General features: G+C 49.4%; 40 protein-coding genes and 1 tRNA gene (1 of these 41 only partly in view). 16 read left to right on the top strand and 25 right to left on the bottom strand.

Annotation, left to right across the window (positions count from 1 at the left end):
• Window positions 1-806 precede the first annotated feature (806 nt).
• A complete protein-coding gene (locus tag Q6A92_RS03960) occupies window positions 807-1,826 on the top strand; it encodes a glycoside hydrolase domain-containing protein (RefSeq protein ID WP_274402125.1) in 1,020 nt (339 codons plus the stop codon).
• A 148-nt stretch (window positions 1,827-1,974) separates the two neighbouring features.
• Here the strand turns inward: Q6A92_RS03960 and Q6A92_RS03955 are convergent, their stop codons facing one another.
• The 4 genes from Q6A92_RS03955 to pgaC all read right to left on the bottom strand — a co-directional run bounded on the left by Q6A92_RS03955 (window position 1,975) and on the right by pgaC (window position 8,630).
• Window positions 1,975-4,638, bottom strand: coding sequence for a cation-translocating P-type ATPase (locus tag Q6A92_RS03955; RefSeq protein WP_443029681.1), 2,664 nt, complete (start codon window positions 4,636-4,638; stop codon window positions 1,975-1,977).
• A gap of 1,417 nt (window positions 4,639-6,055) precedes the next feature.
• Window positions 6,056-6,277, bottom strand: coding sequence for a hypothetical protein (locus Q6A92_RS03950; protein WP_332237113.1), 222 nt, complete (start codon window positions 6,275-6,277; stop codon window positions 6,056-6,058).
• A gap of 538 nt (window positions 6,278-6,815) precedes the next feature.
• A tRNA-Ala gene (locus tag Q6A92_RS03945) sits at window positions 6,816-6,888 on the bottom strand.
• 638 nt (window positions 6,889-7,526) lie between these two features.
• Complete coding sequence (gene pgaC, locus Q6A92_RS03940; RefSeq protein ID WP_332237112.1) at window positions 7,527-8,630, bottom strand: poly-beta-1,6-N-acetyl-D-glucosamine synthase; 1,104 nt, start codon at window positions 8,628-8,630, stop codon at window positions 7,527-7,529.
• Window positions 8,631-9,235: 605 nt separating this feature from the next.
• On the opposite strand from pgaC, the gene Q6A92_RS03935 reads away from it, so the two are divergent.
• The 4 genes from Q6A92_RS03935 (at window position 9,236) to Q6A92_RS03920 (ending at window position 13,316) form a co-directional block, all read left to right on the top strand.
• The gene (locus Q6A92_RS03935) at window positions 9,236-10,423 is read left to right on the top strand and encodes a CaiB/BaiF CoA transferase family protein (RefSeq protein WP_332237111.1); all 1,188 of its coding nucleotides are present in this window, start codon (window positions 9,236-9,238) and stop codon (window positions 10,421-10,423) included.
• A 12-nt stretch (window positions 10,424-10,435) separates the two neighbouring features.
• Window positions 10,436-11,641 carry an acyl-CoA dehydrogenase family protein gene (locus Q6A92_RS03930; RefSeq protein ID WP_274402131.1) on the top strand — a complete coding sequence of 402 codons (1,206 nt, stop codon included), beginning with the start codon at window positions 10,436-10,438 and terminating at the stop codon, window positions 11,639-11,641.
• 25 nt (window positions 11,642-11,666) lie between these two features.
• Window positions 11,667-11,990, top strand: a complete 324-nt coding sequence (locus tag Q6A92_RS03925) for a DUF3870 domain-containing protein (RefSeq protein WP_274402133.1) — start codon at window positions 11,667-11,669, stop codon at window positions 11,988-11,990.
• Window positions 11,991-12,065: 75 nt separating this feature from the next.
• Window positions 12,066-13,316, top strand: a complete 1,251-nt coding sequence (locus Q6A92_RS03920; protein ID WP_332237110.1) for an MFS transporter — start codon at window positions 12,066-12,068, stop codon at window positions 13,314-13,316.
• Between the two features lie 27 nt (window positions 13,317-13,343).
• Here Q6A92_RS03920 and Q6A92_RS03915 read toward each other — a convergent pair whose 3' ends face one another.
• From Q6A92_RS03915 to Q6A92_RS03895, 5 genes are all read right to left on the bottom strand, one after another.
• A complete protein-coding gene (locus Q6A92_RS03915) occupies window positions 13,344-13,700 on the bottom strand; it encodes a hypothetical protein (RefSeq protein WP_332237109.1) in 357 nt (118 codons plus the stop codon).
• A 20-nt stretch (window positions 13,701-13,720) separates the two neighbouring features.
• Window positions 13,721-14,359, bottom strand: a complete 639-nt coding sequence (locus tag Q6A92_RS03910; RefSeq protein ID WP_332237108.1) for an ABC transporter permease — start codon at window positions 14,357-14,359, stop codon at window positions 13,721-13,723.
• A 36-nt stretch (window positions 14,360-14,395) separates the two neighbouring features.
• A complete protein-coding gene (locus Q6A92_RS03905; RefSeq protein ID WP_274402137.1) occupies window positions 14,396-15,355 on the bottom strand; it encodes an ABC transporter ATP-binding protein in 960 nt (319 codons plus the stop codon).
• A gap of 84 nt (window positions 15,356-15,439) precedes the next feature.
• A complete protein-coding gene (locus tag Q6A92_RS03900) occupies window positions 15,440-16,375 on the bottom strand; it encodes an ABC transporter substrate-binding protein (RefSeq protein ID WP_332237107.1) in 936 nt (311 codons plus the stop codon).
• Window positions 16,376-16,392: 17 nt separating this feature from the next.
• Complete coding sequence (locus Q6A92_RS03895; protein ID WP_274402139.1) at window positions 16,393-17,037, bottom strand: ABC transporter permease; 645 nt, start codon at window positions 17,035-17,037, stop codon at window positions 16,393-16,395.
• Window positions 17,038-17,882: 845 nt separating this feature from the next.
• On the opposite strand from Q6A92_RS03895, the gene Q6A92_RS03890 reads away from it, so the two are divergent.
• Window positions 17,883-19,040 carry an amidohydrolase gene (locus tag Q6A92_RS03890; RefSeq protein WP_332237106.1) on the top strand — a complete coding sequence of 386 codons (1,158 nt, stop codon included), beginning with the start codon at window positions 17,883-17,885 and terminating at the stop codon, window positions 19,038-19,040.
• 42 nt (window positions 19,041-19,082) lie between these two features.
• Here the strand turns inward: Q6A92_RS03890 and Q6A92_RS03885 are convergent, their stop codons facing one another.
• A complete protein-coding gene (locus Q6A92_RS03885) occupies window positions 19,083-19,340 on the bottom strand; it encodes a hypothetical protein (RefSeq protein ID WP_274402141.1) in 258 nt (85 codons plus the stop codon).
• A gap of 1,494 nt (window positions 19,341-20,834) precedes the next feature.
• On the opposite strand from Q6A92_RS03885, the gene Q6A92_RS03880 reads away from it, so the two are divergent.
• Entirely contained in the window at window positions 20,835-21,098 is a 264-nt protein-coding gene (locus tag Q6A92_RS03880) for a hypothetical protein (RefSeq protein WP_332237105.1), read from the top strand.
• Window positions 21,099-21,161: 63 nt separating this feature from the next.
• Here the strand turns inward: Q6A92_RS03880 and nspC are convergent, their stop codons facing one another.
• From nspC to Q6A92_RS03825, 11 genes are all read right to left on the bottom strand, one after another.
• The gene (gene nspC / locus Q6A92_RS03875; protein ID WP_332237104.1) at window positions 21,162-22,298 is read right to left on the bottom strand and encodes a carboxynorspermidine decarboxylase; all 1,137 of its coding nucleotides are present in this window, start codon (window positions 22,296-22,298) and stop codon (window positions 21,162-21,164) included.
• An 11-nt stretch (window positions 22,299-22,309) separates the two neighbouring features.
• Window positions 22,310-23,509, bottom strand: coding sequence for a saccharopine dehydrogenase family protein (locus Q6A92_RS03870; protein WP_274399980.1), 1,200 nt, complete (start codon window positions 23,507-23,509; stop codon window positions 22,310-22,312).
• Window positions 23,510-23,608: 99 nt separating this feature from the next.
• Window positions 23,609-24,466: a polyamine aminopropyltransferase gene (gene speE / locus Q6A92_RS03865; RefSeq protein ID WP_274399979.1), complete on the bottom strand. Its 858-nt coding sequence runs from the start codon at window positions 24,464-24,466 to the stop codon at window positions 23,609-23,611.
• Between the two features lie 2 nt (window positions 24,467-24,468).
• On the bottom strand, window positions 24,469-25,923 hold the full coding sequence (locus tag Q6A92_RS03860; RefSeq protein WP_274399977.1) for an aminotransferase class I/II-fold pyridoxal phosphate-dependent enzyme: 1,455 nt from the start codon (window positions 25,921-25,923) through the stop codon (window positions 24,469-24,471).
• A 16-nt stretch (window positions 25,924-25,939) separates the two neighbouring features.
• Window positions 25,940-26,758 (bottom strand): adenosylmethionine decarboxylase, encoded by an 819-nt coding sequence (speD, locus tag Q6A92_RS03855; RefSeq protein ID WP_332237103.1) that lies wholly within the window; start codon window positions 26,756-26,758, stop codon window positions 25,940-25,942.
• A 586-nt stretch (window positions 26,759-27,344) separates the two neighbouring features.
• On the bottom strand, window positions 27,345-28,529 hold the full coding sequence (gene tuaH / locus Q6A92_RS03850) for a teichuronic acid biosynthesis protein TuaH (RefSeq protein ID WP_332237102.1): 1,185 nt from the start codon (window positions 28,527-28,529) through the stop codon (window positions 27,345-27,347).
• A gap of 64 nt (window positions 28,530-28,593) precedes the next feature.
• Window positions 28,594-29,352, bottom strand: coding sequence for a teichuronic acid biosynthesis protein TuaG (tuaG, locus tag Q6A92_RS03845; protein WP_274399974.1), 759 nt, complete (start codon window positions 29,350-29,352; stop codon window positions 28,594-28,596).
• Between the two features lie 12 nt (window positions 29,353-29,364).
• On the bottom strand, window positions 29,365-30,045 hold the full coding sequence (locus tag Q6A92_RS03840; RefSeq protein WP_332237101.1) for a hydrolase: 681 nt from the start codon (window positions 30,043-30,045) through the stop codon (window positions 29,365-29,367).
• The gene (tuaE, locus tag Q6A92_RS03835) at window positions 30,042-31,529 is read right to left on the bottom strand and encodes a teichuronic acid biosynthesis protein TuaE (protein ID WP_332237100.1); all 1,488 of its coding nucleotides are present in this window, start codon (window positions 31,527-31,529) and stop codon (window positions 30,042-30,044) included. The genes Q6A92_RS03840 and tuaE overlap by 4 nt, the downstream gene beginning before the upstream one ends.
• A 133-nt stretch (window positions 31,530-31,662) precedes the next feature.
• Complete coding sequence (locus Q6A92_RS03830) at window positions 31,663-32,598, bottom strand: NAD-dependent epimerase/dehydratase family protein (RefSeq protein WP_332237099.1); 936 nt, start codon at window positions 32,596-32,598, stop codon at window positions 31,663-31,665.
• A gap of 190 nt (window positions 32,599-32,788) precedes the next feature.
• Window positions 32,789-33,406, bottom strand: a complete 618-nt coding sequence (locus Q6A92_RS03825; RefSeq protein WP_443029680.1) for a sugar transferase — start codon at window positions 33,404-33,406, stop codon at window positions 32,789-32,791.
• 320 nt (window positions 33,407-33,726) lie between these two features.
• On the opposite strand from Q6A92_RS03825, the gene Q6A92_RS03820 reads away from it, so the two are divergent.
• Complete coding sequence (locus tag Q6A92_RS03820; RefSeq protein WP_332237097.1) at window positions 33,727-35,148, top strand: lipopolysaccharide biosynthesis protein; 1,422 nt, start codon at window positions 33,727-33,729, stop codon at window positions 35,146-35,148.
• Between the two features lie 37 nt (window positions 35,149-35,185).
• Window positions 35,186-36,322 carry a glycosyltransferase family 4 protein gene (locus Q6A92_RS03815; protein WP_332237096.1) on the top strand — a complete coding sequence of 379 codons (1,137 nt, stop codon included), beginning with the start codon at window positions 35,186-35,188 and terminating at the stop codon, window positions 36,320-36,322.
• Window positions 36,323-36,804: 482 nt separating this feature from the next.
• On the opposite strand, the gene Q6A92_RS03810 is transcribed toward Q6A92_RS03815, so the two are convergent.
• From Q6A92_RS03810 to Q6A92_RS03795, 4 genes are all read right to left on the bottom strand, one after another.
• Window positions 36,805-38,031 carry a glycosyltransferase gene (locus Q6A92_RS03810; RefSeq protein ID WP_332237095.1) on the bottom strand — a complete coding sequence of 409 codons (1,227 nt, stop codon included), beginning with the start codon at window positions 38,029-38,031 and terminating at the stop codon, window positions 36,805-36,807.
• Window positions 38,032-38,118: 87 nt separating this feature from the next.
• Window positions 38,119-38,400, bottom strand: coding sequence for a hypothetical protein (locus tag Q6A92_RS03805; RefSeq protein ID WP_274399963.1), 282 nt, complete (start codon window positions 38,398-38,400; stop codon window positions 38,119-38,121).
• A 92-nt stretch (window positions 38,401-38,492) separates the two neighbouring features.
• Window positions 38,493-39,914 carry a sensor histidine kinase gene (locus tag Q6A92_RS03800; protein WP_332237094.1) on the bottom strand — a complete coding sequence of 474 codons (1,422 nt, stop codon included), beginning with the start codon at window positions 39,912-39,914 and terminating at the stop codon, window positions 38,493-38,495.
• Window positions 39,911-40,612, bottom strand: a complete 702-nt coding sequence (locus tag Q6A92_RS03795; RefSeq protein ID WP_274399961.1) for a response regulator transcription factor — start codon at window positions 40,610-40,612, stop codon at window positions 39,911-39,913. Before Q6A92_RS03795 ends, Q6A92_RS03800 begins: the two co-directional genes overlap by 4 nt.
• Before the next feature lie 838 nt (window positions 40,613-41,450).
• Here Q6A92_RS03795 and Q6A92_RS03790 point away from each other — a divergent pair.
• From Q6A92_RS03790 to Q6A92_RS03760, 7 genes are all read left to right on the top strand, one after another.
• Window positions 41,451-42,596, top strand: coding sequence for a serine hydrolase domain-containing protein (locus Q6A92_RS03790; protein ID WP_332237093.1), 1,146 nt, complete (start codon window positions 41,451-41,453; stop codon window positions 42,594-42,596).
• A 48-nt stretch (window positions 42,597-42,644) separates the two neighbouring features.
• Window positions 42,645-42,791: a teichoic acid D-Ala incorporation-associated protein DltX gene (locus Q6A92_RS03785; protein WP_443029679.1), complete on the top strand. Its 147-nt coding sequence runs from the start codon at window positions 42,645-42,647 to the stop codon at window positions 42,789-42,791.
• Window positions 42,792-42,804: 13 nt separating this feature from the next.
• Window positions 42,805-44,319 (top strand): D-alanine--poly(phosphoribitol) ligase subunit DltA, encoded by a 1,515-nt coding sequence (dltA, locus tag Q6A92_RS03780; protein ID WP_332237092.1) that lies wholly within the window; start codon window positions 42,805-42,807, stop codon window positions 44,317-44,319.
• The gene (dltB, locus tag Q6A92_RS03775) at window positions 44,316-45,482 is read left to right on the top strand and encodes a D-alanyl-lipoteichoic acid biosynthesis protein DltB (RefSeq protein WP_274399955.1); all 1,167 of its coding nucleotides are present in this window, start codon (window positions 44,316-44,318) and stop codon (window positions 45,480-45,482) included. Before dltA ends, dltB begins: the two co-directional genes overlap by 4 nt.
• A 30-nt stretch (window positions 45,483-45,512) precedes the next feature.
• Window positions 45,513-45,764: a D-alanine--poly(phosphoribitol) ligase subunit DltC gene (gene dltC, locus Q6A92_RS03770; RefSeq protein WP_332237091.1), complete on the top strand. Its 252-nt coding sequence runs from the start codon at window positions 45,513-45,515 to the stop codon at window positions 45,762-45,764.
• Complete coding sequence (gene dltD / locus Q6A92_RS03765; RefSeq protein WP_332237090.1) at window positions 45,761-46,951, top strand: D-alanyl-lipoteichoic acid biosynthesis protein DltD; 1,191 nt, start codon at window positions 45,761-45,763, stop codon at window positions 46,949-46,951. Before dltC ends, dltD begins: the two co-directional genes overlap by 4 nt.
• Window positions 46,952-47,131: 180 nt before the next feature.
• Window positions 47,132-51,125, top strand: partial view of a CDP-glycerol glycerophosphotransferase family protein gene (locus Q6A92_RS03760; protein ID WP_332237089.1) — the 5' portion only. The gene runs 773 nt beyond the window's last position; the window shows 3,994 of its 4,767 coding nt (coding positions 1-3,994); its start codon is at window positions 47,132-47,134; its stop codon lies off the right edge, out of view.

The following is a 51,125-nucleotide window of genomic DNA, read 5'->3' as shown; positions in this document are numbered from 1 at the left end:
CGGAAAGCATATCGTCCAGCACGGCTCCGTCCGCGTAAATTTTCACTTTCAGATTATTGTCCATGATCAGTTCCTCCTTTTTATACATAATATTACACATTCTGAAGAAAAGAGTCAGTTATCTTGTTTCAAAAGATCACAAATTCATTCATCCTCTCTTCGGCCGGTAAAGATTAAGATGACTGACACCTCTATAGTATAGAAAATAGTTAGAGAAGAAAAGGACAATCTATAGAATTATTTATTCCGGCCACTGAAACCGGCAAAAATGAGACGCAAATATCCAATAACAGGCTGGCATTCCGTTCCAACGAAATGAACGGACGGCAATCATAAAAAAAGGACAACCGACGGTTCGACTATTTGTACGGGTGATCCTCCGGCCTTTTCCGCGAAACGATTCTATCTGGAAAAAATGTCCAAACTTGTAATATAATTTTCACAAATTGCGAAAATTATCAGTTTACCAAATTTATGAAATATGTTTTACTAAGATCGTCAGGGGAAAATATTACTATACAGAGAATCAGTTAACCGTTCTATGATTTTTCTTCCGAACGGATCCGCGAAATATCCCCTATTTTTATTTTTCGGCCTCACCTTGCAGCATTCCCATTTGTCAGATCCATGCCCCTATATTCGCCCGAGGAAGGAGTCCTGCCTTCTATCAATCAATCCGACAAAAAAAGACAAGCATCGATTCTCCCCGAACCCGGTCAGTTGAACCCTTTTTCAGAAAGTACTTTCGGTATTCGGCCGCAGCCGATGGCCGATAACATACATTTAAACCTAAGGAGTGACGTTCAGTGACAGCGATAGACTCACCGCACAGACTTGTCCAGGCTGCAATCAATCAATTGAAGCAGGAAAAAATCGAGGCTGTGGGCCGATACCTGCATCCGCATAATCCGGATAAGGCTCTTGGCGCGGCCGAATCACTGGCCATCCGGAAAGCCGGGCTGAAACTTTTCAGCATTTGGCAGACTGATGCGGCCGGGCACACTTATTTCACAGAAGAACAGGGCGGGAAGGATGCCCAGAACGCTGTGCGCCTGGCGGCGGAAGCCGGACAACCTCCGGGTTCGCCGATTTTCTTCAGGGTGGATTACGACGCTCTCCCGGCGGATCACGCTGCCGTCATCAGTTACTTTTCTTCCGTCAGGCGCATGATTCGGGATTATGCAGTCGGTGTATCCGGATCCTATGACATTATCGAACTGCTGGCTTCTGCCGGACAGGCTGATTTTTTCTATCAGACGTCCGCATGGTCTTCAGGAAAGCTTTCTCAAAAGACCCATATTTATCTTCTCGGCCGGGGCACGGGTACGGCAGAGACAGGAAACGGTTCGGTCAGGATTCTCAGGCCCGGTGTGTTTTGGGATTCACCGTTCAAATCACAACCGACACCGAAGAAGGACTACCGCAGATCTTCTGAGAATAAAGCAAGTGCGATCAGCGAACTGATGGAAACGATCTATAGGGCAGCAGGTTATCCGTTATCTCAGGCTGATCTGCACAGTACGCTGCAAACAATCGAACAAAACGGACATCAGAACAGCGCTTTCTCATCCCGATCGCGGCGTTACCCCGGCAGGCTGATCCGGCTCGGCAGTAAAGGCCGGCCGGTCCGCTATATTCAGGAGGCTGTCGGCATACCGGTCGACGGCGTTTACGGACCAAAAACAAAAGCTGCCGTGGAATCCTACCAGCGGCGCTGCCGCCTTTACCCGGACGGTATTGTTGGTCCGATTACCTGGCGCCTGTTGCTGAAAGTACTGCTTTTTTTATACTCGCTCCCCTATACATTTGTATTTTCTTACGATTGACTTGCAAACGCCGGCTTGCCGTACATGAAACAGACGTTTCAAGGCCGGGCACCGGATGAAATCGGATCATGGGACAGCTAACCCGGCAAATATACACATCAACACCCGGCTGAAAAATTGCATGTAAAAAGCGGGAAAATGTTCTGCCTTACACCGGCCGGCCGGCTCTGCTGCTGACCAATAACTTGATGCACTCGCTTACGGCAAGCGGAACAAGCGCAAGCAGAAAAACAATCATCCAGTCACGGGCGGAAAGCATGTGAACGTGAAAGGCATTCGAGAGAAACGGGACTGCAATGACGGCAAACTGCAGAACCGCTCCCAGGACGATGGCTCCTGTTAAATATAAATTAGTAAAGAGGCCGATCCGGAAAATAGAGCGGGTGGTATTCCGCATGGCAAGCGAATAAAAAAGCTGGGAAACGGCAAGAACGACAAAAGCCATCGTTTCCGCATAAATCATTACGCCGGCAGGAATATCCCTTGATCCCGGGCCGTAGCCGTGCTCATTCAGACCGAACAGAAAAGCGGCCAGCGTCAGAGCGCCGATCAAAGTTCCGCCCAAAATCGCCCGGAAACCGATGCCGCCGGCAAAGAAGCCTTCCCCGGGATTTCTCGGCGGTTTTTTCATGATGTCTTTATCTCCCGGATCAACACCAAGCGCGATCGCCGGAAAGGTATCCGTAATCAGATTGATCCAGAGAATCTGTGTCGGCAGCAGCGGCACAGGCCAGGAGAAAACGACGGAGGCAAAGATGGTCACTATTTCGCCCAGATTACAGGCAAGCAGAAAAATGATCGCCTTCCTGATGTTACTGTAAATGTTTCGTCCCTCTTCGACTGCACGGACAATCGTTGTAAAGTTGTCGTCGGTCAGAATCATATCACTGGCTCCCTTTGAAACGTCCGTTCCCGTGATGCCCATTGCAACGCCGATATCTGCGCTTTTCAGTGCCGGTGCATCGTTCACGCCGTCCCCGATCATCGATACAATATGGCCGCGTGACTGAAAGGCTCTGACAATCCGCACTTTGTGCTCCGGCGACACTCTGGCGAAAACACGGTAATCAGCAATCCGATCGGAAAATGCGGCTTCGGAAAACCTGTCGATTTCATACCCGGAGATGCTCTGATCAGGCGTGGCAGCGATGCCGAGCTGCATCGCTATGGCGGCAGCCGTATTCCGGTGGTCTCCGGTAATCATGATAGGTGTGATGCCGGCCTGTTTCGCTTGTTGAATCGACTCGCTGACTTCGAGACGGGGCGGATCGATCATGCCGGCCAGGCCGATAACCGTCAGGTCACTTTCCATTTCTTCGGGTGGAAGAATCCGGTCCGTATCCTTGCAGGCCGCACCCAGTACACGCAAAGCACTCAGCGACATTTTTTCAGCCGCTGCGAGATATCCCTGACGGATTTCCTGCGTCAGAGGGACGGGCCTGCCGCCGATCAGCGCGTGTGTGGCTGTTTTCAGCAGGCTATCGATCGCTCCTTTCGTATGCACACGGTATTCCGGCCCTTCTCTGTTGAGCGTTGACATCAGTTTTCTGTCGGAATCAAACGGTCTTTCAGCAACACGCTCATGCCCGGCTTCCATTTTTCTTTTCGGCATATGATACTTTTCACCGAGTACGACAAGAGCAATTTCGGTCGGATCCCCGGTTCCTTCCCCATTTTCGAAGGTCGCGTCGCAGCAGAGGACAAAAGACTTGATCAGCTCCTTTTCGTCTTTCCTATCAGCCGTTGCCGTCCCGTCCGCAGGGACATTCTCAAAATGTTGATGTGTATAGACATGCTGAACAGTCATCCTGTTTTGAGTCAGCGTACCCGTTTTGTCAGAACAGATGATACTCACAGAACCCAGTGTTTCAACGGCAGGCAACTTTTTAACAATCGCATGGATGCGGGACATTCTTGTGACACCGAGTGCCAGAACAATGGCAACGATTGCCGGAAGGCCCTCCGGAATAGCTGCTACAGCCAGGCTGATCGCCGTCAGGAGCATTTCAATAAGATCTCTTTTTTGAAAGAAAGAGACGATAAAAATAAGCACACAGACGGTGACGGCAATATAACCGAGCATTCTTCCAAGAGTGGCCAGTTTCTGCTGCAAAGGTGTCGGATCTGTCCGGTCCTGTTCCAGCACTTCCGCTATTTTTCCAATTTCCGTATTCATTCCGGTACCGACCGCGACGCCCTCGCCGCGGCCATAGGTCACCAGTGTTGACATGAACGCCATGTTTGATTGATCGCCCGCGGATATTTTTCCCTCTTTAAAAATCGCTTCGGCATCCTTGCCGGACGGAACCGACTCCCCAGTCAGAGCCGATTCCTCGATCTGCAGGTTGACACTTTCAATCAGACGCAGATCGGCAGGTATGTATCTTCCGGCATCAAGCACAACGATATCCCCCGGCACAACTTTCCCGGAATTTATTTCCTTTACTTCTCCGTCACGCCGGACCAGGGACTTGGGCGCCGACATCTGCCGAAGGGCTTCGATCGCTTTTTCGGCCTTATACTCCTGAATGACGCCGATCACTGCATTCAGAAAGACAACCGAGAGAATAATAACGGTGTCTGTATACTCGCCGATCGCAAGCGTGATGGCCGCCGCACCGAGAAGAACGTAAATCAGCATGTCTTTGAGCTGCAAAAAAAACAATACTGCCGGACTTTTTTTCGGCCTGTCCTTCAGCTTATTTTCGCCATGCTTCACGAGCCTTGCTTCCGCTTCTTCGGAAGACAGGCCGCTGCGGGGGTCGACATCCAGATCGTTCAGAACTTCCGCTGCTGTTTTCGCATACCACATCATTGGCTCACCTCGGCGTCTTAAGACGAACTTTCTGTAGAATCGGATACATATTATCTATACCCATTTATCGCCTTCTTATTTTTGAAATTCATACGAAAGCCTCAAAAGATAAATGACTCCAGTTTGGAAAACCGCAAATCCGCCAAAAGAACGAAAAACGCCCTGTCCCTTTTTTCAAAATGAAGACAGGAAACTTTGATTCTATTTAACCTTGTTGTTTGTTTCGAAAAGCCTTTAAGTTGAAAAACAAATCGTTGATCATGACATATCCCTTCCAGCTATTCGTTTAGCGCTTCAATATGGCAGAAAAATCGCTTCAAAATTTTCAATAATTTTGAGGGACATTCATATAGTCAACATTAGATATTTCCTTCACCTTCTTTTAGGCATAAATAAAGCACCCTCTAATTTAGGTGCTGTATCTAAGAACTTTGCCCATATGTCCATTGCCATCTACTGCTTTTTAAAAGATTAGCTTTATCTGGCTCTTCTTTCAGCTTAAAATTCTTCTCAATCATTCCGGCAGACATTAAAAATCCTCTTTGGTTCCACCTGTCAGCGCACTTGCGAGCGGCTCCGTGGGTGTCTGCTGGCTTACCGATGAGAGTAAAGTTTTACCCTGAGCTGAATAGTTGACGACTCGCTTTGACACTCTGAAAAAATAACTTTTGTGAAAACAGCGAGAAGGGCGGGAGAATGCCCCCTTACGCTTTATTTTTTCGCCCGTTATGTACTAACAAAAAGTAAGACAGTACGTCAAATTTCCCACCTAAGCTTTTTCAGTAAGTGAGATTTTCCACCTATGAAATCGGATAGCTCCATGCGGGACAAGGGATGGAGGCACTTTGTAGGGCAAATGATTATCTTTATCTTAATACACCTAGCTCGTGGTCCAATGAGTTTGACAGCAAGTGAAGTCTGGGTGTTCTCGCTCGTAGTGAAGTCCTTTAGTCCAGCTCATAGGAAGCAATAAAAAGAAAATAATTGAGTCAGGTAGCTTTACCTTGCGCTGAAAGCGCGGCTATGCTAGTGGGGAAAACAAATAGGGCACCTCGGTATTTTTGAATTGAATAGGAGATAGAAACAAACCGCTCCCCTTGTAGGCTTACTGAGCGCGTAGCGCGCCAGTTTAGCCATTCTGAGAAGCAAAAGAGGGCAAACTCGTATTATTTTTATTCTTATTTATGAGGTCGCGCTTTGCTATGGCTTCGCACCCAGTTGTATAGAGTTTCACCGCGAGCCGGACAGTATAGCTTTAACTTGCGGTAAACACAAAAAAGGCTTTCCTATGCGGAAAACCTCTGTTTCAGTGAAATATGCTGGTGTAATTTGTCAGTAAAATATTTTTAAGAAGGGTTCTGTCGCGCAATAAAAAAACGAACTGCTAAGCAACCTTCAAGAAGTTAAAAAAAGGTCATCTTTTCTTATCATAAGACCCCAATGCGATTCCTAAAGCAATTCCAATACAGATTCCTAATACAATATTATTAAAGATAGACCCTATTCCAGCCCCTAAACAAATACCAATTGATAAGTAGGTGACTTGCTTATTTTTCTTTAATTTATCATTTTCATTTTTTGGGGGCATGGAGATTATCCTTTCTGCTGGGTACTGTAATGTAATTCCATTTAACACCATAAACCTCTGCCAGACAACCAGCGGAGGGAATTTTTTATGTAAAGCTCGCGAGGAAGGCTGGGAGAGGGTAACTCACAAGCCCACACTCATGCACTCGCTGAGGTAGACTGTCAGTGAAAACAAAAAAAGCACCCCCGAGGGAGCACTTTCATTCATTCACTATTTTGTTTGCAATCTCTACGGCTCTAGCCAGTATAGTGCCGTCTGTGTCAATTTCACACAAAGTATGGCACACTCTGAAAACACGAGGGTTGAGCTAGTCAACGCGTTCAATCTCGTTTTCTGCCAGCCACTTGCCGAACGTCCCCCAGAGTGCGTCATAACTTTTCAAGCTATTCTCCGTGATACCGTCATACTTCTTGTCTGTTGCCATTTCCCGTCATGCCATACTGATAAGCAATAAAAGACCTCCTTGAGTAAGTTTCTGAAAACTCACCCTCAGAGATTCAAAACTGGTCAAAAATAGGTCTGTCATAGAACGCTGTGTGCTTTTGCTCTATTTTGCACTAGAAAATCCCTTCCAGCGGCGATTCGATGGAGCATAGGGGGTTCGAACCCCTGACCTCTGCGCTGCCAGCGCAACGCTCTCCCAGCTGAGCTAATGCCCCACAAGACAAAAAATAGAATAACAAAATTTGACCTGATTGTCAAATTATTTTTGTCAATTTGCCAAGAGACCGATTTTATTTATGCTCGACCTCGATATGAGTTATTGGATTTTTATCAAATGCAATGATCTTACACTTTCTTAATTGAACATAGTCCCTTTCCGACATTAATCCTAACTTGAGAATGTCCTCATCTGTAGTAACAGGCGGATATCTTCTTCTATGTAAACTGCCGAATTTCTTTTTATTATAAAACCGCCAGATCCAGAGTACAAAAACAAAGATTATCCATAGGATCAGACTGTTCCACACAAATTTGCGTAATAGAGAATCAGATATTCCAAGCCTTGCTTTAAGCTGCTCCACGAATGACAAACGGAGATATAAAAGAGCCGTACTAAAGAAAAGAAGAACGAGTAAGCTGTATGCCCACATGATACTGGTTAAGAAAACGAGCACAATTGATTTTAATAGGTGGTTGGAAGATGGCGTAACCATCATACCGTTTTGTCCATACCCCTGTCCGGACTTGACCACAATGCATACCCCCCTTTAATCCTTGCTCTTATCGCTCTCGGAAGCGCAAAAATAACCACCATTGTACTAACGATCCAGTAAAGAGCGGGATACCAGGCAGACTAGGCTAAGTAGCGTTTGACAGAATCATGTTTTGAGTCAATAATCACGGAAGTCAGTAACTGAACAAAACTCATTAACACAAGCACAAACGATGAAAGCGTAAACCACATTAAGTGCTCTGTTAAAGTGACTGAAATTATCTGTTTAAAAACAGTGAGCGCAAGCCAGGAAAATGTCCAAAGTATGCTGCAGAGCTGTTCAAGATAAACGATCCAAATCCTTCTTTGCCGCCAGTCACAAAAAACGCGCCAATGCCTTATAAGAACTTCTTCCCCGCCTTGAGCCCATCGAATTCGTTGTTTCCAAATGCCCTTTAAGGTTTCGGGAACAAGCATCCAGCAGAGTGCACGCGGTTCATAACGTATATCCCAGAATCTACGTTGCAGTTTCCATGAAACTGCAATGTCTTCCGTGATCATGTCCCGGTCCCATAACCCTACATCAGCAAGAGCTTTTTTTCGAAAAGCAACAACAACTCCCGAAACGGTCATAACCTTGCCTAAAATTCGCTGCGTTCGTTTAATGGATCCTATGATTGAAGCATATTCAACAATCTGTAATTTACTTAGCAACGTCTTTCGATTTCTCACTCTCGGATTGCCGGTAACCGCACCGACTCTCTCTCCATTTTTAAAAAAGTGATGAATCAGATAGAAAGGAGCATTGGGATCAAGAATTGCGTCTGCGTCAATACATATGAGATATTCTGCTCTGGCTGCATGGCAGGCAATATGAAGGCTATTCGCTTTTCCACAGTTTTCTTTGCAGTCAATAAATCTAAGTTCTTTAATTTGTTCTGCAAGTTTATAAAGAATTTTTGCGGTTTGATCCGTACTGCCATCATTTACAGCAATAATTTCTTTCTTCGGATAAGGCATTTTCGATAAATATCGGATTGTTTCTTCGATCGTATCCTCTTCGTTGAAACAAGGTACCAGAAAACTGACCATTGGCCAATCATAGTCATCGAAACAAATCTCTTCTTCTCGTTCACGATAAACAAAAAATAAGACAGCCCCAGCCATCCAAAATAAAGACATAATAAAGGGGTAGAAAAATACAAAGTTAGATGTAAAATCAGCTAGTTCTCTTAATAAAAACATGAACATCCCTACTTTTAAATTAACCAAGCTACAATAGGTTGTATCATTAACAAATATACAATTTCTGAACAATTATCTAAAAATATAATATTTGCCATGAAAGTCAGGTGGTTGTCGATGTTTATACAATTTAATGGTTTCACTTCTCAGCTTTGTCATCAATTGTATGTTCACAATGGCTGGGCCGTTTAAATAACCAGGCGGCAAAATTCAAGGCGGTTCCGCCGGAATGAAGAGCGGTCAGACGGCATAGTATGGAAATGGGCCAAAGAGGTGGGCAAGCAAAGCAGGAGAGCCGTAAAAATGAATCGTCGGTTCGCATCCGCCTTTCCGTAAAAATCCTTGGTGCAAACCATTCGATGCGTTAACAGACGATGGATATCTGCAGCCCGGATATCTGACGAACCGATGACGGCAAAGACCCTTGCCGCATAACGGTTCGCCGACAGCTTTAAAAATTATAAACGCGACTTGATTCACTCGATCTTCCCCGGCCGGAAGAAGAGCCTTGAATAAGAGTCGGTGAAACGTTCAATGGATAGCATCCTTGTTTGTTTTGCCGGCTCTTTTCCTATCTTTTAATGAGTTGAGAAAGGAATGATGTGATGCAAGGGGCCTTGGACGGAATACGGATCATCGACGCGTCCCGAGTATTGGCAGGGCCGTTCTGCTCAATGATTCTCGGGGATCTGGGAGCGGAAGTGATAAAAATCGAGCATTACGAAACCGGGGATGAAACGCGGGGATGGGGCCCGCCTTTTGCCGGTGGGGAAAGCGCTTACTATTTATGCACTAACCGCAATAAGCAAAGCATGACCTTAAACCTGAAATCCGAGAAGGGGAAAGAAATATTTCACAGATTGGTTGCTTCCGGCGATATCGTGATTCAGAACTTTAAAACAGGCACCCTTGAAAAATTGAATCTCGGCTATACGCAATTGAAAGCAACGAATCCAAGGCTGATTATGGCATCGATTACAGGCTTTGGATTAACGGGTCCCTATAAGAATCTGCCGGGCTACGATTACATCATCCAGGCGCTGAGCGGGCTGATGAGTATTACCGGCGAGACCGGCGGCAGCCCGATGAAAGTGGGAGTTGCCATTGCCGACGTGCTGGCCGGCCTGTACACGTGCATCGGCATCTTATCTGCCCTGCATCACAGGGACCGGACCGGCAAAGGCCAGGAAATCGATATCTCACTGATGGATTGTCAGGTTTCGGCATTGGTCAACGTCGCCGGCAACTTTTTGTGCAGCGGGATCAACCCGGAAAGAATAGGAAACCGCCATCCCAATATCGTCCCCTATCAGGTATTTACAGCCAGAGATGGGAAGTTTGTCGTTGCGGTAGGAAATGACCCGCAGTTTCGCAGATTTACGGCCTTACTGGGAAAACCGGAACTGGCCGGTATGGAAAAATTTGCACACAACGACGCCCGTCTGCGAAATAAGTCCGAACTCATTCCCCTGATCGAAGAATTGTTGAAAAAGAAAACCAAAAAGGAGTGGAAAAAGCTGCTCGACCGCGCGGGAATTCCGAACGGGCCCATTAATACCATCGCTGAAATGTTTGAAGATCCGCAAATACAGGCAAGAAATATGCTGGTGAAAATGAATCATCCGAAAATCGAGAATCTTAAATTAGTCGGTTCTCCGTTAAAATTATCCGCCACCCCGATCACGATGCGCGATCCGCCTCCGCTGTTCGGAGAACAGACCGAATCCGTCCTGTCCGAACTCGGTTACAGTGCAGAAGAAATCATCCACTTCAGACAGAATAACATCATTTAGGAGGCTCAGATCATGAATTTTGCTTTAACAGAAGAGCAGCAGGCAGTCAAAAACATGCTGAGAAAGTTTGTCGATCGGGAAATAGTGCCGAATATCCGGGAATGGGATCGGCAGCACCATTTTGATCTGACCGTGATTCAAAAGCTTGCGGATCTCCGGCTGATGGGCGTCTGCATTCCCGAGAAATACGGCGGTGCCGGAATGGATTACAATACACTGGCCGTTGTATGCGAAGAACTGGAGCGCGGCGACACGGCCTACCGGACAGCGGTCTCCGTGCATACCGGATTAAACAGTATGACTTTGCTGCAGTGGGGAACGGAAGAACAGAAACAGAAGTATCTCGTCCCTCAGGCACAGGGAAAAAAGATCGGCGCTTTCGGTCTGACAGAACCGGACGCCGGCTCCGATGTCGCCGCATTGCGTTCAACCGCCGTCCGGAACGGCGATGTATACACCCTGAACGGCTCAAAAACATGGATTTCGCTTTGCGACGTAGCGGATCATTTCATCATTTTTGCAAAAACAGACCCGGCTCGCGGACACAGAGGGATCACGGCTTTTATCGTAGAGCGCCGTTTTCCGGGAGTAGAATCCAATGCCATCCGGGGAAAATTAGGCATTCATGCAGGAAATACCGGTGAAGTCTTTCTGACAGATGTAAAGGTGCCCGCTGCCAATGTACTGGGCGAAGAAGGCGAAGGTTTTAGAATTGCGATGTCCGCTCTGGACAACGGCCGTTTCACTGTAGCCGCAGGAGCGGTCGGTTTAATCGCCGCAAGTCTGGAAGCAAGCCTTAAATATTGTCATGAACGGAAAACATTCGAAAAAGAAATCGGGAAACATCAGCTGGTTCAGCAGATGATCGCCAAAATGAGTGCCAATCTGGAAATTTCGAGGCTGCTCGTCCATCAGGCAGGATGGCTTAAAAATCAGGGAAAACGAAACACACGGGAGACATCGCTTGCGAAATGGATCGCGTGCAATGCTGCTTTTGAAGCGGCCAATGATGCTGTTCAAATCCATGGGGCCTACGGGTATTCAGATGAATACCCGGTTGAACGCTTCCTGCGCAATTCAAGAGCTCCGATCATCTATGAAGGAACCCGTGAGATCCATACGATCATGCAGGCCGAATATGCACTCGGCTATCGAAAGGATAAACCTCTGCGAAAACAGCTGCCGGCATGGCCTTTTCAGTCTGTTTCCGCTGATTAACCGAATAATACGGGGAGGCCGTACAATGAATACTTATTTAATCGCCGGGCACGCCAGGCTTCCGCAGGGAATGGCCGCCAGAAATGTTTACGACTCGCTCACCGTCACCTTGGAACTGGACCGGAAACACGGCGTGATTATCGACGCCGACTGTACACTGGCAACAGAACACGCCGGCCGCTTTCTGCAGCAGCTGTTGCGCGGTTATTGCCTGAAAGACGGGATTGACGGTTTGCTGGATCAGGTACAGATCTTATACCGCGGCAAAGCTTGTCAGGCCGTTCAGGCCGCTTTAAAAGACGGTTATGCCCAATTTGAGGGGGCCTCAATGAAGCAGATCACACAATGAGCATTGTCATTGCCTTCCATCCGACGTGTTCATGGAGAAGTCTTGGTATATCATTTATAAGGAGGCTTTTCGGTTATGAATATGCCTGTTCCGAAGCGAATGAAAAAAAGCGGAGCAAGAATGAGTCCGCAGCAGCGCAACATCCTCGCTGTCGTGACCATGGCCTGGATCTTTGATGCCTTTGATTATTTAATGCTGACTTATATAGCCGTCGATATCATGAAAGAATTTAACGTGACTGCGGCTGTATTCGGAACCGTCACATCGGTTACCGTTCTCGCAAGATTGATCGGCGGCGCGCTTGTCGGCGTTGCCGCCGATAAGTGGGGACGCCGGATTCCATTAATTACCTCCATGATCTGGTATGGAATTTTTCAGTTTATATCAGGATTCTCTCCGACATTCACTATCCTGTATGTACTTCGTTTTTTATTCGGTCTTGGTATGGGATCGATGTATTCCGTCGGTGTTCCGCTTCTTATGGAAGCGGTTCCAAAAAATAAACGGGGTCTCGCTTCGGGTCTTCTGGAAATTGGCTTCCCTGCCGGCGGCATCCTGGCCGGTCTCCTTTACGCCGGCATCTATTCTTCGGGCAGCTGGCGCGACATGTTTTATATTGCCGCCGTTCCTCCTATTCTTCTGGGAATCTATACTCTGGCTACGTTTAAAGAAACGCGGAAGTGGACCGGGGAGCGATCCGCCCGGAGCAGTCTCGAAAAAATTCCTCTGATCAATCTTTTTATCGGAAAACAGGCCTGGAGCACGATTCATTCCATTCTAGTGAACGCCGGATTTCTCGTTTTATATTATTCCGTCAGCCTGTGGTATCCGACTTTTTTAAGGGTTGAACATCATTTCACCGTCGCCATGGTCAGCGCCGTGACTATTTTATTGAATGCTTCAGCCGTCTTCGGCAGCATCCTGTTCGGGATTTTGTCCGACCGAATCGGGAGGCGGTGGACCATAACTATTTCCGCATTAGGTTCCATGCTGGGCGCCCCTTTGTTCGTCATGCTGGATAATAACGCATTGCTTTATCTGGGTGCGATCATCGTCGGCTTTTTCGGACCCGGCGGAGTATGGAGCGTAAACGCAACATACACGGCAGAACATTTTCCTTTAAGGATGCGGTCTACCGGACACGGATTGACCTACAACGCAGGAAACTTCTTCGGAGGCATGCTGACGCCTGTCATGATCGGGCTGCTTTCCGCTCAATACGGATTTGGCGCCGTCATGACATTCGGCGTTCTCTCCTCCGCAGCATTTCTGATTCTTATGGCGTGGCTCTGGAAAGAAACAAAGGACCTGGATATGTCGACTTAAACGAAATATAAGTATCTATTAGGGTAATCAGTCATCTATTTGTTCGCAGCATTTCACGGCCGGAAAACTTCTAAAATTGTCTATCAGATAAGCGGACACTGGTTTCAGGTCAGCTCCTATTCTGAATTTTTGTGCTAAAATCTCAATGATCAATTGCGGCAACGAAACGTAAATAAAAAAGCCTCGGGCAAGCTGATATTTATCATCAGTTCGCGCGGGGCTTAAATTTATCAGGTTTTTAACATGATGATGCATTTTTCTGTCAGTCTTAGCAGACGGAGAAAAAATGCCGGCAAAACCCCGCAAATCTTGCCAGCGGAGATCTTCTCCCCAAGCTGAGCCATTCCCTGATAAGGCTTCTCTGATTAACAGCGTTCCTTGCACGTGCCATCCCGTTTCCGGAGCTACTTTACATCTTCCCCTCTGGATTTTGCAAGCGCCATGGATTCCAAAACGGACAAAAAATAATTGACAAAAAGAGCCAGAGCTGAAACGAGAACCGTCCCCCAGACAATCTGCGCTGTGTTGTTCTCATTCAGCCCCTGGAATAAAATGACGCCGAGGCCTCCGGCGTTGATCCAGGAGGCGATGGCGGCAATGCCGATAATCGATACCGACGCAATTCTCACACCGCCCAGAATCGCCGGCAGGGCCTGTACCCATTCAATTTTCCAGAAGAGCTGCCAGCGGCTCAGCCCGAGACCTAAACCGGCTTCAATCACAGCCGGGTCGATCGAACGAAAGCCGGCAATCACATTTCTGACAAGAATCAGCAGACTGTAAGCAACGAGCGCAATAATTGCCGGTTTCAGGCCGAGACCGACAACGGGAATCAGCAGCGCAAACATCGCCAGGCTTGGAATCGTATAGATGACACTGAGAAAGGGCATGACAATCGCCGCCGGCCCGGCGTTCTTTGCCAGAAATACGCCGAGCGGCAACGCGATGATGAGCGCGATGATCAGAGAAATGAGGGTTATCTCAATGTGCTGCAAAAAAAGAGAGATTACCTCAACATAATTATTCTCGATATAAGCAATCAAAGAAAATCACCATCCGGATCGTTATTTGTCCGAGATTCAGGCTTGCCGTATCTCCTTTATTGTCACCCGGCCGACTGACCGGTTCTTTTCATCTCTGATTTGCACATAATCAGCCCTGCCGCCGAGGAGAAGCGTCAGGATTTCGTAAAGTGTGCTGCTCTCGCGTGCTTCAGGTGCTTTCTCGTACGGATCGGCGGCAGGTCCTTCCGTGTTCATCACGTCTTTTGCGCGGACAAAGGCCAGCCGCTGCAGAATATCATCGGAATGCACGAGGTTTCTGACAAATTCGTTGGCCGGATGCCTTAAAATATCGAGAGGGCGGGCGAACTGCTGAACTCTCCCCTCATTCATCACGATGACCTTATCGCCTAGTTTCATAGCTTCCATGATATCATGAGTAACGAACAGAATTGTCTTTCGCAGCCGTTTCTGAATGCGGAGGATTTCATCCTGAAGTGCGGAGCGGTTGATCGCATCAATCGCTCCAAACGGTTCATCCATCAGCATGATCGACGGATCCGCCGCCATAGCCCGTGCAAGACCCACTCTCTGCTGCTGGCCGCCCGACAGCTGTCTCGGATAACGTTTCCTGAATTCTTGTGGGGACAGGCCGACAAGATTCAGCAGTCGATCAATCCGTTCATTGATCTTTTTATTGTCCCAGCCAAGAATCTGCGGAACCACGGCTACATTCTGTTCGACGGTCATGTGCCGGAAAAGACCGGTCTGCTGGATCACATAGCCGATCTGCCTTCTCAGTTTTGTAGGCGAAATCCGGGTGACGTCTTCTCCGTTGATATAAATTTTCCCGGATGTCGGTTCATAAAGCCGATTGACCATTTTTAATAACGTCGTTTTTCCGCATCCGGAAGCGCCGAGAATCGTCACGAAACTTCCTGTTTCTATCCTTAGATCCGTGGGATAAAGCGAAGGTTTTTGCGCTTTTCCAAAAGTTTTGCTGATTCCCTGCAGAACGATTGCATCTGTCTCTGTCATGAACTTTCCTCCTCTGGCCGGAACGGAACCCGAAGGGCACGGTTTTCTCTAAAAGGTCGACCCCTTTTAAAAAGATCATGAGAATCATGATTTTATAAGGCCCTGTTTAACAAGAAATTCTCTGGCAACCTGCTGGTACGTTTTCTTTTGAATATCTACTTGAGCGTTCAATTGCTGCATCGCTTGGCTGTCCACTTTTGATGAAACTTTATTGATGATCGTTTCGATCGTCGGATCGTTTTTAACGACACTTCCTCTGATTACCGGGCAAACATAGTACGGCGGATAAAAATGCTTGTCATCTGTCAGCAATACCAGATTTTTATCCGTCAATTGTCCGTCCGTTGTAAAGGCGACGGTCGCATCCGCTTTTCCATTCAGCAGAACATTGTACTTCAGACCGTAATCATAAAGCTTGTCGGTCTTGAACCGAAAACCGCCGTAGGCCTGCTGCAGCCCCTTCAATCCATCCGGGCGGTCATTGAATTCCGGCGTGGCCGCAAAGTTAATATCGGGAGCCGCCTTGGCAAGATCGGAAAAAGTGTGGATGTTGTATTTATCCGATATGGTTTTGCTCACGGCGAGCCCTTGTGAATCGTTAGCGTGTGTCGGCTGCAGCCAGATCAGGTTCCACTTTTTCTTATAGGCCTGCGATACATCCTGATATACCTGGCCGGCATCTGTTACTTTGCTGTGTTTCAGAATGTCGAGCAGTCCGGTCCCGGTGTATTCCGGGTACATGTCGATATCTCCCTTTACAAGGGCCTCATGGGCAACAAGCGTTCCGCCCAGATTCAATTTTCTGTTTACTTTATAGCCTGCGTTTTCCAGGGCGTCCGCATACATCTCACCAAGGATCAGACTCTCCGTAAAGTTTTTCGATCCGATCGTGATCGTTTTGGCGGAAGTTGCAGAACTGCCGGACGGCTTATTATTTTGCAATGAAACGATTAGGATCAGTCCCGCGATGACAACAACGGCAAAGATGGAAAGTCCGATAAAAAGACGGCGTGTTTTCAAAAGTTCATCTCCCTGTTTTAAGCCTGTCTGTATTTTGTTGCCAGCTTTTCAATGGTGCCGAATGCCACTTCTGAACAGATCGCGAGCAGGGCCACAGGAACGGCTCCGACAAGCAGCATAGCGAAATTATAAAGGCCGAGGCCGTCAATAATGAACGTCCCCAAACCGCCGCCCCCGATAAATGCGGCCAGCGTCGCACTGGAAATGACTTCGACCGAAGCGGTGCGCACTCCGGAAAGAATCATCGGCAGAGCGACAGGCACCTCAATTCTAAAAAGGATCTGCCGATTGTTCATACCCATGCCAACAGCCGATTCTATAACTTCGTGAGGCACACTTCTAATTCCAAGATGAGTATTTATGATAATCGGCGGGCAGGACAAGATAGTCAGCGCAACAAGGGCCGGAGTGAAGCCTGTCCCCAGTATCGGCATAACGATAATTAATACAGCAAGACTGGGGATGACCCGAAGCGAATTGACCGTTCCCGTGATCAGCCCGGACAGTCTCGCATGTCGCGCGCAGATGATCCCGAGCGGGATGCTGATAAGGAGTCCGATGAGAAGTGCGGACCCGCTTAACTCCAGATGGGTGCGTAACGCTTCGTTAAACGCCTCGCGATTGTGCACAATATAGAGAAAAGCACCCCTGACGAGATTCAATGGATCACCCTCTTATCATGAGTCAAAATGCGAATGAATCATTAAGCAGATATCCTATCTTGTCCTTAATAAAGCCGGAATGTCAACCTTTTCGACTCTTTTCACCTAATCGCATGGCCGCCGTTCATCCTCATCGCGGTTGAAAACCGTTCCAATCTGAATCGGTACCTGAATCCTAATAGATCGTCCATTGCTTTGAACCGAATAAGGATTTGGCGCCGTCATGACATTCGGCGTCCTCTTCTCCGCGGCCTTTCTGATTCTTATGGCATGGCTCCGGAAAGAAACAAAGGACCTGGATATGTCGATTTAAACGGCAGCCATGTGTTGTTCAGCCCTGCGAAAAAGCTTTCCTGTCCGCCCTGCATGTTCATGACCGGCGAGCTGTTAAAATGCCGCCCCGTTCTGTCTTCTTCTCTTTCAGCCGTTCAGCCGGCTGCAGGCCTCCTGAATCGGTTCTTCCTTCGGGCCATGCCGATAATGAGAATTTTTATGTTAATACATCTTTTGTGCAGTTTTTTTCTCTTCCAATGGAATGTGCTAACCCCCGCTAAAGCCGGTCTGTCTTTTTTGGGGGCCTTTTTGCCTTTATTGATTAAACCGCCGTTAACTGCATCGCGTCCGGAGCTTCTCGGCCTGAATCAATCTCTGAAGCGGAATGGCGATCGTGCCGGTTGTTTGCGTCCCGGACATCGTGTATCCTAGTTTTTATAGGGCGTGTTCGAAAAAGTCAGGAAAAGGAAAGGATATTCCCCGGCTGTTCCCGAAAGCGGTTTGGCCGGTATCATAAATAAGCCTAATGCATTCCGGGCGTCCTGAAGGAAACAAAGGTGAGGAGCAAATAGATGATAAAAACAATTAACGAAAAGAAGCTTGAGCAGAAACTGATTGGTTATCGCCGTCTGCTGCATGAAAAGCCGGAACTGGCCTTTGAGGAATACGAAACAACGCAATTGCTGAACCAGTGGCTTGCGGAGGCAGAGATCGAAAGAGCGGAGCTTCCTCTTAGGACCGGGATCCTTGCCGTCATCGGAGGAAAAAAGCCGGGACCGACCCTTGCGCTCCGCTCGGACATAGATGCGCTGCCGATCCAGGAGCAGACCGGGCTGCCCTACGCTTCCAAAACAGCGGGGAAAATGCACGCCTGCGGCCATGACTTTCACATGGCGTCCATACTCGGTGCGGCATTGTTATTGAAAGAACGGGAAGATGAGCTGGAAGGAACGGTTAAGATTATTTTCCAGCCGGCCGAAGAGAACGGCCGCGGTGCGGTGCAGGTATTAAAAACGGGAGTGCTCAATGACGTTCAGGCCATTTTAGGCATGCATAATATGCCTTACCTGCCAACTGGGACAATCGGAATCAAGGCGGGCGCTTTGATGGCCAGCTGCGACCGTTTTATGATTGAAATTGAAGGAACCGGCACCCACGGAGCTGCACCCGAAAAGGGGGTTGACACGATTGTCGCCGCCACCCAGATCGTTACCGCCCTGCAGACGATCGTCAGCCGCAATATCTCACCGCTCAGCTCAGCCGTGATCAGTGTCACCCGGATCCAGGCAGGCAACACGTGGAATATCATTCCGGAAACGGCCGAATTGGAAGGAACCGTGCGCACATTCGACGAAGACGTTCGCAACATAATACCTGTCAGGATGAAAAGCATCGTTGAAAACGTGGCCCGCGCCTTCGGTGCCAAAGCAAAATTAAAATTTACCAGGCAGGGCCATCCTGTTCAAAACGACGGACAGCTTACAAAATGGGCCGCGGAGACCGCCGAAAAATCCGGCCTGAAAGTTATTGAACCCATTCCGACAACCATCGGCGAAGATTTTGCCCAATATCAGGAAAGCATTCCCGGAGCCTTTTTCTTTATGGGCGTTTCGGGCAGCTCCGATCTGCATCGTCCGGATCTGATCATTGACGAAGGCGCCATCCTGCCAAGTGCCCGTTTTTTTGCCAATCTGGCCGTCGACCTGCTGAAAAAAATAAAAGACCGTTAGACTGCCCGTGGTCTGATCACGTGCGTCACTTGTCTGTCAAATTCAGCGGCCCTCTTCATGGCGGCAAACATAATAGATAAACTCTTCAGCATGTCCGAACAAATGTTTCTGCTGAAAAAAAGCACGCATTGTGCCGTCTGCAAGTTCATCATAACTGACCAATTGAAGTCTGTGTCTGCGGGCAAACAGTTGAATCGCGGACAGCATTGTTTCCGCCGGAATAACCTGAGCCGGGCGGTCGACAACAACAGGCAGAGACTGTCTGCCGTCGTATTCTTCATACATGGCATAATGATTCATCTGAAATCCCCCTTTCACAGTAATAGCTCGGCTGTTCCCGAAGCTGTCCCGGGAATGGACAGCAGCTTTTTAATATATTATTCTCATTCCGATCCCGGGCCTGCGGGTCGAGCGGGAAACTGTAATATACAAGAAAAAAAGAGTGCGCCGGATCGACCCTGTTCCTGTGTTTTTACAGGGGAAACTCCGGCGCTCCTAAGAGCTAAATCGGCTGCAGCTTCGGAATTCCGATGGGCGGCAATGCATTTTCGCGAACGCCGGAACGATGATATGCACAAATGAAGAGGTTTACTCGGAAGGGCACAAATCAGTAATCCTTCGTTAAAATAAGCAATTATTCACAAAAATAGTCAGGGGCTTATTCCGCGGATAACGCACAGATTGGGTAAAAAAAGTCCTTTATCGCTCACTAAAGAAATGAACGACTACGCGGCAGACAATACAGTGCAACCGTCCGATCAGATTAGAAAGCCAGACCAGGCCGGAGAAAGCTGAGCACCGGAAGGCCGCTCCAAAAAGGGCAGTTGCTCCGAATCGGGTCTGAGTCGCACCAAAGCCTGAAAAAGCCGCTCCGAAAAAGAGCAGTTGCTCCGAATCGGGTCAAACTTGCACCAAATCGTCGGGAAGTCGCTCCGAAATAGAAAAGAATCGCACCAAACAAGAAAGGTCGCTCCGAGTCCGGCTACAGACGCACCGAAATGCCGAAAAAGCGCACCGAATCGGGTCAAACCTGCTCCGAATCGTCGGGAAGTCGCTCCGAGATAGAAAAGAGTCGCACCAAACAAGAAAGGCCGCTCCGAATCCGGCTACAGACGCACCGAAACGCCGAAAAGTTGCACCGAATCGGGCCTAACTTGCTCCGAATCGTCGGGAAGTCGCTCCGAAAAAGAGCAGTTGCTCCGAATCCGGCTACAGACGCACCGAAATGCCGAAAAGTTGCACCGAATCGGGCCTAACTTGCTCCGAATCGTCGGGAAGTCGCTCCGAAATAGAAAAGAGTCGCACCAAACAAGAGAGGTCGCTCCGAATCCGGCTACAGACGCACCAAAATGCCGAAAAAGCGCACCGAATCGGGTCAAACCTGCTCCGAATCGTCGGGAAGTCGCTCCGAAATAGAAAAGAGTCGCACCAAACAAGAAAGGTCGCTCCGAGTCCGGCTACAGACGCACCGAAATGCCGAAAAAGCGCACCGAATCGGGCCTAACCTGCTCCGAATCGGATTCGAACCGCTCCAAAATCCGAAAAAATCGCTCCGAAACGTTAAACAGCCCGATCTCAGGAAGGTTTATCAGTCGGCGCGCAACCTTATCGGTCAACATACCCGGTTTATCGGTCGACGCAGTAATTTTATCGGTCAACGTATCTCGTTTATCGGTCGGCGCGGCAATTTTATCGGTCAACATACCTCGTTTATCGGTCGACGAGTCCCAATGGCGTCGGACTTGCCCCGAATACGGCTGAAATCCAAATAGAAACCGGGTTGACTCAGCCGGCGTGACAAAAAATGCATCAATCCATATTTTCACAGCTTTTTACTTCATTCCTATTGATGTTGCACCGTTCGATGCTCCTGCACCAGATCATTCGTTTTCTGTAAAGAACTTCGTAAACGAAGAAATGGCGGTACAGATATATCCGATCAAGCAGCAAACGGCAGCTTATTCCGACGGGCGGCGCGTTTTTTGCGATCAGCGGCCCACCCCTTTGTGCCGGTGCTATCCGGATGTTAGTTCAGAATTGAAAAAGCGTTCCGCCTGAACTCAGGTGGAACGCTTTTTGTTTAGTCAGCTATTCAAATGAAGGCGCGGACCCGCCGTTTCTTCATGACAGTCTCATTTTGAAATCTTCATAGCCGAACTGTCTGATGATCCGCAGCCCTTCTGTATCATTATAAGCAGCAATGGCGGGCAGGCCGACACCGTTGAATGTATCGTTTTTAACCATCGAATAGATGGCCATATCGCGGAAGACAAGCCGGTCGCCGACTTTCAGCGGTTCTTCGAACGAGTAGTCGCCGATCACATCGCCGGCGAGACAGGTCGGCCCGCCGAGTCTGTACGTAAAGGCCTTCTCTCCCGGCTTTCCGGCTCCGATGATTCCCGGACGGTATGGCATCTCCAGTACATCGGGCATGTGACAAGTTGCCGAAGCGTCAAGAATGGCGACCTTCATCCCGTTTTCCACGATATCCAGTACCGTCGAAACCAGATAGCCGCTGTTCAGCGCCACTGCTTCCCCCGGTTCCAGATAAACCTGGAGCCCATATTTTTCTTTCATCAGCAGAATGCAGCGGATCAGGGTCTCGATATCGTAGCCCGGCTTCGTGATATGATGGCCGCCGCCGAGATTAATCCACTTCATCTTTTTCAAATATTTGCCGAATTTCCGCTCTACAGTCCGGAGCGTACGCTCCAGCACATCTGAATTCTGCTCACACAGAGTGTGAAAATGCAGTCCGTCAATCCCTTCCAGTTCTTCCGGCCTGAAGCCGGACTCCGTTACACCCATGCGGGAGTATGGAGCGCACGGATCATAGAGGCTCGTTTCGACCTCGGAGTATTCCGGATTGATGCGGATGCCGCATGCCACTTTTTTGGGAGCCGTTTCGATTCTTTCTCTGAACCTGCGCCATTGGCTGAACGAATTAAAGACAATGTGATCGGACACTTTCAGAATTTCATCAAATTCACTTTCCTTATAGGCCGGTGAGTAGATATGGACCTCCTTGCCCATCTCCTCATAACCGAGGCGCGCCTCAAACAGGGAGCTTGATGCCACGCCGCTCAGGTACCGGCCGATCAGCGGATAAAGCGAAAACATGGAAAAGGCTTTCTGGGCAAGCAGAATGCGGCAGCCGGTGCGCTCCTGAACCGATTTCAAGATTTCAAGATTTTTAATGAGCAGCCGTTCATCGACCACATAGCTTGGTGAAGGCGCCGCCTTAAAATTGATGTCCATCAGCCGCCCCCTCAATCAACCAGCTCGGGAGCAAAACTTTCATGCCACGGCAGACCGAATCGGTTCAAAGCATCCATAAACGGATCGGGATCGAATTCTTCAATGTTGAAGACGCCCGGCCGTTTCCATTTTCCGGTCATTACCATCGCCGCACCGATCATTGCCGGGACGCCGGTTGTATAAGAGACAGCCTGCGATCCGACTTCCCGGTAGCATTCCTGATGATCACAGATGTTGTACAGGTAATAAGTGACCGGTTTTCCGTTCTTTACGCCCTGGAAAATACAGCCGATATTCGTTTTGCCCTTCGTTCTTGGCCCGAGAGACGCTGGATCGGGCAGAACCGCCTTCAAAAACTGAAGCGGAACAATCTGCTGCCCTTCATAGTCGATCGGTTCAATCGATGTCATGCCGACATTCTGCAGAACCTGAAGATGGTTCAGGTAGCTCTGGGAAAAAGTCATCCAGAACCGGATTTTTTGAATGCCCTTTATATTAAGCGCCAGTGATTCCATTTCTTCATGGTGGAGCAAATAAATATCTTTCGGCCCGATCTGCGGAAAATTATAAACCCGTTTGATCGACATCGGTTCGGTCTCTATAAAGCGGCCGTTTTCAAAATAACTGCCTTTCGCCGTTACTTCGCGGATATTGATTTCCGGATTGAAGTTGGTCGCGAACGGATAGCCGTGATCGCCTGCGTTCGCATCCAGGATGTCAATCGCATGAATCTCATCGAAATAATGTTTCTGGGCATAAGCGGAGAAGACGCCGGTAACGCCCGGATCGAATCCGCTGCCAAGCAGTGCCGTAATCCCGGCTTCTTTAAAGCGGTCACGGTAAGCCCACTGCCATTTGTATTCGAATTTGGCCGTATCCTCCGGCTCATAATTTGCCGTATCCACGTAGTCAACCTTCGTCGCCAGACAGGCGTCCATAATCGTCAGATCCTGATAGGGAAGCGCCACGTTAATCACAATATCCGGCTGAAAACGTTCGATCAGCGCGATCAGCTCCGGTACATGACTGGCATCCACCTGAGCCGTCCGGATCTTCGTCCTTCCTCCGTCCAGTTTCTTTTTCAGCGCCTCGCATTTCGAAAGTGTGCGGCTGGCAATGCAGATTTCTTCAAAAACGCCGGAATTCTGGCAGCACTTGTGGATTACAACGCTGGCGACGCCGCCTGCCCCGATAATCAACGCCTTGCCCATGTTCACGTCCCCCCAATAATTTAAAATTCACCTTTGCTTTAAAGGATCGATGGTTCGTCCAGACTGTGCGGTTCATCGGCCGTTCAGCCGTTAACCGGATCAGCCCGGTTCCACCTCCTCCAGCAGTTTTTTCACATAGTTCGGCAGCGCAAAGGCGCCGACATGAATTTTTGTGTTGTAATACTTTGTTTTCAGGCCAAGATCTCTCCACTTCGCAGCATCGAAATCTGCGACCGGATGATACTTTTTTGAAGCAAAACCGAACAGCCAGTGCCCGGAGGGATAAGTCGGGATATGCGCCTGATAGACACGGCTGATCGGGAAGGATTCGACAATCCGTTTATGCGCGCGCTGCATGGCAACGGCGTCCACCGGATAGAAAGGGCTTTCCTGCTGGTTGACCATCAGCCCTTCCGCGGTCAGCGCTTTATAGCAGTTCCCGTAAAATTCTTTAGTGAACAGCCCTTCTCCGGGCCCGAACGGATCGGTTGAATCGACAATGATTAAATCATATACATTTTCCCGTGTCCGGACAAATTTCAAACCATCCTCATAATAAATGGAGACACGGGGATCATCCAGCCGGCCGGCGGTCTGCGGCAGATACTTTCTGCACACGTCCACAACCTGCCGGTCAATTTCCACAAGATCGATCCGTTCGATCGAAGGATAGCGAACAAGCTCGCGGACCGCTCCCCCGTCGCCGCCGCCGATCACGAGCACTCTTTTTACCGCGGGATGGACAGCCATCGGGACATGGACAATCATCTCATGATAGATGAATTCGTCTTTTTCAGTCAGCATCATGTATCCGTCCAATGTCAGAAAACGGCCGAATTCTTTAGATTCAAAAACGTCGATACGCTGGAAATCGCTTTGCCCGCAGTACAGCTGCCTATTCACCTTGATTGAAAAAGTGACGTTTTCCGTATGTTTTTCCGTAAACCACAGTTCCAACCTCATCGCTCCTTTATCGTCCGGATCTGGCTAACCTGGCTGTCCTGAGTACCGGTCAGAAAAGACCCCTTCGCCTTCGCGTATTGGATATATTCCACAATCTCCGGGGTGACTTTCTCTCCGGGGGCCAGAATCGGAATTCCGGGCGGATAGCACATCACAAACTCACTGCAGACCCTGCCCACGCTTTCTTCAAGCGGCAGCGGCTCGCTTTCGGCATAGAACGCTTCCGCCGGAGCCAGGATGATCTGCGGCTTGATATATTCCTGGCTGAGCATGCCCGTTTTGTCTTTTGTGTATCGCCTTTTGATTTCCGAAAGGGCGGAAACGAGACGTTCCAGATCCAGCTTTCGGTCGCCAATCGACAGGTAAGCGAGTATATTGCCGATATCGCCGAATTCAATTTGAATATCGTACTCATCGCGGAGCAGATCATAGACTTCAATCCCGGCAAGCCCGATGTCGAGCGTGTGAACCGAAAGTTTGGTCACATCGAAATCAAAGATCGTGTCTCCGTTGATCAGTTCCCGCGAAAAAGCATAATAACCGCCGATACCGTTGACTTCCTCTCTGGCATACGCCGCCATGTCGGTTACCCTTTGAAAGATTTCGCTGCCTCTCAGTGCCAGATTCCTGCGTGAAATATCAAGCGATGAAATCAGCAGATAGGAGCCGCTCGTCGTCTGTGTCAGATTAATGATCTGTCTGACATAGCCTTCGCTGACATCATTGTTAATCAGAAGGAGAGAACTCTGTGTCAGCGAACCGCCCGACTTATGCATGCTGACGGCCGCCATATCCGCCCCGACCGACATCGCCGAAGGAGGAAGGTCCTTTCCGAAATAGAAGTGTGTGCCGTGAGCCTCGTCAACGAGCACCCGCATCCCGTGCCAGTGTGCAAGCTCGGTAATCGCCTTAAGATTGGAACAGATCCCGTAATACGTCGGATTGTTAATCAGGATGGCCTTCGCATCCGGATTTTCAAGGATCGCCTGTTTGACGTCCGCAAACGACATGCCCAGTGAAATGCCCAGATCCGTATTGACACCCGGATTCACGTAAACGGGGATCGCTCCGCTCAGAATCAGCGCGTTGATCGCGCTGCGATGCACATTTCGCGGCATGATGATTTTGTCCCCTCTTTTACAGACACTCATCACCATGCTCTGAACGGCGGAAGTCGTCCCGTTCACCATAAAAAAAGCGTGGCGTGCGCCAAAAGCTTCTGCAGCAAGCTCCTCCGCTTCTTTAATAACTGAGACCGGATGGCACAGATTATCCAGCGGCTTCATCGAATTCACATCCACCGTCAGGCACCGTTCGCCTAAAAAGTCAGTCAGCTCCCGGTTTCCTTTGCCCCGTTTGTGCCCGGGAACATCAAAGGGGACGACCCGCATCGATTTATAACGGTTCAGCGCCTCAAGGACGGGCGCTCTTTCCTGTGAAAGCTGCTTCATTTATTTACCTTCCCCACTAATCAAAGATGTTGGCACCGCTGTATATTTCAATCATTTCCCTGCGGAGACTGTTACTGATTTTAAGCCGTTCTCTCGGCGGAATCTCCAGCACGTCTCTGTTAAATAAATAATTTTGCAGATCGAGTTCTTTTATAAGCATTTTCGTATGAAATAAGTTGGCCTGATAAACGTTAATATCGAGCGCGTCGTATTTCTGAAGCGTCGCATCGTCGATATAGTCCTGAATCGATGTCATATGATGATCCATGAACAACTTTTTCCCATTCACATCGCGCGTGAACCCGCGCACACGGTAGTCGGCTGTGATGATATCGGAATCGAAGCTGCCGATCAGATAATTCAGCGTATTCAGCGGAGTGATTTCACCGCAGGTCGCCACGTCGATATCGACCCGGAATGTAGCAATGGCATTACCCGGATGAAATTCCGGATAAGTGTGCACCGTAACATGGCTTTTATCCAGATGGCCGACCACGGTATCGCGTCCCCTGAAACTGCCGATCCGCCCCAGATTGCAGGACGCATCGATCTGGTCCGCCGGAAATTCCTGCTCGGCAATCAGTACGGCGACGCTCGCGCCCTGAGGATCATAATCCTGCTTGCTGATATTCAATACATGGGCCCCGATCATTTCGGTTACATGGCACAGTATGTGGGTCAGCCTTTCTGAATTGTACTGCTCGTCAATGTAAGAAATGTAATCGCGCTGCTCACGTTCACTTTTCGCGTAGCATACGTCATAGATGTTGAAGCTGAGCGACTTGGTGAGGTTATTGAAGCCGTACAATTTCAGTTTGTTTTCCAACCCTATCATCACAGCCTTTCCTGTTTATCAGGTCCGACAAGGGAAACGGTTTACAAAATTCAGGGGAAAAGCAGTAAATTTATGAATAATTTCCAATTAGAAATGAAATATTCAATGGATCCTTCGATTTCTGTTGATTTTCACAAGTTTCCTATAAAAATTCAATTTATATTATATACAGAACGAACCGTAAGTCAAGTTAATAATTCGTAATCGGAAAGCCAGTCCGGCCGGCCTTTCGATTCGTCCGTTCGGCGGACCGTCTCTGCCGTGGAACTGCTTATACAATAATAAGAAGCTTTCCCAAAGGAACGGCCGCCGATCGGATTCAGGCTTCAAAAAGTTTTTCCGTTCATATTTAAAGCCATTCCCGTATTTTTATATCAGAGCCATGAGAAATCCGGATATGAAGGTATTTCCGGGCCATTAATACCCATGAGAAAATTAGGAATCCTTTGCTGAGGCGGACTTTTGGCCAGTCTGTTATAGTCTTCCTGAAATCCGGATAAAAAATTAAGGAGGCCGCCTCACAGCCGAAAAATCGACTGATGCAACAGCCTCCATATTTTATATCGGGCCGATAAAAAGATTTCCATTATCCGGATTTTTCCGCCCCCATGACAAGATCGGTCATATGGCGGAATATTCCGTTCCAGTTTCTGGATTTAGCAAGCGCCCGGCGCCTGCCGACCGCATTCTTTTGGTCTTTTAAAGTGGCCATTTGTTCGCAGGAACGAATAAATAATTCAGGATCGCTGCTCTCCAGATGCGCGTAGATCCCTTTCTCAGCATACTCCTTTGTGGACGGAAGATGAACGCCGATTGCCGGTTTGCCGGCGGCCAGGAACTCAAACAGTTTCAGCGGAAACACCGCCTCATTATAAGGCGACGGTTTGTACGGCATGATGCCGACATCCACAAGATTCATGTACATGGAAACATCCGCAGGTGAGACACTCCCCGTCCACAATACGTTTTTTTGGATCAGCAGCTGCTGAAATTCACGATTTGCCCTCCCGGTTCCGTCGGGTCCGACAAACAGAAAAAGCCAGTCGCTTTTTTTCTCGGCCGCCTGCCGGATCAGGTTGAAATCCAGCTTCGGTTTAATCCCTCCGATATATCCGAACACCGTGCCTCTGAAATTTTCCGGAAGCACGTTCGCGGCCCGCGCACTTCCGGAAAAAAGATCGAACTCGACACCGTTTTCGAATGTAAATACACACGCCATTTTCTCGGCAGCGACCTTTCTCACGATCCGGCGGTACAGATAATCGGATGTACAGAAAATAATTTCAGCCCGGTCGATAATCCGCTGTTCGGCTTTCGCGATCACCCGCCGCCTGAAACGGGCGGCGGCTGAGGATCGGCCGCCGATCGGCGACGTCCACAGATCACTGCAATCATAAATGACCCGTGTCCACGGGAAAAGATCGCCGAGCAGCGGAAATCCGGGAAAAGTGAACCACAGAAAAAAACGGCATTGTCCGGCCTGAGCACGGATATAAGAGAGAAGCGGCCGAAGCCTGCGCCTGTAGAATTCATCCATATAGCGGCCGAAGCGGCATGCTCTCTGGGGAAGAAAATCCGGAACCGTCCATTGGCTGATTCCGTTGACAAGCCTTTTAGGCGATGGATCAACCCGACGGGGCGACGGGCACAGCCAGATCACTTCCTCTGTGTCCGGTTTATTCTGCAGAAATTCCGCAAGACGATGCCGCCTGTAGCGCAGCTTATCCTGCTCCCAGACTCCGGTCGCAACGATAATATGTATATTTTTCACTGATTCTTTTCACCTTCGTATCGGCCAGATAACGGATTCCCCGGCCGCCCGGAAACATCCGGCATCAAAACCGTTTGATCACGGCATTGGCTGCATAGTTGCAGAAATACCAGCAGGAGCGCCATAACGGCAGTTTCTCCATTCGGCGGTAAACATACCATGTTTTTCGGGCGGCCTTCCATTTATCGCGCGAAAGGGACTCCGGTCCGCCGATGCGGTATTCTGCCAGCGGTTCGTCCAGGCCGTACGCGACTCGGCCTTTTTTCAATAACGCCAGCCAGGTAGCCAGATCCTGGCGTGTGCGCAGATTCGGCATATGAAAAACACCGACTGCCTCTCTGTCGATGATCACGGTCAGGCAGCCGACAATGGTATTCTTCAGCATGTCGGCGTAGGTTACGCGACGGGGCGCCCGGACGCATTTATGCAGCGGCTCGCCCTCATGGCTGATATACTCATAACCGGTAAACGTAAAGGTATAGCTGTATTTTCTCATAAACTTCAGCTGTTTTTCCAGTTTATCCTTCTTCCAGCGGTCATCGCTGTCCAGGAAAGCGATATACCGGCCTCGCGCCAGATCGAGAGCATGATTGCGTGCGGCAGCGGCTCCGCTGTTCCTTTCAAGAAACAGGACGCGGATACGGGCATCTGATGCCGCAGCACGCGCCAGCCTGGCACGCGTCCCGTCCGTCGAGCAGTCATCGACAATAATCATTTCCCAATCCTTCACGGTTTGTTTCATCACTGAATCAATGGTCGCATCAATGGTTTGTGCCGCATTATAAGCAGGTGTGATGATCGAAACAAGCGGATGATTCTGCACGGCAGCGTCCTCCTATTCCCGTCTTTCACGGACAAGCTCAGGAAAAACAATCCATAAGAAAACAATCGTCAGGCCCAGCATCACTCCGAGTACAGCTCTCTGCTTTGATGAGAAGGCCCTCCCGCCCGGACCGGCGGCAGCATCTGCGGGTTCCAGCAATTGAGCGGGTTTGATGTTCAGTTTTGCCGTCTGCAGATCGTACAGAAAACGCTGACGGTCGACCGCCGTATTTTCATTGATTTTAACAGTTTCCAGCGCACTGATCGATTGATTAATCAATGTTTCCCTTTCCTGGTACTGCTGGCGATCGGCCGACAAAAAGCTGTCTGCGATCCGGTTGACCGTGTCGACCGCATCATTCTTTGACTTTCCGGTAAATGAAATCTGGATCAGTTCATTTTTCACTGCCGACACCTTGAGCTGGCTGAGTATTTCACTCTGGCGGGTTTTCCATAAATCGGGCAGCTGTTTCTGAAAAAAAGCGGAATTCCCCAGCAGAGTCATGACGTGATTCGGATCATTAAAATCCGGATTCGAATAGCTTCCTAAAGCAATAGTGGCCGTCGCCGTATAGGGTGAAACGGTTTTGCCGATCGGAACAAGCCACCCGGCCGCACCAAAAATCAACGGAACGGCAATGATGATCCATATAAATTTCTTGGCTCTTTCTGCCAGCCGGTGAACGATATTCATAAATAGGCTCCTTCATGGTCATTGATTTTTCCTGTATTTATGCCGCCCGCATTAAGCGCCTCATTTTTCAGTACGGAAACGGCGGAAATGAGCAGGCCGAGAAATACCCAGTGAAAGTAAAGGTTGCTGACCGAACTCGGGCTGACGCTCGAGACGGCAAAGGCGGCCATCGCCGTCAGGCAGCCTTCAATCAGCATCCTGTGCGCCCGGCCGCTGCAAAGCCGGCTGGCTCTGTATAAACCGGCAAACAGACAGGCATACATGGTGACATACCCAAGAGCGATCATCAGGCCGAAGTTGCCGAGAATCTCCGCCAGCCAGTTATGCACCTGGTAAATATGGCCGGTATCGGAAATCGGCTGATATTCAAGATAATAGGGCAGATTGCCCGCACCCACGCCCAGACCGAACGTATCTGCCAGATAATGGAATGTATCTTTCAGCAGATTGCCTCTGATCACGTTCGACGACAGGGTTGCATTGACCGAATAGCTCGCTGTATCCAGAAACAGCCCGCTGAATTTAGCGATCAGGCTTTTAGAAAAAACGATCAGGCCGAACAGGATCGCTGCCGAACAGGCGAGGATGCTGACTCTCTTTGCTTTCGGCGGAAGGAAGAGAAATAAATAAAGAATGCCTCCGACGGCAATCCCGATGACACTCGCTCTTGAATCCGTGACGACAATCATGAAAAACGAAAGCCCCGCGAGCAGCAACGCCGCCGTCCGCCGGGCTGTATTCAGAATATTTCTGGCCGCGGACAGGTAAAAGAAGAAAGAAATGCTTAAAAATGTGGCAAAGTCGTTCTGATTCGTAAAAACAGCGGTCGGATAAGCAATTTTGTAGGGCGGTGCCCCGTAAAGCGCCGACGTCGGCAGCTGAATATGTCCGAAATAGTTAATCAGGCCGAGGACAAGAAGGCCTGCCGTCATAATCATCCAGATGCTGTAGAAAGTAAGCAGCCGGCTCATTCGTGTAAACGTAAAAACCGACAGGAAGACAAACGCCACACCGACGCCCATCAGAAAGAGATACTTGATGCCGTCGAGCACGGATTCTGACCAAATTAACGAGACCCCGCCATAAGCCATCCAGAACAGCAGAAAAAGCAGAATGCCCTTTACCTGAAGCCGCCGCCAGTCGGCAGACAGACCGTCGTGCCTGGCTATATAGAAAAAAAAGACAATCAGCGCCGCAATCAGCAGGAGCCGGTACGTAAATAATGAAAAAAAGCCGAAACGGATACTCAAAAATGACTGATTAAAGAACGTGGTAATCAGCAGTAAATACATGACGCTTCTGAGCAGCTGTCCGTTATTCAGAAATGACTTAAGATAGAGGCTTAAAATAATAAAGGCCCAGATCCATATAAAGAAAAAGAAGAGCTGCATGGGGCCCGATCCGAGCGAACCGATGGCAATCATTCCCGCTAGCAGGATCGCCAGTATCCCCGTTGCCTGTTTCACTGCCCTGTTGCTGTCCATTCAGTTTTGCTCCCTGTTTCATTTCATTTTCGCAATGAATGCATCATAACCGCAGATCCCGTCCCGCCGGACGTCCCCGTGAGAAAGCAGGCCGGCAAAGCCGCTGCCCTGCATCCACTGTCTTCGACACTCATTAATTTGATGAAGCCGGTGTACGGTTTGAAAAGCGAAGCGTTTCCTGCAGGCCTTTGAAGAGGTCGGTCACAGGTTCCCAATTCAGAAGTTTCTTCGCTTCTTTGTTCGAAAGCGTACTTTCACGAATATCTCCGGGACGCGCTTCTTTGTAGATCGCGTTCACTTTTGAAGCGGAAATGCTTCTTAACATGCGGAACAATTGATTGATGGTCACCGATGAGCCGGAAGAGATATTGACACATAGATTTTTTTCGGTCTGAAGGCTTTTTACAACAGCCGATGCAAGGTCCCTGACAAAAATAAAATCCCTTGTCTGTTTTCCGTCGCCAAAAATAAAGGGGGGAATGTCCCGGTTCAGGCAATCTGAGAAAATCGACACGACGCCGCCTTCTCCCCCGGCGTCCTGTCTCGGCCCGTAGACGTTGCTGAATCGCAGGATGGCATAAGGCAGGCCGAATAATTTGTAGAATGTCTGCAGGTAGCGCTCAACCGTCAGTTTGGTCAGGCCGTAGGGGGACTCGGGACAGGTCGGGTGTCCGACGGTCACCGGCAGTGAGACGGGACTTCCATAGACCGCTGCGGAAGAGGCAAAAACGATTTTTTTGACTGACGACCGGACAGCCGCACGCAGTACATGAAGCGAGCCCTTTATATTGACCTGTTCATCAAACAGAGGATCGCGCACGGACTGCGCGACACTGATTTGCGCCGCAAGATGGACAATCGAGTCCGGATGAAGAGAGACAATCAGATCCATCACATCGGGATCCGTCACATCGAAGACATGGACGTCGACAGGCAGTCCGGCAATATTTTCACGATGGCCCGTTGCAAAGTTGTCGATCACCGCGACCTGATAATCCTGGCGGAGCAATGTCTCAACAACATGCGATCCGATAAAACCGGCTCCCCCTGTTACAACCACTTTTTTCATGAGAATCCCTCCTGAGTCATTTGCTGTTTTTTATTCAGTCGCGGAAGGAGCCTACCCCTGCACGCAGTACATGAAAAAATATGATAACGGTGCCAATGATCTGCACGCTGTCTGACGGAAATCCTCTCTCTGCAGCCTCTCATACATACATGTCCATTTTCTATCCGCTCCATACTCCGGCGCGTATTTTCTAACGGGCTCCTTCGCCCGTAATCAGGACCTTGATCGTTTTTAATAGAATTTTGAATTCAAGAGCGGGTGAGATATTGTGAATGTATTTCAAATCATATTTAAGCTTTTCTCGCGGCGAGATGTTGTAGCCGCCATTAACCTGCGCGAGTCCGGTTAATCCCGGTTTAACCGCAAGACGCCGTGAAAATCCCTGGATTTCGCGATTGAATTTTTGCACGAACACGGGTCTTTCCGGCCTCGGGCCGATGATCGACATGTCCCCTTTCAATACCATCAGCAGCTGCGGCAGCTCGTCAATCCTCGTTTTCCGGATGACCGCTCCCACCTTCGTCACGCGGGGATCGTGTTCCGCCGCCCACTGCGCCCCCTGTTTTTCCGCATCTTTACGCATCGAACGAAGTTTAATAAGGTAGAAATTTTTTCCGTTCTTACCGACTCTTTGCTGGATGTAAAATGGAGATCCGGGTGTCTCAAGTACAATTAAGAGCGAAAAAGTGCCGATTATGGGCGCTGCAATAATTAATCCGATCGCCGCCGCCGCCAGATCAAACCCTCTTTTTACAAAAAGATAGGATTTCAGCTGTCTTGGCAGCGGCACCCAGGGCTGACTGTCGATTGAATAGTCGCCGTAAAGATTGAGTTCTTTTTCAGCATTCACAACAAAACCACCTCGTCGTACTTTCTTTTTTCGGATGCCAACCCATATTTGAATTATAGTTATATTATGTGTTGCGAATATCAAGTTTATATGAAGATCATGTAAAAATTGTTGAGAATAGTAAGAATACCTTGATATGAAAATTTTAAAGCGGTATGTTTATGCTAACGCCGGATATTTCTTTTCGGCCTCTTCGGACGGTTCGGGTTATATGAATCGGCCGATTCCGGCATACTGAAAATGAATTTTTATGGAAGGAAGCAATAGAACCAACTCTATTGTTCAATAGGATGAGAGCTTTTATACGGAAATTTATCGGATTTTCGGTCGGGCCGTTTGTCGGCGCTTTTCTTTCATTTATTACGATCCCTCTGACCACACATTTTATCAGTCCGGATGAATACGGCAAAGCGAGCATGTTCACGCTCTTCCAGATGATCTTTGCGACTTTCCTGTTTTTTGGAGTGGATCAGGCTTACACAAGGGAATATCATGATACGGAGAATAAGCAGAATCTGTTTCAGAACGCCCTCTTGCTGCCGCTTTTGTTAGCGTTCTGCACACTTTTTGCGGCTCTTGCTCTGCCTGCAACGGTTTCCCGGCTGTTATTCGGCAGTCCGGGCGACAAGCTCCCGGCCGTTTTGTTCGGCGTCATGATCGTTTTTATGGTGATCGAACGGTTTATTCTCCTCTCTATCCGGATGCAGGAAAAAGCACTGGAGTATTCCCTGCTCAATATCTTTGTCAAATTCGCCGTTCTTGTGCTGACTTTGTTTTTTATTTTTTTCATCCGACGCGATTTTCTCGCGGTTGTTTATTCGGCTGTTTTCGGTCAGATTCTCGGCGATCTCTATTTGCTTTTCAGATACAGAAGCCTTTTCAACCTGAAACATTTTTCACTGGACACGGGCCTGTTGAAAGCGATGATTGCGTTCGGTCTGCCGATCGTTGTCGCCACCTCGCTCTCCAGCCTGCTCGATTCGATGGATCGGCTGTCTCTGCGAACATGGAGCGACTTTTACCAGATCGGCATCTTTACGGCCACTCTGAAAATTGCCGCTGCCCTGTCCATTGTCCAGACCAGTTTCACGAGTTTCTGGGTGCCGACGGCCTATCGCTGGTATGCCGAAGGAAAAAACATCCGTTATTTTAAAACCGTCAGCGATTCGATTTTACTCGGCATGTCCGTGCTTGCCGCCGGCATCTTAATTTTCAAGGATCTGATCGTTCTGCTGTTATCCCCCGGATATGCGGACTCCCGATATATCATCGGTTTCCTGTGCCTGCAGCCGATTATCTACACGGTCAGCGAGACTACGTGCCTCGGCATCGTCTTTTCAAAGAAAAGCTATTTAAGTATATGGGTCGGCCTCATCGCCCTCATTCCCAATGTTATCATCAACGTCCTGCTCGTTCCGAAATTCGGAGCGGTCGGCGCCGCGATGGCCACCTCTATTTCTTACATCTTCTTTTTTGCCGCACGGACGCATTTTTCCGCGACAAACGGAATGAGGTTCCCCGTCGTCAAGCATCACATCGTTTTTCTCGTTCTTCTGGCCGGAGCGTTTCTGAATCTGCTTCCTGCAAGCGATACGTTTTTCATTAATATCGGCCTGCTTGCAGCCGTTCTGGCCGTCCAATATCCTACAATAAAAAAGATATGGGTTCTTTCGCACCGCAGACGTGCTTCTGAGGCCTGAAGAGCCCATGCAATTTCCGGTCCGGGAGGGGCGTGCTGTGCTGAAAGTCGACTTTGGCATGCAGGAAGTCAATCATTTTCATATAGGAATCGGCGTCTACGAAAACAGAATCATTATGGAATTAATGAATTACAAAGATTTGGACTGTTCGGGAAATGTTTTTTACGCCAGAGGGCTGCAAAGAAAAAATTTCAAAAGATTTCATTTTGCTGTAAAGATCCTCCATCTGCCTGCAAGGATTGCCTATAACACTCACTTAAAAATATTTCCCGTCTATATGCATCAGATCTGCCGGAGAAAAAGCGATATTTATTTATACCTCAACCATAAGCTGCCTAGAACTAAATTTGACGGAAAAGTCGTGACAACGATTCACGATCTGATCCCGCTGAAAACGGAGGTTGAAAGTGCAGCTGTCAGAAAAACGTTTCTGAGCTACGTTCAGGATGCCGTCAGCCGCTCGGATACGATTCTGACCGTATCGGACTATTCCAGAAATGATATTGCGGCCTACTTTCATATTCCTCACAATAGGATTCATGTCATACCCGACGGCGTCGATTTTGCGGAATTCAATATCCCGGTCGACCGGGTTCAGCTGGAATCGGTCAGGGAAAAATATCGGCTGCCGGAGAAATTTATTTTATATTTCGGTTCAGCAAGGAAGCATAAAAACGTCGGCTCCATTCTCAAAGCATATGCCCGAATCCCGCAGGCACTCAGAACAAACGTTCATCTGGTCATCACAAACGGCAATGAACCGCTGAAAAAAATGGCGGAGGAGTTAGGCATCCGGCCATTTGTCAGATTTGTCGGCCGGGTGGAGAACGCAGACAAGGCGGCATTTTATCAATTAGCCGATCTTAAAATATTTGTATCGCTTTATGAGGGATTCGGCATCCCTGTCCTGGAAGCAATGGCTGCCGGCACCCCTGTCGTCGCCTCCAACGTCTCCGCATTGCCGGAGGTATGCGGAGATGCCGCTCTGCTGGTCGATCCGGCGGATATCGATCAAATAGCCGAAGCAATGGCCAAGGTACTGACCGATGCCGGATTGCGACGGGACCTGATCAACAAGGGTATAAAGAATGCTCAAAAATATACATGGGCCCGTTCGGCAGGAAAATTGCATGATCTCTTAGTCGGCGAATGCCCGGGCAGGGCGGACAAATAAGATACTTCGGGAGAAAACAAGCCGGCCGGCGCGCGTTCAATCCCGGTCCGATGGAATCAATCGATGAAAAATGAGGGCAGATCTTCCTTTATTCGGCAGCCCTTGAACCGGTTCAGCAGTCATCACGGCATTCGGCAGCTTTTTTCAGCAGTTTGTGAAAAGAAGCAGCTGAAAAAATTCACCTCCATGTGTTCACCGGCGCAGACGCCCGACAATCGACCGCTCGATACGGAAAGTGATCAGTGACCGGTTAAAAAATCAATAGTAAATGCCCGAGAATCATCAGTAACAGCCAAAGAATCAACAGTAATGGTTAATAAACAGACTGGAATTAAAATAATGCGAATAATCAGAACTATTTTCGGACTTTTAGCCGGCGCCGCCTCCCGATTTTATCGGGACGGAAAGATCAGCGATGCGTTTCCGAAAATTCAGGACGCATTTTACCGGCCCGCCTGAGTTGGCGCAGCATCGGAAAATGATTACGGTACGTCTTCCCCTTCAAGGATGCGGATCAGGCGCCCGTTCTGCCGTTCAATATTATAGTGGCCGACAATCGTCCGCCGTGCATTCTCCGTTAGCGATTCCCACGTCTCCGGTGTTTTGATAATTTGTTCAATGGTTTGTGCCAGCTGCCCGGAATTTTTTTCCGCGACAAGATAGCCGTTGACGCCGTTCTGAATCAGTTCGGGAATGCCGCTGTGAAACGTCGATACCACGATTTTTTTCATCGCCATCGCTTCCATCAGCTGTACCGGTATACCTTCCATATCCCCGTCCCGGGCAGTTATGCTGGGGGCCAGAACGATATGGGCGTCTTTCATCATTTCGATCCATTCCTCCTGGGTCTTCCATCCGACCAGACGGACGCGATCCGTCAAATGACGGGCGGCTATCTGCTTGAGCAGTGCATCTCGCAAGGGACCGTCTCCGGCAATGGCATACCGGACGCGATAGCCCTTTTCGATCACCCGTCCGACGGCGTCGATGCCGTATGTCAGCCCCTTTTTTTCAACGAAGCGGGCGGCCGAAACGATGTTGATTTCTTCGCCGCGCTCCGGAGAACGGCCCATAAACTCTTCAACATTGATTCCCATATGATGGACAATGATTTTCCCCGGCCGTGCGCCAAGTTTGAGGCATCTGTCCGCCCAGGCCCTGCTGATCGGCAGCAGGGTGCAGTCCGAATCGAACAGATCCCTGTAGACGCCGCTGCCCTTCTGCTTCAGGTAGCGAAGCATATCATAGCCGTGAAAAACGGTAAACAGCCTGCCATGAAGCAGTCCGAGCGCACGGCATTTCTGTGCCAGGAGCCCGTTCGGTCCAAAATGTGCCAGAATAACGTCGCGGTCTGACAAATCGACGCGGTTCAACGTCCGAATCAGCAAAATCAGGTTGGGGTAACGGATCAGGTCATGAAAGGGCACGCTGCCTCCAATATAATTTTTACGAAAAAAGCGGGCGGCCGTGTGCGCACAGAGGCCGCCGAAAAAGCGGAGTCCCTTTCCGCCCGCTCCGCCCGGACCGTAATAGATGACACGATCAAGCAAGCGGTATTGGAGGACCGCATCGTGTACCTTGCCGCCGCCCCCCTGTTTTTTAGCAAGAATTCTGACATCGTGTCCGGCGTCGATCAGGCCAGTCATCTGATTGAGAATAAACGTTTGGGAAATGCTGGGAAATTCACTGACAAAAAATAAAATATTCATCGATCAACTTTTCCTCGATCCATCCGGACCGGATTCTTGAAAAACCCGGCCGTGTTCTGCCGGCAGCTTCCGGCATGATCCTTTTCGTTAGTACTCCGGCTGTTCTTCGCCGTTTTCGTCTCCCGTCAGGCGACGAATGTAGTATATCAGATTTCTCGTGCCGCCGAAACGATTTCTTTCGCGAAAAAAAGCGCGCATATCGTTTTCGGGCAATTCATCGTAGTCGACCAGCTCAAGATTATGGCGGAGCGAATAGGATCGAATCGCGTTCATCAGGGTTGTGGCTTCAATAATGTTTTTGGGAAGCGTGATATCGACGGGCAGCGTTTGTTCTCCGTCATATTCGACAAACAGGGCATACCGGTGCATGCGGAACTCCTCCTCTTCACTAATAGCGGATGATCGGTCCATTTATGAGACAGTTTGGCCCGATGAACGGCGGATTATGTCACCCGGCCGCTTTACGGGCCGGACCGCAATGATCTTTTTTCCTCTCCCGCTCCGCCATCCGGCCATTTTCCGAACCGGACAACAAATTCGCTTCCGGGAAGATTCATGTCCTGAACCCATATCCTGCCGTTTTCAATCTCAACAAGCTGCCTGACAATGGCCAGTCCCAGCCCCGTTCCGCCCTGTTCACTTGATCTGGACTTGTCCAGCCGATAAAAGCGGTTGAAGATTTTCTCCTTTTCTTCATCGGGAATCCGGCTGCCTGAATTCTGCACACGAATGTAGGAATAATTACGGTCGCTGTTAACGATTATTTTAATCCATCCGCCGGCCGGAGTATATTTACGCGCATTGCCGAGCAGGGAAACGATGATCTGGTGAACATAATCCTCGTTGGCCGGCGCGCAGACGTTATCGGCAATATCGGCCGTCAGCGTCTGTTCGACTTCTGACGCATAATCGGCAATCACATTGCCCGCGATGATCGACAGGTCGACCGGAAACAGCGCCTTTGCCTTTCTGTCCAGCCGTGCAATCATGAGCAGCTGATCGATTAATCGCTGCATCCGTTTCGATTCGTGATCGACGAAATGAATCGACTGCCGGATCACTTCCGGATGGTCCGTTCCATGGCGCTGGATCAATTCGACGTGCCCGCGGATCGCGGCGAGCGGGGTCCGCAATTCATGCGAGGCATCGGAGACAAACCGTTTCTCCCGTTCAATCTGCCGCTCGAGCTGAGCCATCAAATGATTGAACGAAACCGCCAGATCACGGACTTCTCGCGGATGAGCAGGCAGCGGGACACGCTGCTCCAGATCTTTTGTCCGGGTGAGGCGATTGATAAACAGCGTCACATCCGTCAGCGGCCGGCTCAGTTTCCGCGAGATTTGGTAGATAGCGAGCGAGCCGAACAGGATGCCTAAAGCCGTGCAGAAGATCAGCACCTTGACCATGGTTTTTATAAAATGGCGGATACTGAGCATCCGGACATATATATCGAATGTATAGCCGCCGTACGAGACCGTCTGATGATAAATCGGAATCAGTCTGTTATTAATAAAGAACGATGTAATCAGCGAAAGTTTCACTAAATACTGATTACTGCCGGCGATTCCTTCGCTGCCTTTAGAATAAATGGTTTTTCCGTCCGGAGTCTGGATATGCACATAAAAATCGGGATGCTGCGCATAGAGCGCATCGCCGACCGCCTCGTTCCAGTCCGGATTTTTCTGCCGCGCAGTCGCAATCAGCTGATGCTCGACATAGCTGACATCCTGGCGTGTCCCCTGGTACAGCTGATAACTGACCACCGCCAGAGCGGAGACGCCGATAAACAGGACCGTCACCAGAAGAATCAGGATGAACCAGAAATTCATTCGGAACAGCATCGTATCTTTTTGCTTCTTAAATGCCTTTATCCAGGCCTTCATTTTTCCACCCTCAGCGTATAGCCGACGCCGCGGATGGTCTGAATCAGCCTGACTTGCCGGTCCTGATCGATTTTACGGCGCAGATAGCGGATATAGACATCGACGATATTGGTTTGTCCCATATAGTCAAAACCCCAGACCTTGGAGAGCAGTTCCTCGCGTGTCATCGCTTTACCCTCGTTTTTCATCAGAACGGCGAGCAAATCGAACTCATGCTGAGTTAGATTGAACGTCTCACCGCCGCGTTTCACCGTCCTCTTTTCAATATCCAGGACCAGATCCTCGATCTTATAGATATGATGCTCCGGAGCGGCCGTATAACTGTTGCGGCGGCGAATAGCGACACGCACTCTGGCAAGCAGCTCCTCAATCTCAAACGGTTTAGTAATGTAATCGTCCGCACCGCCGTCAAGCCCCGCAACCTTGTCGCCGACATAATCGCGTGCCGTCATAATGATGATCGGGACAAGACTTTTTTTGCGGATACGGCGGCATACTTCGAGTCCGTTCAGCTTCGGCAGCATCCAGTCAAGCAGCACCAGATCCCATTTTTCTTCCTTGCTGAAAAACATCTCCAGTGCCTGTTCTCCGTCGAAAGCTTCCTCAACCTGATAGTTCTCAAAGCTTAATTCGGTCGAAACAAACGATACAACACTCTTTTCATCATCAACAAGCAGGATGTGTCTATTTTCCGTCATTGGACACTCCTCTTTTCGCCGTTAGTGTTTGCCGAACGGCCGTTTTCCATGCCGGCCGTTCGTCTCTATTATAGAGATTAATCCATGCGGCGACATCAGACATGCATGAGAAATTGATGAGAAAAATTTAATCATCGGCCTGTCTTTGGATGATGCCGGCAGCCGGTTTAAGAAAGATTTACATTAAAAACCCCGCTCAAAGATCGGAGACCGGATCATTCAATTGATTTTTCCCTAGAAAGATCAATTGCAGCGGCCGCTGCTTCTCCTCGGGGAACCCGCATAAAAAAAATTTTTTTTCGAATCGGGAAAATGCGCCTTGCGAAACGGAGGGAACAGGAACAATTTTTACGTAAGAACGAGAAGGTGCAGGGGCTGCTTCCGGCCCCCATTGTGAGATCGCCCGGACCGAAATAATGTTTTACAGATTTATTTCAACTTTGTAACACACAAATGCCGCGGACGGCGGGAATCGGTTTTGTGCCATCGAATAATAGGGGGAGTCTATCAACGGCAAGGGGGGCAGGGCCCATCTGCAGAAGAATGATAAGGAGAGCTGTTTCGGTATTAATCGGAATGATGACAACCCCCCAATTAGTTTAACTTAGGATTATTAAAATTTCCTTAAAATATCGGCGCCATTTATATGCGATATTCTAAACGAAATCGTGGAGAGCGGCTTTCGCAGCGTCTCTGCTTACGAGCTAAAATTTCCGGGAAAAATTTTACTTTCTCGTATTCGGGAGATACGGGCAGGAAAATACATTCAGAAAAACGACCTGATTGCCGCTCCCTCAGCTTTTCCAAAATCAAAAACATTTGAAAGGACATCGGAACGATGAAAAAGCAGACGGTGCGCCCGGCCGCAATTCTTTTTTTATTGCTTTGCATGGTTGCAGCCGGCACGATCCTGCTGCCGCACGGACAGAAACAGGCAGCCGTTTCTTCTCACGAATCCGCAAAAGTGCCACCATCGAAACAGGCGAACACTCCGGATGGCGGACATGCAGCTTTAGCCCTGAAGCGGGCCGAAATCGATCATTATTTAAGCCATGCGGGCTTCAGCGGCAGCGCGGTCGTCGTCAGCCATGGATATGTGGTGCTGAATAAAGGCTACGGCTACAGTAATTTTCTGCTCCGCAGACCGAACCGGCCTGAGACGGAATACTTCATCGGCTCCATAACAAAATCGGTGACGGGAGTCGCTTTCATGCAGATGGAGGAACGCGGGCTGATTTCTTTCGGCACGCCCGTTTCACGATTTTATCCGGCGTTCCCGCACGGACGGTCGATCACGATGCTGGATCTTCTGTGCCATGTGTCGGGTCTGCGCAGCGAACCTGAAACTTTTAAACGCGTGACCAGAGATGAATTGGTCCAGAGAATAGCCGACTATAACATCCGTCTTCTCTCCCCGCCGGGGACCCGCTGGGCCTATATGGACGCGAATTATGCGCTCGTTGCCGCCATTCTCGACAGGATCAGTCAGAACACATACGGCGAGACGCTGCACCAGTTCATTCAGCAAAATATTTTCAACCGGGCAGGCCTGAAACAGGCGGGATTCGGAAACGGCATCTATCAGTCCGCGCTGGCATCGATCGGCTACGGACGCTTTAATGAACCGGTGCCGGTTCCCTCTTTCTCTCAGCTGTTAGGCTGCGGCGACGTGTACATGTCCGCCTGGGACCTCTATCAGTTCGATCGTGCGCTCGCTGCCGGGATGCTGGTCTCGGATTCGAGTTATCACAGTATTTTTACCAAGCACTTCAGCGGAGTGCCTTACAGCCTCGGCTGGTACACCAGCCGGAGAGACTGGGGGAACGATATTTATTCGAGCCACGGCGTTCTCGGAGGGTGGAACGGAGGCAATGCCTTTTCCTTTGACCGGCAGAATTATGTTGTGCTGCTTGCCAACTCATCGCAGTCATTGGGCATCATCGGTCCCGCCAACCAAACTATTTTTAAAATACTCAAGGGATGACAAAAGCCGGCGGGCAACTGCCGGCAGATAGAAAAAGGAGGGATTCCGGTGAATCATCTGAAACAGTGGATCCGTTATCCGGCCGTTCAATGGATTGTCCTGACCTGTTACTACACAGCCATTCTGCTCGGACTGATTCTGATATACGGTTTTACAGCAGCACATACCGGAACTTTTATTTATAACGAATTCTGAGGAGTGACGCGTTATGAGCATTTTATCATGGATTGAAAGATGGGCCGACGCTTCGCCGGATCGGATTTGTTACATATGGAGGGAAAACCGGATGACTTACGGAGAGCTGAAGAAAAGTTCCGACGCCGTCTCCCATTGGATCGGCAGAACCTGCGGGCACGATCAGGCGCCCGTTCTCGTTCACGGCCACATGCATCCGAACATGCCGATCCTCTTTCTGGCCTGTCTTAAATCCGGCCATCCCTATATTCCGATCGATCGGTCCATACCGGCCGAGCGAATTCTAATGATTGCTGAAGATTCCGGAGCCCGTCTCATTTTCAGTGAACAGCCCGCTCTGCTTCCGGCTCTCCCGCAAACGATCATCAGTCCGGATCGGCTGACCGGAATCCTTGCCGCCGATCCGGCTGACCCATCAGAGAGAGCTTATGAAACAAGAGAAGGCGACATCATTTATATGATCTACACATCAGGGAGCACCGGCCGGCCGAAAGGGGTTCAGATCCCTGCCGAGTCGCTTTCCAGTTTTATCACATGGGTAAACAGCGATTTTGCTCTCGGCGACCGCCAGATTTTTCTCAATCAGGCTCCTTATTCATTCGATCTTTCCGTCATGTCTCTTTATCCGTGCCTGACAACGGGAGGAACCCTGTGGACGGTGGACAAAGATATGATCGCCAGGCCGGCCGAATTGCTGGATTCATTGGCGGCGTCCGGCGTGAATGTCTGGACATCGACCCCGTCCTTTGCGGAGATGTGCCTGATGATGCCTTCTTTTTCCGAAAAAATACTGCCGGACCTCCATACCTTTCTCTTCTGCGGCGAGACGCTGCCCGTACATGTCGCCAGGGACCTGCATGCGCGTTTCCCTGCAGCAAGAATCATCAACACTTACGGGCCGACGGAATCGACGGTTGCTGTAACCCGTGTGCAAATCGACGAGCAGTTGATTGCGTCGGGACAGCCTTTCCCTGTCGGACGCTGCAAACCGGATTGCCGGATCTTAATTTTGGATGCGGACGGACGGCCGCTGCCCGAGGGAGAAAAAGGTGAAATCGTGATCTGCGGGCCGAGCGTCGGCGGAGGCTACCTGAACGAGCCGGAAAAAACAAAGGCGGCTTTCAGCGAGATGGACGGGAAGCGTGCTTACCGCACCAAGGATCTCGGCCTGATGAAAGACGGAATGCTCTATTACCACGGGCGTATGGACAGCCAGATCAAGCTGCACGGATTCAGAATGGAACTGGGGGAAATTGAACACGTGCTCTCGGCATGCCGTTACGTAAAACAGGCTGCGGTCATTCCCGTACGGAAAGGGGATCGTTACGACCATCTGATCGCCATTGTTGTTCCCGAAGATCATCCCTTTGAAAAAAGCTATCAGCTCTCCTCCGCCATCCGGAAAGAACTGAGCCAGTATCTGCCAGGCTATATGCTGCCGCGGAAAATCATCTATCAATCTTCCTTTCCGATGACGGCAAACGGAAAAATTAACCGGAAAGTCCTGCTGAAAGAGGTCGTTCAATGATTTCTTTTATTCCTTACGCCTCATTCCGCTTTTTTATCGTCACGGGCATCCTGCTTCTGCCGATCATTCTGGCAGGAATTGCCGGAAAACGGATGGCCCTTTATAACGATCTGATCGCCATCGCCATGATCTTTCTGATCTTTTACGGCCAGCCGGCACAGTTTGTCTCGATCATCGTTTTTATCATCTGGCAGGCTGCGGTTATAAAAGGTTATGGCGCATTACAAAAAAGAGACGATCGTTCCGGCTATTTTTACGCAGCGGTTGTCCTGGCGATCGTCCCGCTGTTTTTCGTTAAACTGTCGGCAGACGTTCCGTCACTCGGCTTTTTCGGATTTCTCGGCATCTCTTACGTTTCATTCCGGTCGATCGAAGTCATTATGGATTTGCGCGACGGCCTGGTCCATGAGATCCCCCTGAACCATTTTCTCAGGTTTATACTCTTCTTTCCGACGATTTCGTCGGGTCCGATCGACCGTTATCGCCGGTTTGAATCGGATCTGAAACACGTTCCGTCGGGAGAGGAATACAAAGAGCTCCTTTACCTGGGAATCAATAAAATTTTTCAGGGGTTTCTCTACAAATACATTATTGCCCAGCTGGTTCATCAGTACTGGATGAGCTCGCCGGCACTGGCATCGAATACTTTTTTCAGCATCTGGATGTATATGTACGCGTACAGCATGTACCTGTTCTTTGATTTTGCCGGGTACAGCCAGTTTGCGATCGGATTCAGCTATATAATGGGTGTCCGGACGCCGGAGAATTTCAATAAACCGTTTCTCAGCCGCAATATCAAAGATTTCTGGAATCGCTGGCATATGTCACTGTCCTTCTGGTTCCGCGATTTCATCTACATGCGTTTCGTGTACATGATGATCAAAAAAAAGTGGATCAAGGACCGTTACCTCGTTTCCGACCTCGGCCTCCTGCTCAATTTCCTGATCATGGGTTTCTGGCACGGCTTCCTGCTGCAGTATATCATCTACGGCCTCTACCATGCCGCTGCCTTTATCTCATTTAACCGGTTTGAGCGTTTCAATAAGAAACATCGCATCTGGCCGAAAGACAACAAATGGATTCACGCATTATCGGTGCTGATCACATTTCATGTCATTTGTTTCAGCTTCCTGATTTTTTCCGGAAGACTCAATTTTCTTTGAAAATCTAATTACAACAGAGGAGTGTTCGATATGGTTGAAATAACAGAGGCTTTTAAGAAAGATGTTCTGGATATTCTGGCGGGAGTCTGCGAATCCGATGAGGTGAAAGACGAACCGGATGTCCGGCTTTTTGAAGAAGGACTGATGGACTCATTTGCCACGATCTCGCTGCTGGTTGAAGTGGAAAACCGGCTGAATATCAAAGTTCCGGTTTCGGATTTTGACCGCAGTCAGTGGGCAACGCCGAAGATGATTATTGAGAGGCTGGCTGAAAGAAAATGAAGGCGCCGCGATTCGGCCCGATGATACTGGCCGTTGTTCTCGTCTACTCGCTGGTTTTCGCTCCCCCGAGTGTGAAAAGCCTGTCGATCAGCCGGAGCGACGTCTCCCGTGCAGCTTCAACTCTTGATCCGACTATTTTTCAGGGGACGCTCATGCAGCAGAAAATGCTGAAAGACAAGCAGTACCTGCCGATATACGGATCATCTGAGCTGCACAGGCTGGACATCTATCATCCGACAAACTTTTTCAAAATTAATTTCGACGGTTTTACACCTTTTCTGATCGGCAGAGCAGGCATGTACTCGCTGATTCATTTTCTCAATCTGGCAGCCAATGCCGACCTGCTGAAAAATCGGAAGATCGTGATCATTCTGTCTCCGGAATGGTTTACACAGAAAGGACTCAGCACCAGCTACTTTGCCGGCAATTTTTCAGAAGAGCAGATGTATCAGTTCATTTTCAGCAGCAACATCGATCCGAAGCTGAAACAGAAGGCAGCAAGACGATTCCTTCAATTCGGATTTATCAGGCAGAACGGCGCCATTGCTCCATTGCTTGAAAAGATCGCCTACCCGAATAAAACATCCGGAACGTCGCTATTCGTCGACTCGCTTCAAGGCCGAATGAATGAACACATGCTGACGCTGTACGATGCAATCAGGATGCAGAGGATCAGGCCCAATTATTATCAAAGCCAGTATCAGAGACCTGACCCGAAACTAAAAGGAAAAAGCTGGAGTCAGTTGAAATTGATGGCAAAGGAGGATGTCGCCTCCTACACAAATTCCAATCCGTTTCATATCAGCAACGCCCTTTATTTGAAAAGTATCAAGAACAGGCTGATACATTTTAAAAACTACAATGCCTCCCAGAGTTTCAATACGTCTCCGGAATATGGAGATCTGCAGCTCGTTCTCGATCTGCTGAAGGAAAAGCACGCCAAGGCGCTGTTCGTTTCCGTTCCCTTTAACGGGCTCTGGTACAACTACGCAGGCGTATCCCGGCAAAAACGTGAAATCTGCTACCGGAACATTGCCCGCGAAATCCGCGGCAACGGATTCCAGCTTGCCGATTTCACTCGTTTCGACTCGACACCCTATTTTCTTGAGGACACGATGCATATCGGTCCGGAAGGCTGGGTCTATATCGACCAGGCCATTCAATCTTTTTATGATCAGAAAACATGAACTTAAGGCAACAGACTGTCCTATACGTTCACGGCTTGGGTTTTCACATGGGCCGATACGGTCCCGTTATGCTGAGTGGGGCCCTTTTCTTTACAGATGCTGCGGCCGTATCGTATGAAAGCCGAAGCAGAAAAAATAGATTCCGATCGTCAGAATGATGGATCGTTAGGAGAAGTCAGAATGATTTATAAAGTCAGTGTGATTGTTCCCGGCTATAATGTATCTTCATACATCAGACAGTGTCTCGACTCGCTGGTCCGCCAGAGCCTGCAGCCGATACAGGTCATCATGATCGATGACGGTTCCACTGATGGGGAAACCGGCCGGATGATGGACGAGTATGCCGCAGCTCACAAAAATTTTGAAACCATTCATCAGGAAAACAGAGGACTGGGCGCAGCCAGGAACAGGGGCCTCCGCGCTGCGCACGGAGAATACCTTGCATTTGTCGACAGTGACGATTATGTCGACGGCCGGGCCTATGAAAAAATGTATGCGATGGCGAAACAGACAGATTCCGATATTATCTCGGGCGGCGTCAATCGCTTTAAGTCAAACGTTAACCGGAAATCGTTCCTTCACCGGAAAGCGATCGCCGACACATGCAAAAGGACCCACATCACTGAACGCCCGGAACTGCTTTACGATACGACCGCATGGAACAAACTTTATAAAAAATCTTTCTGGGACCGTTGCGGGCTGTCCTTTCCGGAACATATGCTTTACGAAGATATACCCGTGACCATCCCGGCTCACTTTCTGGCTAAATCGGTCGATATTATCGAGGATACGGTTTACTACTGGCGGATCAGAGAAGGAAAGGACCGTTCGATCACACAAAAAAGGGAGGATATTCATAATTTCGAAGATCGGCTTAAGGCTTTGCAGCGGCTCGATGCATTTCTGAACGATCACAAGGTTTCTCAGAAAATCATCGAAGCAAATCAGCTGAAGTATCTGACGGTCGATTTTTATAACTACCTGGAGCATCTGAAATCTGCCGATTCTCTGTACATCGGCCGCTTTCAGAGGCTCTTATCCCGCGAACTTGCAAAAATCAATCCGGAACTCTTCGCGCGCATTCCTGCACGTACGGCGCTTGCCTACCGGCTGCTGCTGCAGAACAGAATGGAAGACGTTCTGAAAATCATTCGCCTGGATAGAAGGCACGGCCTGAGTTTCAAGCCTTATCGGCGGCAGGGACACTGGTATAAGACGTTCGCCGTTTCCGACTTTACACGGAAACATCCGGTCTGTGTCGATCGATCGTTAGATGCGGTTTCACGCATTCACCGCGTTCTTTGGAACGGGAACGGAGAGCTTGAGATCAGCGGCCATGCCTACATTGAAGGCATTGATTCCGGAAAAAAGGCACATGTCCGGATGAGCGCCCGTCTCGTCAATATCGACAGCGGTCAGGAAACCGGCCTGGCCGTGCAATTGTTCAAGGACCGGACCGTTACAAGAAAATGGGGTGTAACCAGGCTCAAAAGGATTAATCCGCTTTCAAGAGTCTACAACTACGATTGGTCCGGTTTCAAAATCCGGATCGACGCCGGACGGGCACTGAAAATAATAAAAGAAGGCCGCTGGGCCGTTCTTCTGGATGTGGCGGTCCGGAATCTGGAGAAAACGGTGCGTCTCGGCGCTCCCCTTAGAGGAAGCAACCGGGCCGGATACCGCATGATTAACGAGACGGCCTTTCATGTAAAATACAACGGCAGCTGGCAGCTCGCCGTTGACGTCTGCCGGCCGGACGTTGTGATCCAACGCGCGGCCGCGGATAAAGACCGTCTGATCATCGGCGGCCGGCTAAACAGGAACGTTTCGGATCTGTGCCTCTGCTTTTACGATCGGAACACCGGGGAGCAGGCAACGATCCCATTAAAGATCAGAGAACTTGAGGCAAACCGGTTCACTCTGGCGATTCCCGGCGACAGGCTGAGGAGTACGGATTTTAAAGAGACGGGCTGGGTGATCGGCTACCGGCTCGCGGGAGAAAGCATCCCGAAGCCGGCGGACGGACAACCGGACGGTAAAAGCGTCATTCTTCATACCCGGCAGCGTGACATATGGATTGAGCATACAAACGGCCGGATGTCGATCTTTGCTTCAGAGTACCGCCATCCGTTTCTCGGCGATCTGAAGTTTGCAGACGGCTCGATGATTCTGCGGCTGACTTTGCCGTGCCGATGCGGCCGGGAACAGGATACTGCTGGAAAACGCCGGCTTTTATTTGAAACAGCGAATAACGCCGCCCCACCCGTTGCTTTTGATCTCGATTCCGGCCGGCTTTCCCGTGCCGGTGAAGAAAACACCGTTAAGCTGAGCTGTTTTGACAGAAATGGAAACTTCAGATGGTATGCATCCGGAAAATGGCATGTGTTTATTGTCGAGACCGAAACAGAACCTTCAGGCCGGATCCGATCGCGGAAGATTCCGGTGATCCTGTCCGAATCGCTGTCCAAAGCTCCCGGCGTCTGCTTTACCTATCAAAAAATCCGCTTTCGCCTCATAAGCGGCCGGCACCGATCGCTCGCCTTTCGGACCGAGATTCATCGCGGTTTTGCGGACCGTTCGCCAAGAAGGAGAAAATGCATCCAGTGGTACCTGTACCCCCTGATGCGGCTGCTGCCGATCAAGAAAAACATGATCATTTTCGAAAGTTTCTGGGGGAAGGCCTTTAACGATAATCCAAAGGCGATCTACGACTACATGAAACGGGCATACGGTGACAAATACCGTTACGTCTGGTTCATGGATAACGAATATCTGCCGGTGAGCGGCTGCGCGAAAACCGTCCGCAAATACAGCCTGTATTATTTTTACTGTCTGGCCAGAGGAAAATATTTTGTCGCCAACGCGACCTTCCCCGACTTTTATATCAAACGGCATGGCCAGATCGAGATGCAGACGCTGCACGGAACTTTCATGAAAACGATGGGTCTGAACGAAACCGTCACATTCAATACAAAGAATAAGCAGAATCGCCTGCTGAGACGGGCCGGGCGCTGGGATTTTCTGATCTCGCCCAGCCCCTATATGACGTCGCTGTCAAAAAGGGCCTATTTATTCAACCATCGGGTCGTCGAGTGCGGATTCCCCAGAAACGACGCGCTGTACCGGAAAAACACAATTAAAAACGTAAATGCCATTAAAAAGAAGCTGCATTTGCCGGCGGATAAGAAAATCGTTATGTACGCCCCTACTTTCCGGAACACAAAAACGTTCGATCTGCGTCTTGATCTGGCAAAGCTTCAGAAGTGCCTCGCTCCGCAATATATTTTCTTGCTGCGCCTGCACTACTTTGTCGCCGGCCGAATTGACACCGAACGCTATCGCGGATTTGTTTTCGACGTATCCTTCTATCCGGAAATACAGGACCTGTACTTAATCTCGGATCTGCTGATCACCGATTATTCTTCCGTTATGTTCGATTATGCACATTTAAAAAGACCGATGCTGTTCTTTGCTTATGATCTGGAAGATTACCGGAATAACCTGCGCGGAATCTATCTGGATTATGAAGAAACGGTCCCCGGTCCGATTGTATCGACAACGGAAGACATCATCAGAGAGATCCTGGAGCTGCCCGGATCGGCGCGGCGATACCGGCAAACATATGAGGCGTTTCTTGCCAGATTCTGTACGTTCGGACGGGGCGATTCCGCAAAACGGGCCGTTGAATGCCTGCTGAATCCGGCCGTTAAGCTGCAGCCCGGCGAACATTACTATCGAAATCTATGGAAACGGCGGATGCACACAATCTATCCGGCCGTCTTCCGGCGCGTCGGCAGACTGCCGCGGACAAAAACGGTGATTTTTGAAAGCTTTTTCGGGCAGCAGTTTTCGGACAACCCGAGGGCGATTTACGAATATATGAAAGAAAATCATCCGGAATACCGACTCGTCTGGAACGTGAAGAAGGGCTATGAAGAGATATTCAAGAAAGAAAACGTGCCGTACGTCATTAAATATTCTTACAGAGGGCTCTGGCAGTGGGCGCGGGCCGAATACTGGGTGACAAACAGCCGCTGGCCGCTCTGGCTGCCGAAACCGAAGGATACCGTTTATGTACAGACCTGGCACGGCACGCCCCTGAAAACTATTGGGGCAGACATAAAGCGGATGACTATGCCGGGAATGACTGCTGAGAGATACCGCAAGGAATTTT

The organism is Sporolactobacillus sp. KGMB 08714, assembly GCF_036598985.1.
Taxonomy (GTDB): domain Bacteria; phylum Bacillota; class Bacilli; order Bacillales; family Sporolactobacillaceae; genus Sporolactobacillus.
The sequence above is the reverse complement of the archived record's forward strand: the minus strand, read 5'-3'. Positions and strand labels throughout refer to the sequence as shown.

What these genes read in the sequence shown, in the direction of transcription:
- Q6A92_RS03955 (WP_443029681.1), bottom strand. Translation starts at nt 4,638, where the DNA reads ATGTGGTATGCGAAAACAGCAGCGGAAGTTCTGAACGATCTGGATGTC.
- pgaC (WP_332237112.1), bottom strand. Translation starts at nt 8,630, where the DNA reads ATGTTTTTATTAAGAGAACTAGCTGATTTTACATCTAACTTTGTATTT.
- Q6A92_RS03935 (WP_332237111.1), top strand. Translation starts at nt 9,236, where the DNA reads ATGCAAGGGGCCTTGGACGGAATACGGATCATCGACGCGTCCCGAGTA.
- Q6A92_RS03930 (WP_274402131.1), top strand. Translation starts at nt 10,436, where the DNA reads ATGAATTTTGCTTTAACAGAAGAGCAGCAGGCAGTCAAAAACATGCTG.
- Q6A92_RS03925 (WP_274402133.1), top strand. Translation starts at nt 11,667, where the DNA reads ATGAATACTTATTTAATCGCCGGGCACGCCAGGCTTCCGCAGGGAATG.
- Q6A92_RS03920 (WP_332237110.1), top strand. Translation starts at nt 12,066, where the DNA reads ATGAATATGCCTGTTCCGAAGCGAATGAAAAAAAGCGGAGCAAGAATG.
- Q6A92_RS03905 (WP_274402137.1), bottom strand. Translation starts at nt 15,355, where the DNA reads ATGACAGAGACAGATGCAATCGTTCTGCAGGGAATCAGCAAAACTTTT.
- Q6A92_RS03890 (WP_332237106.1), top strand. Translation starts at nt 17,883, where the DNA reads ATGATAAAAACAATTAACGAAAAGAAGCTTGAGCAGAAACTGATTGGT.
- Q6A92_RS03885 (WP_274402141.1), bottom strand. Translation starts at nt 19,340, where the DNA reads ATGAATCATTATGCCATGTATGAAGAATACGACGGCAGACAGTCTCTG.
- nspC (WP_332237104.1), bottom strand. Translation starts at nt 22,298, where the DNA reads ATGGACATCAATTTTAAGGCGGCGCCTTCACCAAGCTATGTGGTCGAT.
- Q6A92_RS03870 (WP_274399980.1), bottom strand. Translation starts at nt 23,509, where the DNA reads ATGGGCAAGGCGTTGATTATCGGGGCAGGCGGCGTCGCCAGCGTTGTA.
- Q6A92_RS03860 (WP_274399977.1), bottom strand. Translation starts at nt 25,923, where the DNA reads ATGAAGCAGCTTTCACAGGAAAGAGCGCCCGTCCTTGAGGCGCTGAAC.
- speD (WP_332237103.1), bottom strand. Translation starts at nt 26,758, where the DNA reads ATGATAGGGTTGGAAAACAAACTGAAATTGTACGGCTTCAATAACCTC.
- Q6A92_RS03840 (WP_332237101.1), bottom strand. Translation starts at nt 30,045, where the DNA reads ATGAATATCGTTCACCGGCTGGCAGAAAGAGCCAAGAAATTTATATGG.
- tuaE (WP_332237100.1), bottom strand. Translation starts at nt 31,529, where the DNA reads ATGGACAGCAACAGGGCAGTGAAACAGGCAACGGGGATACTGGCGATC.
- Q6A92_RS03830 (WP_332237099.1), bottom strand. Translation starts at nt 32,598, where the DNA reads ATGAAAAAAGTGGTTGTAACAGGGGGAGCCGGTTTTATCGGATCGCAT.
- Q6A92_RS03810 (WP_332237095.1), bottom strand. Translation starts at nt 38,031, where the DNA reads ATGAATATTTTATTTTTTGTCAGTGAATTTCCCAGCATTTCCCAAACG.
- Q6A92_RS03805 (WP_274399963.1), bottom strand. Translation starts at nt 38,400, where the DNA reads ATGCACCGGTATGCCCTGTTTGTCGAATATGACGGAGAACAAACGCTG.
- Q6A92_RS03800 (WP_332237094.1), bottom strand. Translation starts at nt 39,914, where the DNA reads ATGAAGGCCTGGATAAAGGCATTTAAGAAGCAAAAAGATACGATGCTG.
- Q6A92_RS03795 (WP_274399961.1), bottom strand. Translation starts at nt 40,612, where the DNA reads ATGACGGAAAATAGACACATCCTGCTTGTTGATGATGAAAAGAGTGTT.
- Q6A92_RS03790 (WP_332237093.1), top strand. Translation starts at nt 41,451, where the DNA reads ATGAAAAAGCAGACGGTGCGCCCGGCCGCAATTCTTTTTTTATTGCTT.
- dltA (WP_332237092.1), top strand. Translation starts at nt 42,805, where the DNA reads ATGAGCATTTTATCATGGATTGAAAGATGGGCCGACGCTTCGCCGGAT.
- dltB (WP_274399955.1), top strand. Translation starts at nt 44,316, where the DNA reads ATGATTTCTTTTATTCCTTACGCCTCATTCCGCTTTTTTATCGTCACG.
- dltC (WP_332237091.1), top strand. Translation starts at nt 45,513, where the DNA reads ATGGTTGAAATAACAGAGGCTTTTAAGAAAGATGTTCTGGATATTCTG.
- dltD (WP_332237090.1), top strand. Translation starts at nt 45,761, where the DNA reads ATGAAGGCGCCGCGATTCGGCCCGATGATACTGGCCGTTGTTCTCGTC.